The sequence below is a fragment of the Acidisarcina polymorpha genome (assembly GCF_003330725.1).
Lineage (GTDB): Bacteria > Acidobacteriota > Terriglobia > Terriglobales > Acidobacteriaceae > Acidisarcina > Acidisarcina polymorpha.
In genome coordinates, this window is record NZ_CP030840.1 from 6098475 (window position 1) to 6156145 (window position 57671).

At 57.6% G+C, this 57671-nt stretch carries 49 protein-coding genes (2 of these 49 cut by a window edge); 23 read left to right on the top strand and 26 right to left on the bottom strand.

Going from position 1 to position 57671, the window contains the following annotated elements; all coding sequences use genetic code 11:
* From ACPOL_RS25965 to ACPOL_RS26010, 9 genes are all read left to right on the top strand, one after another.
* Nucleotides 1-549: the 3' end of a type II secretion system F family protein gene (locus ACPOL_RS25965; protein WP_114209624.1), read on the top strand. Its footprint begins 651 nt before the window's first position; 549 of the gene's 1200 nt are visible here — the last part of the coding sequence; the start codon falls outside the window, past its left edge; the stop codon is at nucleotides 547-549.
* Between the two features lie 46 nt (nucleotides 550-595).
* Nucleotides 596-2227 carry a GspE/PulE family protein gene (locus tag ACPOL_RS25970; RefSeq protein ID WP_114209625.1) on the top strand — a complete coding sequence of 544 codons (1632 nt, stop codon included), beginning with the start codon at nucleotides 596-598 and terminating at the stop codon, nucleotides 2225-2227.
* 88 nt (nucleotides 2228-2315) lie between these two features.
* Nucleotides 2316-3245, top strand: coding sequence for a type IV pilus biogenesis protein PilM (locus ACPOL_RS25975; protein WP_114209626.1), 930 nt, complete (start codon nucleotides 2316-2318; stop codon nucleotides 3243-3245).
* A gap of 195 nt (nucleotides 3246-3440) precedes the next feature.
* Nucleotides 3441-4049 carry a hypothetical protein gene (locus tag ACPOL_RS25985; RefSeq protein WP_150133137.1) on the top strand — a complete coding sequence of 203 codons (609 nt, stop codon included), beginning with the start codon at nucleotides 3441-3443 and terminating at the stop codon, nucleotides 4047-4049.
* 207 nt (nucleotides 4050-4256) lie between these two features.
* Complete coding sequence (locus ACPOL_RS25990) at nucleotides 4257-5021, top strand: PilN domain-containing protein (RefSeq protein ID WP_201758961.1); 765 nt, start codon at nucleotides 4257-4259, stop codon at nucleotides 5019-5021.
* On the top strand, nucleotides 5018-5716 hold the full coding sequence (locus ACPOL_RS25995) for a hypothetical protein (protein ID WP_114209629.1): 699 nt from the start codon (nucleotides 5018-5020) through the stop codon (nucleotides 5714-5716). The genes ACPOL_RS25990 and ACPOL_RS25995 overlap by 4 nt, the downstream gene beginning before the upstream one ends.
* On the top strand, nucleotides 5716-6342 hold the full coding sequence (locus ACPOL_RS26000; RefSeq protein WP_114209630.1) for a hypothetical protein: 627 nt from the start codon (nucleotides 5716-5718) through the stop codon (nucleotides 6340-6342). The genes ACPOL_RS25995 and ACPOL_RS26000 overlap by 1 nt, the downstream gene beginning before the upstream one ends.
* A gap of 4 nt (nucleotides 6343-6346) precedes the next feature.
* Entirely contained in the window at nucleotides 6347-7636 is a 1290-nt protein-coding gene (locus tag ACPOL_RS26005; protein ID WP_150133138.1) for a type II secretion system protein, read from the top strand.
* A 156-nt stretch (nucleotides 7637-7792) separates the two neighbouring features.
* Nucleotides 7793-8734, top strand: coding sequence for an acyl-CoA desaturase (locus ACPOL_RS26010; RefSeq protein WP_114209632.1), 942 nt, complete (start codon nucleotides 7793-7795; stop codon nucleotides 8732-8734).
* A gap of 126 nt (nucleotides 8735-8860) precedes the next feature.
* On the opposite strand, the gene ACPOL_RS26015 is transcribed toward ACPOL_RS26010, so the two are convergent.
* The 5 genes from ACPOL_RS26015 to ACPOL_RS26035 form a co-directional block, all read right to left on the bottom strand.
* A complete protein-coding gene (locus tag ACPOL_RS26015) occupies nucleotides 8861-9253 on the bottom strand; it encodes a HesB/IscA family protein (RefSeq protein WP_236657043.1) in 393 nt (130 codons plus the stop codon).
* A 143-nt stretch (nucleotides 9254-9396) separates the two neighbouring features.
* Nucleotides 9397-9852: a ComEA family DNA-binding protein gene (locus ACPOL_RS26020; protein ID WP_201758963.1), complete on the bottom strand. Its 456-nt coding sequence runs from the start codon at nucleotides 9850-9852 to the stop codon at nucleotides 9397-9399.
* A 65-nt stretch (nucleotides 9853-9917) separates the two neighbouring features.
* Complete coding sequence (locus tag ACPOL_RS26025; protein WP_201758965.1) at nucleotides 9918-10616, bottom strand: YceI family protein; 699 nt, start codon at nucleotides 10614-10616, stop codon at nucleotides 9918-9920.
* On the bottom strand, nucleotides 10591-11823 hold the full coding sequence (locus ACPOL_RS26030) for an NAD(P)/FAD-dependent oxidoreductase (protein ID WP_114209635.1): 1233 nt from the start codon (nucleotides 11821-11823) through the stop codon (nucleotides 10591-10593). Before ACPOL_RS26030 ends, ACPOL_RS26025 begins: the two co-directional genes overlap by 26 nt.
* A 192-nt stretch (nucleotides 11824-12015) precedes the next feature.
* A complete protein-coding gene (locus tag ACPOL_RS26035; RefSeq protein WP_114209636.1) occupies nucleotides 12016-13065 on the bottom strand; it encodes a type III polyketide synthase in 1050 nt (349 codons plus the stop codon).
* Nucleotides 13066-13430: 365 nt separating this feature from the next.
* Between ACPOL_RS26035 and glgA the strand changes: the two genes are divergently transcribed.
* Nucleotides 13431-14651, top strand: coding sequence for a glycogen synthase (glgA, locus tag ACPOL_RS26040; protein ID WP_114209637.1), 1221 nt, complete (start codon nucleotides 13431-13433; stop codon nucleotides 14649-14651).
* 22 nt (nucleotides 14652-14673) lie between these two features.
* On the opposite strand, the gene ACPOL_RS26045 is transcribed toward glgA, so the two are convergent.
* Nucleotides 14674-15909 (bottom strand): MFS transporter, encoded by a 1236-nt coding sequence (locus tag ACPOL_RS26045; protein WP_114209638.1) that lies wholly within the window; start codon nucleotides 15907-15909, stop codon nucleotides 14674-14676.
* Nucleotides 15910-15996: 87 nt separating this feature from the next.
* On the opposite strand from ACPOL_RS26045, the gene ACPOL_RS26050 reads away from it, so the two are divergent.
* The gene (locus ACPOL_RS26050) at nucleotides 15997-16551 is read left to right on the top strand and encodes a hypothetical protein (RefSeq protein ID WP_114209639.1); all 555 of its coding nucleotides are present in this window, start codon (nucleotides 15997-15999) and stop codon (nucleotides 16549-16551) included.
* A gap of 17 nt (nucleotides 16552-16568) precedes the next feature.
* Here ACPOL_RS26050 and ACPOL_RS26055 read toward each other — a convergent pair whose 3' ends face one another.
* From ACPOL_RS26055 to ACPOL_RS26065, 3 genes are all read right to left on the bottom strand, one after another.
* A complete protein-coding gene (locus ACPOL_RS26055) occupies nucleotides 16569-17693 on the bottom strand; it encodes a gluconeogenesis factor YvcK family protein (RefSeq protein ID WP_338026717.1) in 1125 nt (374 codons plus the stop codon).
* On the bottom strand, nucleotides 17690-18181 hold the full coding sequence (locus ACPOL_RS26060) for a tetratricopeptide repeat protein (RefSeq protein WP_236657044.1): 492 nt from the start codon (nucleotides 18179-18181) through the stop codon (nucleotides 17690-17692). The genes ACPOL_RS26055 and ACPOL_RS26060 overlap by 4 nt, the downstream gene beginning before the upstream one ends.
* 276 nt (nucleotides 18182-18457) lie before the next feature.
* Nucleotides 18458-19057, bottom strand: a complete 600-nt coding sequence (locus ACPOL_RS26065; RefSeq protein WP_114209641.1) for a DUF4254 domain-containing protein — start codon at nucleotides 19055-19057, stop codon at nucleotides 18458-18460.
* Between the two features lie 116 nt (nucleotides 19058-19173).
* Here ACPOL_RS26065 and ACPOL_RS26070 point away from each other — a divergent pair, with 116 nt between their 5' ends.
* On the top strand, nucleotides 19174-20454 hold the full coding sequence (locus tag ACPOL_RS26070; protein ID WP_236657045.1) for an ATP-grasp domain-containing protein: 1281 nt from the start codon (nucleotides 19174-19176) through the stop codon (nucleotides 20452-20454).
* Between the two features lie 252 nt (nucleotides 20455-20706).
* Entirely contained in the window at nucleotides 20707-21801 is a 1095-nt protein-coding gene (locus ACPOL_RS26075) for a UDP-glucose--hexose-1-phosphate uridylyltransferase (RefSeq protein ID WP_114209642.1), read from the top strand.
* Nucleotides 21802-22057: 256 nt separating this feature from the next.
* Here ACPOL_RS26075 and ACPOL_RS26085 read toward each other — a convergent pair whose 3' ends face one another.
* From ACPOL_RS26085 to hemW, 3 genes are read right to left on the bottom strand one after another with little or no spacing between them, the layout of a single operon-like run.
* Complete coding sequence (locus ACPOL_RS26085; RefSeq protein ID WP_114209644.1) at nucleotides 22058-23044, bottom strand: glycosyltransferase family 2 protein; 987 nt, start codon at nucleotides 23042-23044, stop codon at nucleotides 22058-22060.
* Nucleotides 23045-23100: 56 nt separating this feature from the next.
* A complete protein-coding gene (locus ACPOL_RS26090) occupies nucleotides 23101-24183 on the bottom strand; it encodes a threonine aldolase family protein (RefSeq protein ID WP_114209645.1) in 1083 nt (360 codons plus the stop codon).
* Nucleotides 24184-24202: 19 nt separating this feature from the next.
* Nucleotides 24203-25411, bottom strand: coding sequence for a radical SAM family heme chaperone HemW (gene hemW, locus ACPOL_RS26095; protein ID WP_114209646.1), 1209 nt, complete (start codon nucleotides 25409-25411; stop codon nucleotides 24203-24205).
* A 171-nt stretch (nucleotides 25412-25582) separates the two neighbouring features.
* Between hemW and ACPOL_RS26100 the strand changes: the two genes are divergently transcribed.
* The 4 genes from ACPOL_RS26100 (at nucleotide 25583) to ACPOL_RS26115 (ending at nucleotide 34632) form a co-directional block, all read left to right on the top strand.
* On the top strand, nucleotides 25583-27514 hold the full coding sequence (locus ACPOL_RS26100; protein ID WP_114209647.1) for an ABC transporter ATP-binding protein: 1932 nt from the start codon (nucleotides 25583-25585) through the stop codon (nucleotides 27512-27514).
* Nucleotides 27515-27659: 145 nt separating this feature from the next.
* Entirely contained in the window at nucleotides 27660-28931 is a 1272-nt protein-coding gene (gene lpxB, locus ACPOL_RS26105) for a lipid-A-disaccharide synthase (RefSeq protein ID WP_236657046.1), read from the top strand.
* Nucleotides 28931-30925 carry a M1 family aminopeptidase gene (locus ACPOL_RS26110; RefSeq protein ID WP_236657047.1) on the top strand — a complete coding sequence of 665 codons (1995 nt, stop codon included), beginning with the start codon at nucleotides 28931-28933 and terminating at the stop codon, nucleotides 30923-30925. Before lpxB ends, ACPOL_RS26110 begins: the two co-directional genes overlap by 1 nt.
* A gap of 218 nt (nucleotides 30926-31143) precedes the next feature.
* Nucleotides 31144-34632: a TonB-dependent receptor gene (locus tag ACPOL_RS26115; protein WP_114209648.1), complete on the top strand. Its 3489-nt coding sequence runs from the start codon at nucleotides 31144-31146 to the stop codon at nucleotides 34630-34632.
* A gap of 94 nt (nucleotides 34633-34726) precedes the next feature.
* On the opposite strand, the gene ACPOL_RS26120 is transcribed toward ACPOL_RS26115, so the two are convergent.
* From ACPOL_RS26120 to ACPOL_RS26140, 5 genes are all read right to left on the bottom strand, one after another.
* Nucleotides 34727-36445 carry an alkaline phosphatase family protein gene (locus ACPOL_RS26120; RefSeq protein ID WP_114209649.1) on the bottom strand — a complete coding sequence of 573 codons (1719 nt, stop codon included), beginning with the start codon at nucleotides 36443-36445 and terminating at the stop codon, nucleotides 34727-34729.
* A gap of 305 nt (nucleotides 36446-36750) precedes the next feature.
* Nucleotides 36751-37989: an ABC transporter permease gene (locus tag ACPOL_RS26125; RefSeq protein WP_114209650.1), complete on the bottom strand. Its 1239-nt coding sequence runs from the start codon at nucleotides 37987-37989 to the stop codon at nucleotides 36751-36753.
* Between the two features lie 26 nt (nucleotides 37990-38015).
* Nucleotides 38016-39272 carry an ABC transporter permease gene (locus ACPOL_RS26130; RefSeq protein WP_114209651.1) on the bottom strand — a complete coding sequence of 419 codons (1257 nt, stop codon included), beginning with the start codon at nucleotides 39270-39272 and terminating at the stop codon, nucleotides 38016-38018.
* Nucleotides 39273-39372: 100 nt separating this feature from the next.
* The gene (locus tag ACPOL_RS26135; protein WP_236657048.1) at nucleotides 39373-39936 is read right to left on the bottom strand and encodes a 3-hydroxyacyl-CoA dehydrogenase NAD-binding domain-containing protein; all 564 of its coding nucleotides are present in this window, start codon (nucleotides 39934-39936) and stop codon (nucleotides 39373-39375) included.
* 52 nt (nucleotides 39937-39988) lie between these two features.
* On the bottom strand, nucleotides 39989-40207 hold the full coding sequence (locus ACPOL_RS26140; RefSeq protein WP_114209652.1) for a hypothetical protein: 219 nt from the start codon (nucleotides 40205-40207) through the stop codon (nucleotides 39989-39991).
* A 178-nt stretch (nucleotides 40208-40385) separates the two neighbouring features.
* Here ACPOL_RS26140 and treY point away from each other — a divergent pair, with 178 nt between their 5' ends.
* Nucleotides 40386-43355 carry a malto-oligosyltrehalose synthase gene (treY, locus tag ACPOL_RS26145; RefSeq protein ID WP_114209653.1) on the top strand — a complete coding sequence of 990 codons (2970 nt, stop codon included), beginning with the start codon at nucleotides 40386-40388 and terminating at the stop codon, nucleotides 43353-43355.
* A 141-nt stretch (nucleotides 43356-43496) separates the two neighbouring features.
* On the opposite strand, the gene malQ is transcribed toward treY, so the two are convergent.
* The 3 genes from malQ to ACPOL_RS26160 form a co-directional block, all read right to left on the bottom strand.
* Nucleotides 43497-45074, bottom strand: coding sequence for a 4-alpha-glucanotransferase (malQ, locus tag ACPOL_RS26150; RefSeq protein ID WP_114209654.1), 1578 nt, complete (start codon nucleotides 45072-45074; stop codon nucleotides 43497-43499).
* Nucleotides 45075-45173: 99 nt separating this feature from the next.
* Nucleotides 45174-47150, bottom strand: coding sequence for a peptidyl-prolyl cis-trans isomerase (locus tag ACPOL_RS26155; protein WP_114209655.1), 1977 nt, complete (start codon nucleotides 47148-47150; stop codon nucleotides 45174-45176).
* A gap of 135 nt (nucleotides 47151-47285) precedes the next feature.
* The gene (locus ACPOL_RS26160) at nucleotides 47286-48146 is read right to left on the bottom strand and encodes a metallophosphoesterase (protein ID WP_114209656.1); all 861 of its coding nucleotides are present in this window, start codon (nucleotides 48144-48146) and stop codon (nucleotides 47286-47288) included.
* Between the two features lie 191 nt (nucleotides 48147-48337).
* Here ACPOL_RS26160 and ACPOL_RS26165 point away from each other — a divergent pair, with 191 nt between their 5' ends.
* The 3 genes from ACPOL_RS26165 to metX all read left to right on the top strand — a co-directional run bounded on the left by ACPOL_RS26165 (nucleotide 48338) and on the right by metX (nucleotide 51406).
* Entirely contained in the window at nucleotides 48338-48532 is a 195-nt protein-coding gene (locus tag ACPOL_RS26165; RefSeq protein WP_114209657.1) for a hypothetical protein, read from the top strand.
* A 358-nt stretch (nucleotides 48533-48890) separates the two neighbouring features.
* Nucleotides 48891-50315 (top strand): homocysteine synthase, encoded by a 1425-nt coding sequence (locus tag ACPOL_RS26170; RefSeq protein ID WP_114209658.1) that lies wholly within the window; start codon nucleotides 48891-48893, stop codon nucleotides 50313-50315.
* 11 nt (nucleotides 50316-50326) lie between these two features.
* Nucleotides 50327-51406: a homoserine O-acetyltransferase MetX gene (gene metX, locus ACPOL_RS26175; protein WP_114211075.1), complete on the top strand. Its 1080-nt coding sequence runs from the start codon at nucleotides 50327-50329 to the stop codon at nucleotides 51404-51406.
* 354 nt (nucleotides 51407-51760) lie between these two features.
* Here the strand turns inward: metX and ACPOL_RS26180 are convergent, their stop codons facing one another.
* Nucleotides 51761-52357, bottom strand: coding sequence for a hypothetical protein (locus ACPOL_RS26180; protein WP_114209659.1), 597 nt, complete (start codon nucleotides 52355-52357; stop codon nucleotides 51761-51763).
* A gap of 567 nt (nucleotides 52358-52924) precedes the next feature.
* Between ACPOL_RS26180 and ACPOL_RS26190 the strand changes: the two genes are divergently transcribed.
* Entirely contained in the window at nucleotides 52925-53398 is a 474-nt protein-coding gene (locus tag ACPOL_RS26190) for a GyrI-like domain-containing protein (protein WP_114209661.1), read from the top strand.
* A gap of 17 nt (nucleotides 53399-53415) precedes the next feature.
* On the opposite strand, the gene ACPOL_RS26195 is transcribed toward ACPOL_RS26190, so the two are convergent.
* From ACPOL_RS26195 to ACPOL_RS26210, 4 genes are all read right to left on the bottom strand, one after another.
* Complete coding sequence (locus tag ACPOL_RS26195; RefSeq protein WP_114209662.1) at nucleotides 53416-53817, bottom strand: nuclear transport factor 2 family protein; 402 nt, start codon at nucleotides 53815-53817, stop codon at nucleotides 53416-53418.
* Between the two features lie 91 nt (nucleotides 53818-53908).
* Complete coding sequence (locus tag ACPOL_RS26200) at nucleotides 53909-54511, bottom strand: NADPH-dependent F420 reductase (RefSeq protein ID WP_114209663.1); 603 nt, start codon at nucleotides 54509-54511, stop codon at nucleotides 53909-53911.
* Between the two features lie 90 nt (nucleotides 54512-54601).
* Entirely contained in the window at nucleotides 54602-55336 is a 735-nt protein-coding gene (locus ACPOL_RS26205) for an SDR family NAD(P)-dependent oxidoreductase (protein WP_114209664.1), read from the bottom strand.
* Nucleotides 55337-55430: 94 nt separating this feature from the next.
* On the bottom strand, nucleotides 55431-56162 hold the full coding sequence (locus ACPOL_RS26210) for an SDR family NAD(P)-dependent oxidoreductase (RefSeq protein WP_114209665.1): 732 nt from the start codon (nucleotides 56160-56162) through the stop codon (nucleotides 55431-55433).
* Nucleotides 56163-56284: 122 nt separating this feature from the next.
* Between ACPOL_RS26210 and ACPOL_RS26215 the strand changes: the two genes are divergently transcribed.
* Nucleotides 56285-57316 carry an AraC family transcriptional regulator gene (locus ACPOL_RS26215; RefSeq protein WP_114209666.1) on the top strand — a complete coding sequence of 344 codons (1032 nt, stop codon included), beginning with the start codon at nucleotides 56285-56287 and terminating at the stop codon, nucleotides 57314-57316.
* A gap of 62 nt (nucleotides 57317-57378) precedes the next feature.
* Here ACPOL_RS26215 and ACPOL_RS26220 read toward each other — a convergent pair whose 3' ends face one another.
* On the bottom strand, nucleotides 57379-57671 hold the 3' end of the coding sequence (locus ACPOL_RS26220; protein WP_114209667.1) for an ABC transporter permease. It continues 2140 nt past the right edge of the window; the window shows 293 of its 2433 coding nt (coding positions 2141-2433); its start codon lies beyond the right edge, outside the window; the stop codon is at nucleotides 57379-57381.

Sequence of the window (57671 nt, forward strand, 5' to 3'; positions counted from 1 at the left end):
GTGATCCCAGCTGTCCTCGCCATTGTCTATCTCGTCCTGCGCTGGAGCAAGACGGAGGCCGGCTCTTCGCGTATCGACGCGATCCGCGTCAGAATGCCGATCTTCGGCACCATCTGGCTGAAATATCAGGTCGCCCTCTTTGCCCGGACTCTATCCACCCTGTTGACTGGCGGCCTGCCGCTGGTTCCTTCGCTCGAAACCGCGGCAAAATCCATTTCGAGCAAAAGCATCGCCAAGGCCGTCTTTACATCAGTCGGGCGGGTTCGAGAAGGTAAAGGGCTGGCGCTCAGCCTTAAGCAAACCAAGATTTTCCCGGAACTCTCTACGGAAATGATCGAAGTCGGCGAATCGACCGGCGCGTTGCCCCAGATGTTGAACTCGGTGGCGGAGTTTTTTGAAGAAGACGTGCAAAACGCGCTGACCGCATCGCTCGCGCTGATTGAGCCGGCGATCCTCATCGTGATGGGCATCGTTGTGGTGATTATCCTGATTGCGCTGTACCTGCCCATTTTCTCGTTAGGGCAAGCTGGAGCGATGCAGGGGCACTAATTGATTCGGACGAAGCACCCTCCGAATGAGAGGTCTACACTAAGCCATGGCAACCGAAATAGCAGTTCTACCCTTAGCCTCCGAATACGATGAAACCGCCAACGCCCAATCCTTGGCGCGCCGCTATCGCTGCGAATTCATCGATCTGAAGCACTACAAGATCCAGCATGAAGTTGTCCGCGCCGTGCCGGTCGATCTCATGTTCCGCTACAATTTCGTGCCGCTCGAGCAGATGGACGACCGCCTCGTGATCGCCGTCGCCGACCCCAGCCGCCTGATGATCCTCGACGAGATCTCGGGGCTGCTCGGCCAGAGGATCATCACCAAGGTCGCCACCCTCACCCAGATCACCGACCTGCTCAAGAAAACCGAGCAATCGCAGCGTGTCCTCGATGAGGCGACTGAGGGCTTGACCTTTGACGTCATCCCTTCCGATGAGAATTCTGACGAGAATATTTCGATCGAGAAGCTGACCTCCGAAGAAGACATCAGCCCGATCATCCGGCTGGTCGATACGACCATCTTCACGGCTCTCGAACGGCGCGCCTCCGATATTCACATCGAGACCTACGACGACAGCCTGCACGTGAAGTACCGCATCGACGGTGTGCTCCAGGCGGCGATGGCGCCGATAGCCCGCGAACATCATCAGACTATCCTCTCCCGAATTAAGGTCATGAGCGAGCTCGATATCGCCGAACGCCGCGTCCCCCAGGACGGCCGCTTTCGCGTCCGCTACAAGGGCCGCCTCATCGACTTCCGCGTCTCGATCATGCCGACCGTGCATGGCGAGAACGCCGTTCTCCGTGTGCTCGATAAGGAGTCGATGAGTGAAAAGTTCTCGAAGCTCACCCTCGACGTAGTCGGTTTCGGCGAAGACGATCTCTACCGCTTTCGCCGCTACATTCGCGAGCCTTATGGCATGGTGCTGGTTACCGGACCGACTGGCTCCGGTAAGACGACGACCCTCTACGCCGCGCTCAACGAGATCAAGTCCGATGAAGACAAAATCATCACCATTGAGGACCCGGTCGAATACCAGATCCGCGGCATCACCCAGATTCCGGTCAATGAAAAGAAAGGCCTCACCTTCGCCCGCGGCTTACGCTCGATCCTCCGTCACGATCCCGACAAGATCCTGGTCGGCGAAATCCGCGACCAGGAGACCGCCCAGATCGCCATTAACTCGGCGCTCACCGGTCACTTGGTCTTCACCACCGTCCACGCCAACAACGTGGTCGATGTGCTCGGACGCTTCCTCAACATGGGCGTCGAAGTTTACAACTTTGTCTCTGCGTTGAACTGCATCCTCGCCCAGCGTCTCGTCCGTCTCACCTGCGACTTTTGCGCGAGACCGGTCAAACACAGCGAAGAGCTGCTGATCCAGAGCGGTCTCCACGTGGACGAGTGGCGTGACTTTGAATTCCGCGAAGGCGCCGGGTGCATTGAGTGCGGAGGCACCGGGTTCCGTGGCCGTACCGCCATTCACGAGCTGCTCGACCTCACCGACCCGATCCGCGAAATCATCCTCGAAAAGAAGCCAGCCTCCGAAGTTCGCCGTCTCGCCAAGGCCGAGGGCATGCAGTTCCTTCGCGAATCCGCCATCGATCGCGTCAAACGCGGTCTCACCTCGCTCCGCGAGATCAACAAGGTCACCTTCATCGAAGCGAACCGCTAATGCGACCGCGACAAATAACGACGCATTGATAGACAGATGAACAGATGGATAATAGACGATAGACAGATCGAAACAGATAGATCGACAAATGCCAAAGCGCCTCCGGATTTTTCCGCAACACTCGACCGTGACCCTGCGTCCGCGCCTCGCCTGCGAGATCACCCTGGCCGGTGTCATCGCCGCTCGCCAGGAGAATGCGCTCGACGCAGCCGCGATCACCGCCTTTGCGCCGCTGCTGCCAGGCTCGGTCGTTCCCTCCTTGACCGCACACAACTTCCCTCACCCGGCCCGCATCGTCGCCGCACTCAAACAAGCCCTTGACCAGGTCGTCGAACGTGACCGCAAACTCACGCTGGTCATCCCGGACGCCGCCGTACGCGTCCTGCTGCTTGATTTCGATTCCCTTCCCGAAAAGCTTGCGGAGGCTCTGCCGATCATCCGCTTCCGCCTCCGCAAGCTGCTGCCGTTTGAGGTCGACGATGCAGCGATTAGCTATCAGGTCATGACCCGGCAAGCCGAGCAGGTGCGCGCGCTGGTAGCGGTCACGCCGCAACCGGTCTTGGCCGAGTATGAAGGCGTCGTCCGCGAGGCGGGCTATGAACCTGGCGCCGTCCTGCCCAGTACGTTGTGCGCGATCGCTGCGATCGCCGACGAGACAGACGCTTTGGTCATCAACCAGAACTCCGCTTGCATCACCACCGCCATTACCCGGCACAATGAAGTCCTGCTGCACCGGACCCTCGAGCTTCCCGAGAACGCCGGCAACGATATACCGGATATCCAGCAGGCGGTTTCCGTCGCTATCGCCTACTTCGAAGACTCGCTCAATACACCCTTGGAGTCGCTCTTCTATGTCGGTCCTGGTGGAGCTGCCGCATTTGACATCATCCTGAATCAACCCGATTCTGGGAGCACCTACGTGAGGGTGCGGGATCTGGTCGAACCTCCGGAAGCTGGAGCCACCAGCCCGGTACCGGTCGGGATTTTGGCTGGCGTCACTGGCGCGCTCGCCAACTGACACAGGATCGCGCCTCACTCCGAGGCGCCAGCCGCTGACGGCGACTCAGTTTGGAGACTGTCCTCCTCTCCCCCGCCCAAGATGGGAAACCACTCAGAAAGAAAGCAGTGAGTGGCGATGCAGTTGCATTCATTGTCTGTGGGGGTGCGTACCATCCTTGTAGCGACGCCCAACTGCTCCTGGCGAGGTCTCCCGATGAAGCGATTCTCCATAGCCGCCTTATTAATTCTGTTGTTTACGAGCCTTTGCCATTCAGCACGCGCCTGCGACAGGAACGTCTCTTTCGCCATCGCTGAAAAGGGGCTGGTACTCCCGCTGACCCCCGATTTTGTGACCCGCTGGGTCAGTCAGCACCGAAGGAACTATCCTGGCGTCTGCTTTTCCCAGCAGCCTCAATCGGGGAAAGGAAACTTTCTGATTGTCTTCTCCGCGTCCCGGGCGGGCTTGAGCGGCGTCCATCCGACGGTTCGCCCCGGCGCGGGATGGAGCTTTGGCGTTAGTTCAGGGGAGACCGGCGCGCTTCAGCCCTCCACCGGCGTCATCGACCGAGATATGGAAGTATTTGCTTTTGTCTATGATCAACGCGGAGTTTTAGTCTTTCAGGAATTACGCCGTGTCGTCAGTGATCTCGGCGGCGAAAGCTATAACGCGATTGGTAAAGACCTCGGTTCCAGTTCCGCAGCGATCCGTACCGGCCATGCGCTCCTCAAGGGCGCCATCGAGGACATTCAGCGGTGCTATGAGATCACCGGCCCGGAGCCGGTGGGTATTCTCGCTGGAGTGGCGGGCGCTTCGGCGAACTGACACCATCGGTTGCTGGCTGGTTGTAGATCGCGTTTCGCTCCACGAGATCCGCGAAATATTCCCGCGCGCGATTCGATCTCAAATGGCACAATGGAGCGGCGCAACAGAACGGCGCAATGCGCATTGCCGAGAGAGGCGCAACCATCGTCCCGGTTGGCGAGCATCTTGGGTCGGTCGTGCGTCCCTATACAATGGAGCCAGCCGTCCATGCGCATTACCCTCAATCTCGCCTCCAAGCCGTTCATCGAACTCCGTCCGCTCTACGCGCGACTACGTTGGTGGATGGCCATCCTGCTCATATTGGCGATTCCGCTCTGGCTCTTTCTGAAGACAGAAACTCGTAAGGCGGCGCTTGCAAACGCCAAGCTTCAAGCCGTCGAGACCAGTATCCAGCGCCTCCAAAACCAGCAGCGCAGCTATCAAGCTATGATGCAGCAACCACAAAACGCCGCGGTTTTGACTCAAGCTGCCTTTCTCAACCAGCTTTTCGCCCGCAAGGCTTTTTCCTGGACCGCGGTCATGATGGACTTGGAAACCGTGCTGCCGGGTGGCGTTCAGGTCATGAACATCGACCCGGCCACCGACAAATCAGGCAACGTCACCATCCGTCTCCGCGTCAGTGGGCAGCGCGATCGTGCCGTCGAACTGGTGCGAAATCTGGAACACTCCCGTCGTTTTCTCCAGCCGAGACTGGCGACGGAGTCGGCCGATACCAGCAACAGCAACGGCGGGCAGGCAAATCTTCAACCCGCGAGTGGCACCGGCAATGTGAATTTTGATGTCTTGGCCGACTACAATCCGCTTCTACCGGAGTCCAAACGGCCTGCTAAGACGACCACCGCGAAAGCAGTCGGGCCGGCCGCTACCGCACCTTCCGCAAAATCTCACAGGAACTCCTCGCCCAGAAGGCCGACCCCTGCACAACCTCAACAACCACAGACGCCTGGACGTCCAACGAAGGGAGCGCAATGAAGCTGAGCGATCCCTTGAAACTGCCAACCGAAGTTCTTAATGTGTTGAACCTGCACATCGCAGGCGTGGCGCTGCTGGTGATTCTCAATGTGACCTTGCTGGTCAGGCTCGGCCTTGCGTGGCGGGATCTTGGCGCCAGCCGCCAGGAGCAACTGCAGCAGGAACAGCTCACTTTGACCCAGCTTCAGGCACAGACCGCCCGCCTGAACGGGCTGCCGGAGAAGGTTGAGATCTCCCGGAAAGATGCTGACAAGTTTTATGCACAGCGAATCCCGGCGAACTACTCCTCGGTCCTTGCCGACCTGGGCGCGTTAGCTGCGAAAGACAAAATTCGCCTTACCCGCGCCGGCTATACTCAGTCGGCAGCGATCGAAGGTCTGGCCGAACTGCGCATCGATGCCAACCTCGCCGGGGATTACTCGGGGGTCATGCACTTCATCAACGGGCTCGAGCGCGACAAGACGCTTTACGTGATCAGCAACCTGACCCTCACCGGTCAACAGGGCGGACTGGTCAATCTACGGCTGAGATTGACGACCTACCTCCACGCTGCCGATGCCAGCCAGCTTCCGCCATCGTCGGAACCACCGACGGACCAGCAGGCGCCGGTTACTGACCAATCCATGCTGTCGCTCCCGGCACTGAATTCGGCGGCGCACCAGCCGGACACTCCAGCAATGGAGGATGGTCACTGATGGCACTCAAACTAGGCGCCGAAGATAAGAAGAAGGTCTACATCGCAGGAGCGCTTGGGCTGGTTGCGCTGGTCCTCATCGGCAAGACCCTCATGGACACCTTCAGTGGTGGCGCTCCGCCTCCCACGCTGCCGCCACAGGTCGCCGTGCAAAGACCCCCGGCCCCGGCGTCTTCGCGGAGTGGCCAAGCGCCTGGCGCACACGAGGCGACCAAGATTCCCGCAGTCGCCGACAATCTTGATCCGACGCTCCATCCGGAGTTGATGGCCCAGGCAGAATCGCTGGAGTATACGGGGAATGGGCGGAATATATTTTCTTTAACGTCAGCCCCCGTCGACATTCCTAAACCGGTTGCGTCGGTACGCCCGAACGCTGCTGAAACCGCGCAGACGGGGCCTCCTGCACCGCCTCCCCCGCCGCCGATCGATTTAAAATTCTTTGGTTTTTCAGCGCGGCAGAGTGGCATAAAGCGTGCTTTTTTTCTCCGTGGAGACGATGTTTTCATAGCGTCTGAGGGTGAAGTCGTCGATCATCGCTATAAGGTGGTAAAGATTGCCCCGACGTCCGCGCAGGTCGAGGACATCCCTTACTCCAACACCCAGAGTCTGCCGCTGGTGCAGAATTAGCGACATGGAATGGCAGAGTAGTGAACGGGCGGCAATGATGAGAGCAGCGACTAAGATCGCGGGAAAGAAATGGGCGACAGGCAGCGAAGATGGCTATGTGCTCATCGGCGTCCTCTTTCTTGTCGTCATCATCTTGATCTGGCTGGCGGTGGCGGCGCCTAAAGTCGCGACTGCGATCCGCCGGGACAAGGAGCTGGAGCTCTACCATCGTGGCATGCAGTACACCCGCGGGATCAAACTCTATTACAAGAAGTTCGGAAGCTACCCAATCTCGCTCGATCAACTGGAAAACTCCAATAACATTCGATTCCTTCGCAAGCGTTATAAGGACCCATTTACCGGGAAGGCCGATTGGCGGATCATTCACTTCGGCGAGGCCAAGGTTCCTCAAACCGGTCTCTTCGGACAACCGCTCGGGGCAGCCGGCGCTGCCGGAACCGGAGCTAACGGCGCTGGGACGACTGGAACCAACGGGCAAGCTTCGTCGGGATTTGGGGCCAGCAGCAGCTTTGGAAACAATAGCGGAAGCAGTGGTTCCAGTTTCGGCAACAGCTTCAGCAGCGGCGGTAGTGGTTCCAGCTTCGGGAGTAATGGGAGCGGATCGAGTTTCGGGAGCAGCAACGGATCCAGCTTTGGAAGCAGCAACGGCGGATCCGGTTTTGGTGGAGGTTCCAGTTCCGGATTCGGAGGCAGCGGCACCTCCTCGAGCAACCCCACGTCGCCCGGCGATCCTGGATCTGGCCCGGGGCTAAGCGGCGCTGGGACCGGAACTTCCGGATCGGGCTTTGGCACACCAGGCAGCAGCACCGGCGGCACAACCGGCCTCGGCACGAGCACCCTCACTTCGAGCAATGGTTCGCCGATCGGGAGTGGCGGCCCGATCGTTGGTGTGGCCAGCTCCGTCACCAAGGAATCAATTCGGGAATACAAGAAGCAGAAACACTACAACGAGTGGGAGTTTGTCTATAACCCGCAGACTGACCTGGGGGGTCTCGGTGGCAATAACGGCATGGGAGTGGCGGGCGCCGGGGGAAACACTGGATTTGGCAATAATCCTGGTTCCAGCTTTGGCGGCGGTTCCAACTCTGGTTTCGGTAATAATTCTGGCTCAAGCTTTGGCGGTAATTCCGGCTCTGGTTTCGGCAATTCCTCTGGATCAGGCTTTGGCAACAATCCGGGATCCGGGTTCGGAAACAATAACAACGGCAATTCAGGCAACAATGGAAATCCAGGATCAAATCCCGGGACGGGCACTCCCCCAAACAACAATCCCAATCAGCCTACTCCGCAATAGAACGACGCGAACCCTCAATAGCTGAAGTCTGATCCATACGGAACCCGCACCTTCTTTGCGAGCGGCGTAATAGTTGTGTAACCGTCGAGCAGCTTTACTTGATTGTCATCTGAATGGGCGCTGTCCCTGTTTCAATCAGGTCAGAGGCCGCCACGCGTGAACTCACAAGCTGTTGTCGATCCGCCACTCTCGGACGTCGCTCCTGCCTTAACTCCTGGGATTTCGGCGGAAGATCAACCGCTCCTCACGACGCCGGCCATTCATCCGCTTAGCCGCGCGGCGCAGGACCGATCCGTCAACTGGTTCACGCTCTTCTTCGTGGCTCTTTTCCATGCCGGCGCAATTGCCGCATTGTTCTTCTTTAGCTGGAGCGCCATCGCGGCAAGCCTCGTGTTTTGGTTTCTCGCGATCAACCTTGGAATCTGTGTCGGCTACCATCGCCTGCTCACCCATCGCGGCTATCGGACATCGCGGCTGCTGGCCCGTGGGCTCGCAGTGTGTGGGACCTTGGCGCTCGAGGGCAGTCCGATTTATTGGGTAGTAAACCACCGTATCCATCATCAGCTGACCGACAAGCATGGTGACCCGCATACTCCCAAAGATGGCGGGTGGTGGTCTCATGCGGGGTGGGTTATTCATGGCGAAGGCTTGTCGACGCAGCCAGAGCTGATCCGCAGATACGCTCCGGATTTGCTCAAAGATCCTTTTCTCGTACTGCTGAGCAAGTACCATTATGTGCCGCTGATCCTCTCCGCAATCCTCCTTTATGCCCTTGGAGGATTACCCTGGCTGCTTTGGGGGGTTTTTTTTCGGGTGACGATTGGATTGCACGCAGTCTGGTTCGTCAACTCAGCCACGCATATTTGGGGCTCGCGTCGCTTTCCGACCAAGGACGAGTCTCGCAATCTCTGGTGGGTTGCACTGCTCACGGGCGGTGAGGGATGGCACAATAACCATCACGCATTTCCGGTTTCGGCGCGGCATGGCTTTGCATGGTATGAGTTCGACCTGAACTACTACGTCATCTGGACTTTGGGGAAGGCAGGCCTGGCCAAACAGATCAACCTAGCACAACCCTTGCGAGAGAAAGGTCGTTAGGTCTCCTTAAAAGGACCCGGAAGGACGGCTCGGCAAGATTGATCTACGGACAAGAAGAAGCCCGCGCCAGTGCGCGGGCTTCTTCTTGTTACAGCGAAAGCAACGAAAACAACCGCATGAGTTTATCTAAACGCTGAATGAGGAGCCGCAGCCACAAGTGCTCTTGGTGTTGGGATTCTCAAACTTGAAGCCTGCCGCTTCCAGGGTTTCGACATAGTCGACGACACACCCATTGAGATACATCAACGACGTCGCATCGACAAACACCTTGAGGGCGCCGTAGGTGAACACCTTGTCCATCATACCGGGTTGATTTTCGAAGGACATCGAATATTGAAAGCCTGAGCATCCGCCACCAACCACACCTATGCGGAGGCCAGCGGGCAACGGGTCCTGGGTCGCCATGATTTCGCGTACTTTCTCGATTGCCGAATCGCTCAGCGTAAGGGGCGGCACAGACTTGAAAGTGTCGGGGGCGGGCACAACAGTTGCTGGTGCCTGGACAGTGCTGGTTGCCATAGATCTCTCTCCTAAAGAACCACTGGTGATGCTAGTGTAAACCCCAAAGGGCGTGGTCACAATCGTTTGCAGCAAATGGTTTGTATCTGTATGCGAAACGAGTCAACTCAACCTTAATTTGATGCGCTAAATCACGACAAGGCTCAAGATGTCGGAGGCCGGGCTGTAAGCCTCTTCGAGATGCGGTCGAACTGGTCCTGGGTGAGAATACCTCGGGAAACCAGTTCGTTGGGCGCGGAGTAGGGCCGTCCGGCAAGGATCTTGCGAGCCTTAGCGGGCGAAATTCCCGGAAGCGCAACGAGCTGGTCTCGGGTGGCGTTATTTAGGTCCACCGGTGGCAAAGCGGGACCACTGCCCTGGAGACCCTGCCTCACTCCGGCGGCAACCGCGTTGATCTTGTCCTCGGCATTGGCTGCTGCGACCCGGGCATCCGCCGCAGCTTTCTCCGTTCCCTGCTTAACCTGCTGGGTAGTTTCGGCTGCCTGCTGCTGGATCTGCTGGTTTGACGGAGCGCTGCTGCATCCCGCCAGACTGGTTGCTGCCAGCAGGATGGCGGCAACTACCGGGGACTTTTCGACGGCCTGTCTTGCTGTGCTCATGGGTGACCTCGTTCGCTTAGCCGTAGTTCTAATCATCCCTGGACACCATGTTCAGGACCCGGCTACTATTTCGCCTCTGAATTTAGCACTGTTCCATGCGCCACGACATCCACATCGACCTCCTTGCCAACCCGTAAAAGAAAGGAGCTAGGATCCTTCATCCCCCAAGCTACATAAGGGACCGAGAAGTGGGTCGTCGCAGTAGCTTGGTTGCCTTCGAAATCGACCTTAATCTGCAAGGTGAACGGATGATCAGCGCCATGGATATTGAAGATGCCGCCGGCTGTGAGGGTCTGGCTTATTCCCGGTTTCGCGCTGCCAGTAATCTTACTGGGATGGAAGAACGCCTCGGGATATCTGTCAGACTCGAGGACTTCCTTCTGCATCTTGGCGTCACGGCTTTTGTTGCCGCTTTCCCCACTGGCTAGATCAATCAGTATCTCGCCTTCGGAAACGCCGGTGGCCGGGTCATATGTCACCAGGCCGCCCTTGAGTTTGAAGGTGCCGTGGGTGGTGTGCGTGTTTCCCTTAAGCTCCCATTTGATCTCGGTTGTGGCGGGATCGAGCTTCACGGCGACCTTCGGGGTTTGCGTCTCGGCACTCACCGCGCCGCAGAACACCAGTATAGAAAGCGCGAGGAGGCGCTTTCTAAAACTTATGGCGAACGAGAAACGGTTGCAATGAAGTGCTCTTCCGATCGTGGTGAAAATCTCTTCCCGGCCGCAAGCCGGAAACCTATTAAAGCGTTGCTTCTGCTTGGCCAAACTCGGCGCCTCCTGCATTGACCTGAGATGCATCCTGAGGGGCAGCAGCCTCAGAAGAGGTCTTCGGATACAGGAGGCGGCCCATGAGGCGAAGTCCCAGTCCTACTCCGAAGCCAGCAGGCACGATGTCGCCGACGTGCACGGCGAGCAAGCGGGTAAAGAGCTCGGAGTCCTCAGCTAGAAGACGGAGTGCCCGGTTCCGGAGCCAAGGCCAGCGATCCATAGCGAGCATCATAGCTGCCATCGCCTGGGGGATCCTCAAAATTCTGCTATGTCCAATTTCGTAGTCCCTGATAGAGTGCCGGCCCAGCGCTTCGCCGAGGAGCAGCGCCTCGCGGAACGCTGAGGCCAATCCTTCGCCGGTGATGGCGTCAGCGGAACCAGAGGCGTCTCCTATGAGCGCAACGTTGCCACGGGTGACGCGGCGGAGCTTTCGGGTGGACGTCACTGCTCCGCGTCCCCGGCCGATGGTGGGAACGCCCAGCAGCTTCCTGCGCAGGTAGGGAAACCCTTCAAGGATCTCATCGAACTTCGGACCCCGATGTCGTGTAATCGCAGCCATACAGATCTCGTTTTCCCCGACCGGGGTCACATAGACTTGTCCCAGGTCGCTCCAATGGACCTCGACATGATCGCTCCAGGGTGCGGCAGCGTAGTGACGCCGGAAGCCAAATCTTTCAGTGAGCCGGAATCCAGCGTCGAGATCTGCCCAATGTCGAACACTGGATGCTTCGCCATCGGCGCCAATCAGATAGCGAAACCGGAAGCTCTGTCCCGCCACCCGGACCTCGCCATTCGACCTAAGTTCGGCACGGGAGTTCCATTGGAACCGAACCCCCAGTTGCGCCGCACGTTCGATGAGTCGCTCGTGCAGATCCAGGCGAGGAATGCCAATGCCTCTGCCTTGAGGAAAGTCCGCAGTGGCCAAGTGTTCCCGGCCGCGGTTACGTTGGGCGAAGTGAATCCCCGAGAATTCAAGTCCACCAGTCAGTTCAACCCCAAGCAGAGCAAGTTCGCGCCGCGAGTCCGGCATCAAGCCCTCACCGCACGCTTTATCTATCGGTGGAGTGAGTGCATCAACTATGACCACGTCGAGACCTTGCTGGCGCAGGGCAATCCCGGCGGCCAGACCAGCGGGTCCACCGCCAATTACCAATGCATCACAGGAGCAGTTTTGGTACGTATTCGATTTAGGAGTTCTTATCATCCTTCAGCCAACCATCTTTCTATTCCCAGCCTATGCTCCAAACAGCGGCACCAGGACGATGAGGCTTCCGAATGACAAACAAGTGACACAATCTGGCCTAACGACGACACTTGGATCTCTACCGCAAATTCTTCTTCAAACGGCCAAGCATCAGGAAGCGGATCTTAACTCTTTTTGCAGGTAATTCTGGCTCTACCACTCGAGTAGCGACATCTCCGCGCAAAACCCGGGTCCCATTGCGGCAAGGATGCTTCGTGTTCCGGGTGCGGGGCGACGATTTTTCATGACTTCGTCGAGCACGATCAGCACCGAACCTGAGGATAGGTTGCCAACTCTCTTCAATGCCTGCCAGGAGACGTCCAGCTCGCCGTTGGTGAGATTGAGTGCTTCGGCGGTCGCTTCAAGCACCTTAGGGCCTCCAGTGTGCATGATCCACGACCCGACATCGCCTCGGGTCAACCCGCGGGTGGCAAGGAATTCATCTACGTTTTTGCCCAGGTTTTTGAGTACAACGTTCGGCACTTCTGGGGACAGAATGACCTGGAAGCCTTTCTCGGAGACCTTCCAGCCCATCACATCCTGAGTATCTGGATAAAACACCTGAGTGCTGGCGACGAGGTTGGGTCCGGGCAAGTTAACGTTTGCTCCAGCGATCAAGACTGCGACCGCACCATCGCCAAAGAGACCTGAGGCGATCAACGCCGCTGGATTGATATCGCCGCGCTGCCAGGTGAGCGAACACAGCTCTACTGAGAGCAGAACGGCGACCTGGTCAGGAAAGGCGCGGACGTAATCGGCTGCACGAGCCAATCCCGCCGCACCGGCAACGCAGCCTAGTCCGAAGAGGGGGTTGCGCTTCAGCTTCGGATTGAGCTTCATCTTGTTGACCAGCCGCGCGTCGATCGACGGGCTCGAGATGCCGGTCACCGAGACGAAGAAGAGAGCGCCGATCTTGTCTCGTCCCACCCCTGCGGTCTTCAGAACGCAGTCGATCGCCCGTTCGCCAAGTTGTTCGGCGACCTCGATCCAGACATCGTTCATCTTGCCCCAGGTATTCAGGTCCTGGTATTCGAGCAGCGGGCGGCAATAGTAACGTCCATCGACGCCGGTCCGGAAGAAGAGTCGTTCCAGCATGGGTGCGCATTCGGCACCTCGGTCCCAGTGGTTCTTGAGAGCGTCGACCACCTCCCGCTGCGTGAAGTAATACTCTGGAAAAGCGGTGGCTGTATTGGCAATACGCATGTGAGGTTTCTCTATGCTCCCTGGCTCTGTTCTTGGATTGAGCAGCAGGTCAGAAGGCCCTCGCTCCCACAGCCATGTATCAAGTGTCTTCTGGAGTATTCCACGCGATGACCCAAATCGGGAATAGCGCTTTTGGCTCGGGCCGAAGTTTTTCTGTCGTTCGAAGGTAAAAGCGGCTACTTACCGGAGCTGGCAAAGCACCCCCTGGAACCTGACTGCTTCAGCTGCAAGAAAGAACCCCACGAGACAGCTCGCACTCGGAGCAGAGACCAAGGACCTCCATACCCGCGGCCGGTCGGCTTACCGTAACTCTGCTTTTGCACTAGAATCGGTTGGTTGTGACCTCCCACGTTCCGGAGTTGTCGATGCGAGCAGCACTGTTTACCCGCGAATATCCCCCGCACGTGTATGGTGGGGCCGGCGTCCATGTGGAGTATCTCAGCTGGGAGCTCTCGAGGCTGATCGAGGTTGAAGTTCATTGTTGGGGGGAGCAGTGGTCGGACGCCGACACGCTGCGCGTGATTGGGCAGCAGCCTTGGACCGAGATCACGAGTGATACCTCCGGTCAGTTCAAGACTGCGCTTGAAGCGCTGAGCCTCAATTTGACTCAAATCAAGGCGCTTTCAGGCGTGGATATTGCCCATACGCACACCTGGTATGTTGCCATGGCTGGTTTCCTGGCCAAGAAGCTTTATGGGCTTCCCTTCGTCCTGACGGTTCATAGTCTGGAGCCGCTGCGCGCCTGGAAGGCGGAACAGCTGGGCACCGGCTACGCGCTGAGTTCGTGGATGGAGAAGACTGCGATCCTTGACGCCGATGCGGTGATCGCGGTCTCAAATGGCACCCGCGAAGACATCCTCCGTGCCTATCCGGAGATCGATCCGGCTCGTATTCATGTGATCTACAACGGCATCAATCTCCGGGAATATCGTAAGACGGCGGACACTGACGCACTCATTCGCTACGGTGTCGATCCGACTCGGCCGTACGTGCTCTTCGTCGGCCGCATCACCCGGCAGAAGGGCGTGACCCATTTAGTCGACGCCATCCAATACATGCCTCCTGAGACCCAGGTCGTCTTGTGCGCGGGCGCTCCCGACACTCCGGTGATCGCCGAAGAAATGCGGCATAAGTTTCACGAGGCAAAGATGAAGAATCCACGGATCGTGTGGATCGAAAAGATGGTCTCCAAGGAGGAGGCGATCCAGCTCTATAGCAACGCCCAGGTCTTTTGTTGCCCCTCCGTCTACGAGCCTTTCGGCATCATTAACCTGGAGGCGATGGCCTGCGAAACCGCCGTCGTGGCGAGCGCTACTGGAGGAATCAAGGAAGTTGTCGTTGATGGCGAAACCGGCTACCTAGTGCCGTTTGAAGCTGATCCCGTTACCGGCTTTCCTTCTCACCCGGACCAGTTCGCCCGCGACTTAGGGGCAAAGGTCACCGAACTGCTCGGCGACCCGCAAAAGTGCGAACGTTTCGGCAAAGCCGGCCGCAAACGCGCCGAGGAGGTCTTCAGTTGGACGTCAGTTGCGGAGCAGACGGTGCACTTGTACATGAAGCTGATCGCAGACCGGAAACCAGCCTGAGAAGTAAAGTTGAAGCAACGTCTCAGGAGTGGCTCTTTAGCGTCCTTGAAGGCTCGATATCCGGCAAAAGTCCCGTCAGCAACCCGATTACCGGTAAGTATGCGCAGACTTTATACACGTAGATGATGCTGGTCATATCGGCCAGCTTCCCGAGCACCGCCGCGCCAATACCGCCCATACCAAACGCCAATCCGAAGAAGAGCCCGGAGATCAAGCCAACTCGGCCAGGCACCAACTCTTGCGCGTAGACAAGGATTGCTGAAAATGCCGAAGCGATCACGAAGCCAATGATGACGCTCAAAACCCCGGTCCAGAAAAGGTTGGCGTAGGGCAGCATCAGGGTAAAAGGCAGGACACCAAGAATCGATCCCCAGATCACGTACTTACGACCGAAACGGTCCCCAATCGGACCGCCGAAGAAGGTCCCGGCCGCAGCCGCTCCGAGGAAGGCGAAGAGGTGCAGTTGAGAGCTCTGCACCGAGACGTGGAATCTCGAGAGCAAATAGAAGGTGTAATAGCTGCTCAGGCTGGAGAGATAGAAGTATTTCGAAAACACGAGCGCCATCAGCACCGTCATCGCAATCGCGATCTTCTGCTTGGACAGATTGGCATGAGTTGCGGGTCCGGCGTGGATGTTGGAAGGATGATTCTTCCTTCGTCCCTTGGCCCAGTTGCTGATCCATATCAGAACGACGACACCGATTAAGGCGAAGACGCTGAACCAGGCCATGCCCTTTTGTCCCCGCGGCAGGACAATGAAGGCGGCGAGCAGCGGCCCGATCGCGCTGCCGCTGTTACCTCCAACCTGGAAGAAAGATTGGGCAAAGCCATGCTGGCCGCCCGATGCCATGCGGGCAACGCGCGAGGATTCAGGATGGAAAACTGCCGAGCCGACACCGACCAGCGCAGCGCCCACTAACAACCAGACGTAGGTTGGTGCGAAGGCGAGCAGCAAGAGACCGCCCAGCGTCACCGTCATCCCGATTGGTAGAAAGTAAGGCGCCGCTCGGCGGTCGGTATAAAGACCGACGAACGGCTGAAGCAACGAGGCGGTCACCTGATTTGTCAGAGCAATGAGCCCAATCTGCCCAAAGCTGAGATGAAAGGATCCCTTGAGAATCGGATAAACCGACGGCAGCAACGACTGGATCATGTCGTTGAGCATGTGGCAGAAGCTTACCGCCAGCAGCACCTGAAAGAGAGACGCCTCCCGGCTGGGCCGCAGCTCGGCCGGTCTTTGTAATGTTGTGGCACTCATGACACCTCCATTGTAGACGGGCTCAGCGCATGACCGCGACGGTAACAGTCTCATGGGACGAGGAGTAACCCGTGATAATGCTTACCTATGCATATCGCTGGATCCTGGATTTTACTGATCTTCGTAACTCTGACGACCGCACTGATCCTCTTGGTGCTGCACCTGACAAAACTTGGATGGTTGATCCATCAACAAATTCCCGATCGCCCGCAAAGGCGGCTGTTCCTGGCGTCGGTCAGTTTCTTCATCACCTTCCTGGCAGTGCGGCTGCTCGTGGCGTCGATCACTCACCACGTTGGACCCTTTGGATACGTCGAGATGGGTGGCAGGCATATTCATCACCTGGTATGGGGGATTCTTTTGCTGCTTATCTGTGGTTATGCCGAGATTGCGGACGTAGGGACTGGCGACGGCTCGCTTTCCATTCTGATGAGCCGTCTGCTGGCGCTCTGCTATGGGGTGGGGGCGGCGCTCACCCTGGATGAGTTCGCGCTTTGGCTGAATCTGGACGCGGCGGCGTATTGGTCTCGCCAGGGCCGGGAAAGCATCGACGCAGTGGTCTTCTTCGGCGCGGCGCTAGCGATCGGTACATGGGGTTCTCCGTTGTTTCGCCGAGGATACCGGGGCTCAGCCATCACTTAATGCGGAGCGATGTCGACTCAAACGGTGGAGCTAAGCTTCGCCATCTGCCCGATGCGCAGGACGGTCTCAGCAACCCGATCAGCCGCGTGGCGGAGGACTCCGCCTTCGGCCGCAAAATCTCCGGTGATGCAGCGGATCCCCATAGCCTCGATCCGCTCCACATCTGGATCGATGGCAATCGCCCCTTCGCTCGCATAGCGCTGCCGCAACTCTGCCGAGACCGGCGCCGTGTTGACGATCGCGTAATCGAAGATCGGTTTTTGACCGTGTCCGCCGCCAGCGTGTTCGAGGATTCTCTCAATATGTTGCGAGGCTGTGAGATTCAAACTTTCATTCGCCTGGGTCATCAGATTGCAGATATAGATCCGGACAGCATGTGCTTCGGCGAGTGCCTCGGGAATTCCGTCAACCAGCAGGTTGGTGATGAGGCTGGTATAGAGCGAACCCGGACCAACGGTAATGACATCCGCGCGAGAAATCGCTTCAAGCGTCTCGGGCATCGGATCGACCCGCTCCGGCTCAATCATCAATTGAACAATCCGGCGCTTGCTCGCGGTGATGTTTGATTCCCCGCGGACGATGGAGTCATCGTCCATTCGAGCCACCAGCGTCACATCGGTCGTGGTCGCCGGGTAGATATGTCCGCGCGTCGCCAGCACCTGCGACGAGAGCTTGATCGCCTGAGCAAAGTCCCCGGTCATCTCGGTCAGAGCGGCGACAAAGAGGTTGCCGAAGCTATGCCCTTGCAAGCCCTCGCCCGCCTGGAAGCGGTGACGGAAGAGGCGGGATATCAATCCCTCATCCTCCGACAAAGCGACCATACAGTTACGCAGGTCTCCTGGAGGCAGGATGTTGAAGTCCTTCCGCAGACGCCCGCTTGAGCCCCCGTCGTCGGTAACTGTCACGATGGCAGCAAGGTCGCTGATCAGGCACGGATCGCAATCAGTAGCGTTTTCCGAAGCCGCTCCAGGCGATGCGACGAAGTGGCGCAGACCCCGCAGTAAGGTCGAAAGACCAGTGCCGCCACCGATCGCCACCACGCGCAGAGGAGATACCGGCGTGTTGTCTGTCCGGATCGGTGGCAGTTCGCTCGGCAATGGCGACGCTAATGTTGAGGAGGTTATCGCCGCAGGAGACTTCACACCATCTCGGGATACAGGAGTTCGGTGAAACGTGGGTCGTCGATCATGTCATGGAAATCGGAATCGGTGCGCGCTTGAATACGGTTGCGAGGGCTCAACTCGATTGCCTTGGCAAGATGCTCCAGGCATTCCTCCGTCTGTCCCGTCATGCTCTCGAGCGCCGCCAAACCGTAATGGGCATAATCCGCCGAAGGATTGTTGCGCAGGATGGCTTCAAAATGGTCCCGCGCCTCGTCGTAATCGCCGGTGTTGAGCAGTGAAATGGCGTAGTCGTAGCGTTCCTCGGAGCTGGAAAAACTGCGCGGCGTCTGCTGCAGCTTTCCTTGGCAAACAGATAGATAGACGCGGCAGCGCTCCAATACCTCGGCCGGGCCAGTGGCGATCAGTTTTTCAAATACCACACGCGCCTTATCGAACTTCCCTTCCTGCATGAGCTGAAAGCCTGTCTGGTACGCCTGCAACGATTGCTGGTGGGCCTGGTTTGCCACAATCCTTACCTTTCCCTCCAGTAAACGGGGAGTTCGACGAGCGCCGGTATCTGGAGATGCGTCCTGCATAGTTCTTAGGTCTGCGCCGAATTCCAGGCAACGTGTGCAAGCCATTTCGCCTGGCGCCGCACACGAGAGGCAGCGAAGAAGTAGCTTCGCGACGGCGGGAAGCGACAAGTTCCTTTGAGAACGTTGTTATACCCAGATCCCAGGATGGAGTCAACCTTCACTGTATCAAGCCCCGCCATGTGCCGTCGGCAGAGGCCTCGCCAAACCTCATCCGTGCTGGAGATAAAGCGCCGGGTTTAGTGTCGGATCGTTATACATCTTCAATTGACGGTACTGTTTGAAGCAGCGATCTCCGGCAAGCACCTGCTGCCATAAACGGTCGAGGCCTTTGACCAGATCATCACACTGTTCGGTCAGAATGTGGTGGCGCTCACGGTTCCGTTCTGCGTGACCGGGAGGCGCGTCGACCCGGTAAACCTCCTCGGCGGTATGGAAAAGCTTCAACGACAGGATCGAGAGCCGATCGATGATCAGTCCGGGAGTCTCGGTATGCAGCTCGGCGTTTCTGTTCGGCAAGTCGTGACGTTCGAGATAGTCGAGCAGGATGGTGTCACAAAGCTCGGCAAAATCGTTGCGTCGCTGGTTCTCGAAGTCGATGATTCGCTTGGCCCGCGCCACCTGGTGGTCGCTGGCCTCGAGAAGACGAGTCTCGTCCTCAGCGTGCCAGACGTTGAAGTTGGCGAGGTGATTGGCAAATACCGTCTGGAGAAAGTCAGTGCCGGATTCGTTCACCGTATGCGGCAGTTCGGCGTGCCACTCCCCGGTCCAGCGATCATGAAGGATGGCGATTTCAGTAGCGGATAGCATAGGTCATCATTTCAGAGAAGATGATAGGGACGGCATATATGGACCCTTCGCCTTATGGTAGAACTATCGAGTAACATACGTCGAGTCTTTCCCCCACGCGATGAAAGAACGGCGGAATGAGCAGTGAGGTGACGAAACTGATGGCGGTCGAGAACACAGCCAGAATGGCTAGCGACGGCACTTCTGGCGAAGAGGTCATTCTCTGCATCACCTCCTATGAGAAGGGGCAGGCATTCCTGCGGCAGGTGGCCGCCATGGGCTGCCGGGTCATACTGCTGACGATCGACAAGCTCCACAATGCCGATTGGCCTTTTGACATTCTCGACGAAGTTCACACCATGCCTGAAGGCCTGACCCGGGATCAAATCACAAATACCGTCACCTACCTGGCGCGTAGCCGCAAGTTCGAGCGCATCGTCGCCCTGGACGAGTTCGACATGCATACCGTCGCTCATCTTCGCGAACATATGCGGATCCCGGGAATGGGGCTTACCACGACCGCCTACTTTCGAGACAAGCTCGCGATGCGTTTCGAAGCTAAGCGAGCTGGCATTCCCGTACCCGAGTTTACCCCTATCCTGAACTACGACGACTTGCGCGAATACATGGCTAGCGTCCCTGCGCCCTGGGTGCTCAAACCAAGGGCAGAGGCCTCGGCTATCGGCATCCGCAAGCTGCACGAGGCCGAACAAGTATGGCGGACTCTCGATGAACTGGGTGACGCGCAGAGTAATTACCTTCTGGAACGCTTTGTTCCTGGAGACATCTTTCACGTGGACGCGATTACCAGCGAGCGGCGGGTAGTTTTCTCCGAGGTGAACCGCTACGGCAAGCCGCCCATGCAGGTTATGCATGAGGGTGGGGTATTCACCACTCGATCGGTCGAGCGTGATTCGGAAGATGCCAAGGCGTTGATCGCGATCAATCAAAAACTGGTGCCCGCACTCGGCATGGTCCGGGGTGTCAGCCATGCCGAATACATCAAAGCCCACCAGACAGATGAAAAAGGCGACGCCCGCTATTATTTTCTAGAGGTCGCGGCCCGGGTCGGTGGCGCCTTCATCGCCGAACTGGTCGAGCACTCGACCGGCCTGAATCTCTGGGCGGAGTGGGCGCGGATCGAAATCTCGTCGCTACGAGGCATTCCATATACCTTGCCGGAGCGAAAGTTTTCCTATGCCGGCAGCGTCCTCTGTCTCGCTCGTACTGACGAGCCGGACACCTCCTCCTTTAACGCGCCGGAGATTGTCTATCGCATGAAGAAGAAGCATCATGCCGGGTTACTGGTAGAGTCTCCCGATCCGAATCGTGTCGCCGCATTGCTCGAGGAATACAGCCGCCGATTCGCCGAGATGTTCCTTGCGACTGCGCCGGTCCCGATGAAGCCTACGAATTAGGCTCCGCAAAGAGGGGTCTCCCGTAGCGCTTCTGAGATATCAGTTTCGATGGCTTCGCGAACTCCTGCATTGAACATCGACCGCCCTGATGGCGCCCGACCAACCCCTCCCCTAGAGAATTTCCCGCATAGGAGCAGAGCAACGAAATAAGCTCGGCTGGCCTTCTCCTCAAGAAAGGCTAACGTGTCTCAGCGGGAAGGTTCACATCGATGCGAGAAATGCTCTAGCATTCTCAGAGCACAAGGAGACCGCATGTCCGAACTCAGTTTTCAGTCCCCGCATCGCCGCTACAATCCGCTCCGCAAGCAATGGGTGTTGGTGTCGCCGCACCGCACGCAGCGGCCGTGGCAGGGCGAGGTCAATGCCGCCTCTGGATTCTCCGATCTCCACTATGATCCGACTTGCTATCTGTGTCCGGGCAACGAACGCGCTGGCGGCGCGAAGACGCCGGTCTACGAACATGTCTATGTCTTTGACAACGACTATGCGGCGCTGCTGCCCGACTCCCCGGCGCCTGACACCGCGGGCTGGCCCGAGCTTCTCAAGGCTGAGCGCGAACGTGGTCTCTGCCGCGTTCTCTGCTTTCATCCCGACCATAGCCTTACGCTTGCCCGAATGGAGGTCGCCGATATCCGCCGCGTCGTCGATGCCTGGGTAACGCAGTATGGATATCTGGGCCGTATGCACGAGATCAACTACGTGCAGATCTTCGAGAATCGAGGCGCGATGATGGGCGCCAGCAACCCCCATCCCCACGGACAGATCTGGGCAACTGAACATATTCCCGATGAACCGGCTGCTGAGACCGCAGCTCTGGCCGAATACCACCAGCAGCACGGCAGCTGCCTGCTCTGTGACTATCTCAAAGTCGAGCAGGAAGCCGGAACTCGCCCCAACGGGCGCATCGTCTGCGAGAACGAAGGCTTTCTCGCGGTCGTCCCCTGGTGGGCCGTCTGGCCGTTTGAGACCCTGGTGATCGCGAAGTCGCACTTGCGCTCCCTGCATGACTTCAGCGAAGAGCAGTGCTCCGAATTAGCCGATATCCTCAAGCAGTTAACGACTCGCTACGACAACCTCTTCCAGACGAGCTTCCCCTACACCATGGGCTTTCACCAGAGGCCCACCGATGGCCATCCCCACGACGAATGGCATTTCCACGCCCACTTTTATCCGCCGCTATTAAGATCTGCAACAGTGAGGAAGTTCATGGTCGGCTTCGAGATGCTAGGAATGCCACAACGGGACATCACTCCAGAAAGTGCAGCGGAACGGTTAAGGGCCGTACCAGCGGAGCATTTCACCTTAAAGGCGGCAACGAGCACAAGCTCAGCGGCTGACCATTCTTGAATCATCACCACGACGGAAAAGGAAAGCGGATAGCTCGCTTTCCGATTGCTCCGAAAAGTCGTCACGCGAGCGTCCGGCCTTCGGGTGGATTAGGAATTTTCGCGTATTTGGATGAAATCCGTCAGGGTAAGCGCGCAGGATTCTCCTGGAATTCTGCCGCAGGTGATCAGACGAGCGTAAGCCAAGCAGAGCCCTTCGCTGCGACCAACATTCATCCCACTCCGGCGAAGATCCTCGCTCGAATATGAGCCAGGCGTTATTCCTCGCGCAGCATGCTCGGCTCTTCAGGGGCGCGCAGCCGAACCAGACGGTCGATTGCGTAAGGAGCACGATGGGAGGCCGTATGATAATGGCGCACTTGCAACTCACCCAGCAGCCCGATCGCCAGCAGCTGTATGCCCGCCAGGATCAGAATGCCGGCAACCACGAATAACGGTCCATGCTGATCCATCACGTTCTGGTGGGTGAAGAGCTTCAGGCAAGCCAAAAAGAACGAGACCATTCCACCCAGCAAAATACCAAGAGCGCCGAGGGAACCGAAAAAGTGGAGTGGACGGCTCATGTACTTCAGCAGGAACCGAATCGTCAGCAGGTCGAAAAACACTCGGAACGTCCGCGAGATTCCATAATGGGACTGTCCGCGTTCACGGTGAACGTTCTTGATCGGAATCTCGCAGATGCTTGCGCCGTACCAGGATGCCAGCGCGGGGATGAATCGGTGCATTTCGCCGTAGAGCGGAATATTATGAATAACTTCGCGCCGGTAGGCCTTGAAGGTGGTGCCGAAGTCATGAATGTCGACTCCGGAGAGCTTGGCCATCAGCCAGTTTGCACAGCGCGATGGGAATTTGCGCATGATGGCATTGTCCACTCGCTCTTTGCGCCAGCCGCTAACAACGTCATAACCCTCTTCCAGCTTTTCGAGGAATGCAGGTATCTCCGCCGGGTCATGTTGCAGATCACCATCCATCGCCAGGATGTATTCGCCCTGCGCATGATCGAACCCTGCTGCCAGCGCCGAAGTCTGGCCAAAGTTGCGCCGAAGCTTGACCACCAGAACCCGGCTGTCGACCGCGGCAATCTCTTCCAGCAGCTTGTAGCTGCGGTCGGTCGACCCGTCGTCGACCAGCACCAGTTCAAAGCTCTCGCCCACTTGTTCCATAACCGCCTTGAGCCGGTCATAGAGCGCGGTTACATTTTCTTCTTCGTTATGGAAAGGGACGACAACGGAATATCTCGGCATAGCTTTATTAGTATAGACCGGTTTCCTGTGGTCGTCAGGTAAAATAGCCGGCACGATCAGCCTTTCTGGATCTCCTCAACCAGAATCGCCAAAGCCCGCTCGCAGGCTTCGCGGTCCACGTCGTGATGAGTCACCAATCGAATTCCAGGAGGATTGACCGCGCTTGCCAGCACACCCCTGCGCTTCAGTCTGGTGACCAGACCGTCGTAGTCCTCGCCGTCTCGCAGAGTGAAAATCACCAGGTTGGTTTGCACCGCACCCAAATCGATCTCCACCTGAGGAATCTTCGCCAGCCCTTCCGCCAGCAACCGTGCATTGGCGTGGTCTTCGCCGAGCCGCAATGTCATTTCATCGAGCGCGATGAGTCCCGCTGCTGCCAGCACCCCGGCCTGTCGCAATCCGCCCCCGAGTGATTTCCGGAAAATCCTCGCGCGGTCAATCAACTCCCGGCTCCCCGCCAGCATCGATCCAACCGGCGCGCATAGCCCTTTGGAGAGGCAAAACATCACCGTATCGAAGCCCCGAGTCAGTGCCGCCACAGGTATGCCGAGATAGGTGGCGGCATGAAAGACCCGCGCTCCATCCAGGTGGACTGGCAGGCCGGCAGCCTTTGCTCCCGCCCAAATCTCCTCCAAAGTATCCAGAGGGGTGACGGTTCCACCACCGCGATTGTGGGTGTTTTCAAGAGAAATCAACCCGGTCGTCGTTCGGTAGTAGATCTTCGGCAGAATCGCGGTCCGGATAGCGTCCCAGGTAAGGATGCCTCGTTCCGCGGGCAACGTTCTCAGCTGGCAGCCGGAAAATGCCGCGACCATCGCCAACTCCCAGTCCACGATGTGCGCGCGGGACTCGCAAATAACTTCCTGTCCATGCTGAGTATGCAGCCGGATGGCAATCTGATTTCCCATGGTACCGGTCGGCACAAAGATGGCAGCCTCGCGCTGAAAGACCTCTGCCGCCCGCTCTTCCAGCCGGTTCACCGTGGGGTCTTCTCCATACACATCATCGCCAACTTCAGCCGCCGCCATTGCTGCCCGCATAGCAGGCGTTGGCTTAGTCACGGTATCGCTGCGAAGATCGATGACTCCCACATTGGGCCACGATATGACTTCATCTACTACTAGAGGTTGTGTTGCCATCAGAATCTCCTCAAAAGGGTTAGTCGATTGTCACTAGTTCAGTCAGATGGTTTTGCTTTTCAACGAGGAAGGATTCGAAGACCTCGTTCGATAACAACCTGCCGCGATCCGTAAGACGAACTCGACCATCGTTGATCTCGAGCAGACCTGTCGATGAAAGCTCGTTGAGCACCGAGTCATGGGAGCAAATGGCGACGGTGCCGAACTCCCCCACTAAATCACGCAATGCCACTCCGTCATTCATTCGCAAACCCAAAAACCATGCTTCTTCCAAGGCCTCTGATCGAGGAACTGGTTGAACCTCGGCGAAGCCAGAGCCGTTCAAGAAACCCTGCATGTCGTCTCCCATTCGGAATCGGACGGGATTACCATCGTCGGCTCGCAGCATGGAGTGAGCGTCGAGCCCGAATCCGACATAGGGTTGCCGCTGCCAGTACTTCTTGTTGTGGATCGAAGCCGTTCCAGGACGAGCGAAGTTCGAGATTTCATACTGGGTTAAGCCATTGCGGTTCAATACCTCAACGGCTTCCAAATAAAAGTCGGCGGTTTGATCATCAGACGGGACTGATGCTGCATGATATCGGCTGCCGCGTTCGATCAACTCCCGGCCCAGACGCGAATCCTCGTCAACCTCGAGCATGTAAACGCTGGCATGGTCCACGCCTGATGCGAGCAGCACCTCGAGGGACTCGCGCCATGATTCCGCTGTCTGGTGCGGCAGGCCGGCAATCAAGTCGGCGTTGACCGAGCGTATGCCAGCCGCTAGCACGCGTTCGATATCGCAGAGTGCGGTCGCTCGATTGTGTAGTCTTCCCGTAGACGACGCTTCCCTGTCGACAAACGACTGCACCCCGAAACTGAAACGATTGACGCCACACTCCACCACACCAGCCAGGACGTCGTCCGCCAATTGACCCGGTGCGCACTCCATCGTAATTTCAGCATCGGCCGAGAATCGAAAGCCTGATCTCAAGACAGCGAACAGCTCATGAAGCAGAGCCGGCGCCAGAATGCTCGGGGTTCCGCCCCCAAAATAAAGGCTGTTGACCACCCGCGGCAGAGAAACCCCCATGGCGGCAGCCTGGATCCCGATCTCGCGAATGTCCGATAAGAGGCGATCCACATAGCGCTGTTGGTAGCTCTCTGGAAACACTCCCGAGGCAAAGTTACAGTAGCTGCATTTCGAACGGCAAAACGGCACCGAAATATAGATTCCGAGGGTTTCCATCGAATCTCTATCTTCCCATGCCGGTCTCGGCCCGTCTTCCTGCAACGAACCGCAGTTTGCCGCATCTTGCATTCCGGGGCGGTTTATGTCCCACTGAGTGAGGAGAACCTCTATTCTCGAGCGATGTTCAAAGATGCCGATGCCCTCCCGCGATAAGGCGGCTCTGTTCGGATGAGCAACCAACCGGAAGAGGATGTAATCGGCAAGGTTTACGACAGCCGCCTGATGGGACGGCTGCTCAGGTACCTGCGCCCCTACAAGTGGCAGGCGGGGGTGTCGTTTGTCGCCATCCTGCTCAAAGCAGCTTGCGATGTGATGGGGCCGTTTCTGTTCAAGGTCGCTATCGACAACTATCTGACCGCAAAGCGGCCGGAGCATCCAAACTGGCTGGCGCGGCAGCTTAGCCCACATCCGGCTGCCGGGATTACTGAACTCGCCGCGCTGTACCTGGCCGCACTGCTGCTGACCTACCTCTTTGAATTCGTTCAGACCTACCTTATTCAGTGGATGGGCCAGAAGGTCATGTTCGACCTGCGCAGCCAGATCTTCCGGCACATTCAGGGAATGCATGTCGGCTTCTTCGACCGCAACCCCGTGGGTCGACTGGTCACCCGGCTCACCAGCGACGTCGATGCATTAAACGAGATGTTCACCTCGGGCGTCTTTGCGATCTTTGACGATATCTTTGTGCTCGCCGGAATCGTGATCATCATGCTCCAGATGAACTGGAAGCTGGCGCTTCTCGCTTTCGCAGTATTGCCGCTGATCGGGGTGGTGACGGCGATCTTCCGAAAATATGTTCGAAGCTCGTACCGCCGCATACGCTCGGCGATCGCTAAAATCAACGCCTTTACGCAGGAGCACATCAGCGGGATGACCGTGGTCCAGCTTTTCAATCGTGAAAAGCGGGCCTTCCACGATTTTGAGGTCGTCAATCGTCAGCACATGGTCGCTTTTAAGGACGCCATTCTGGCATATGCGCTCTATTATCCGGCGGTAGAAATCCTCTCGACCATTGCCATCGCTTTGGTACTCTGGCGAGGCGGGGACGGGGTGCTCAAAGGCACCGTCACCGTCGGCGTACTGGTTGCGTTCATGCAATACTCCATGAGGTTTTTCCGGCCGATTCAGGATCTCAGCGATAAATACAACATTCTGCAAGCGGCCATGGCGGCCAGCGAACGCGTCTTTCAGCTACTGGATACACCGACGGAGATCGTGAATCCAACCGGTTCGCGGGCGGTTCCTCAATCGGGCAGAATCGAGTTTCGGAACGTCTGGTTTACCTATCAGCGCCTCGACGAAGATCAGAAACGACGAGCGGCTTCCGCCAACCCCGAAGAGTTGGCGCAGCTTGGCGCATCGATCGAATGGATCCTTCGGGATGTCTCCTTCGTCATCGAACCCGGTCAGACTGCGGCAATAGTCGGCCACACTGGCGCGGGCAAGACTACCATCGTCAGTCTGATGATGCGCTTCTACGACATCCAAAGCGGCAGCATCCTGGTGGATGGCGTCGATGTCCGGCTTCATGACTTGAAACAACTACGGCAAAGATTTGGAGTTGTGCTGCAGGATCCGTTCCTGTTCACCGGAACAATTGCCGACAACATCCGGCTTGGTTCTTCGTGGATCACCGAGGAACACATGAAGCAGGCCTCCCGCGACGTCAATCTGCTCGACTATATTGAGGGGCTGCCTGGAGGGTTTGACGAAGCGGTTCGGGAGCGCGGGGCCACCCTCTCGACCGGGCGCAAGCAGCTGATTAATTTCGCCCGTGCTCTGGCCCATGATCCCAAGATTCTAATCCTGGACGAAGCTACTTCGAGTGTCGATACCGATACCGAATTACTCGTTCGATCCGCGCTTGAGCGTATGGTCACGGGCCGCACGTCGGTCGTCATCGCTCACCGTCTCTCGACCGTGCAGCGCGCCGACGTCATCCTGGTCATGCACAAAGGCCAGCTTCGCGAGATGGGCACGCATCAGGAACTGCTCGCCCGCCGCGGCCTCTATTACAAGCTGTATCAGCTGCAGTACAAGGACCAGGAACTGCCGCGTTTTGGTTTCGAACCAACCGCAACCCTGGTAGGCTCCGACTAAACCGTGATTAACTCTGCGCTCCTCAAGCCTCCTTCGACCGGCGATGGTATTCCTTTGCTCCAGACGGCACGGCGCATATGCCCGATCGTGACGATCCTTGACGTGACCATCTTTGACGTGACGATCTTTGAAGGGATCAGCTAAGGTGGGATCCAACCCATCCCTCATCCTTCCCCCGCCGGTTATCTTCCTCTCTGCCGGAGAAGCCAGCGGGGAGCAATACGGCACCCTGCTCATCGAGGCCATCCGAAAGCTCTCTCCAGGCGCGACATTCTTCGGATTAGGCGGCCAGCGAATGGAATCTGCTGGGCTTCGCCGGATCGTCAAAGCGGAAGATGTCGCTATCATGGGGATTACCGAAGTCGTTCGGCACATGCCTCGTATTTACCGCGAATATCGGAAGTTGAAACACAGTATCCGGCGACGTGACGGCGGCCGGAGCGGACTTCCCGACGCCGCGGTGCTGATCGACTTCCCCGACGTCAACCTGAGCCTCGCCCGGGTGCTCCACCGGCAGGGAGTACCGGTAGTGTTCTTTGTCAGCCCTCAGCTTTGGGCCTGGAAGAAACATCGCCTCAAACAAGTTCAACGGAATGTGGACAAGATGCTGGTGATTTTCCCCTTTGAAGAGGCTTTCTACCAGGGCAATGGAGTCGAGGCCACTTTCGTGGGCCATCCGCTGGCCGATCTGCCGAAACCATCGATCTCCCGGGCCGAATTCGCTGAGCAGAACCGTCTCGATCCCAGCAAAGATTGGGTCGCCTTGCTGCCGGGAAGCCGAGGGAAGGAGATTGATCTGAACCTTCCCATCCTCCTGCAGGTGGTGGAAGCGATGAAAGACGATCATGTCGAATTCATCCTCCCGCTGGCGCCAACCCTAACTGCGGGACACCGACATAAGGTTGCGGCCATGGTTGAAGCTCCATCGACAGCGCGTACCGCCGCCAAGGTCACGCTCGTAAATGATGCTCGCGCCGCGCTCTTCCATGCGCGTGCCAGTGTCGTGGCGAGCGGCACGGCAACCGTTGAAGCGGCGCTGATGGGCAATCCCTTCCTGGTTGTCTACCGCATCTCAAAGCTTAGCTATGAAGTAGCGAAGCGGGTGGTTAAGGTGCCTTTTGTGGCTATGGTGAATTTGATCGCCAACGAAGAGGTCGTTCCAGAGTTGATCCAGGGTGACTTTACTACGGTCAATGTCGTCTCACATTTGCGGCGGCTGATGCACAATGAGAATGATCGGAAAATCATGAAGGAGAAGCTGTCTCAGGTTGCGGCTCGGCTCCACGCAATAGACCCAGCTCAAGATGCCGCATCGATGAACACGATTCCTCGGGTTGCCGCAATAACGTTGCAGTTGATTTCGCGAAAACATAGTGGCGCTCTCGACTCCTCTCCAGCGCTTGCGAGTAAGGCTTAATGAAGATTTGCGGCGTCCGCTTGTTGAAGAAGAACAATCCACCCGTGGCAATTCTTGCTGCGCTCATGGCGGTGGTGTTTCTCGGCGCCTCGCCGCTGCGCGCTGCCGAAAAGCCGACCATCAACATTACCGCGTACACCATCGATGCCCAGCTTGACCCGGATGCCCACTCGCTGAAAGCGACCGCCCGCGTCACCTTCACCTCGCTCGAGCCGCTCGACACCGTAGCCTTCCAGTTGCATGGCGCGCTCAAGGTCAACAAAGTTACTGACAGCGCCAATCACGTGCTTTCAGGCGAGCGCGGCACGGATGCAACCATCCGTCTCACGCTGCCGGCAGCATTGTCGAAGGGTCAGACTACCACCTTCACCTTTGACTATGAGGGCGTCCTCTCCGGCTCGGAGGAAAGCCCGGTAGAAGGGCTCAAGCTGGCCTCCATAGGCAGCCCCATCAGCTACCTCTTCTATCCCGCGCGCTGGTTCCCGATGACCGGTTATTTGACGGACCGGTTCACTGCCGACATCCATATCTCTGTGCCTGAGGGGTACCGTGTGGCGGGTAGCGGCGCTGTAACCCCGATCACCCAATCGGGCGGGACCTTTGAGTTTCGCTGGGACAAGCCCGGCTTTCCCGGCACCATCATCGCTGGAAAATTCAACCCAATTGCCGCGCCCAGTGCGTCTTACGTGCATATCTGGACTACGGATGCACGCAAATCGACGGCGCCGGAGTTCGCCGACACTGCGGCCAAAGAGTTTAATTTTTTCACCGGCATCTTCGGACCAGCCGAGTCTGTCCACTTCAACGTTGTCGAAATTCCGGACGATACGCTGCCTGCCTACTGGGCCCCTGAGATCGCGGCGATTCCCGGGTCAAGGATGTCCTCAAAGGGCAATTTCCGGTTGCTGGCCAACACAGTCTCGCGGCAATGGTGGGGAAGCCAAGTCTCGCCCGCAACTCTCAACGATGCCTGGATCACCAACGGCATGTCCCGTTATGCCGAACTGATGTATCTCGAAGAGGAAGGCGGCCAGTCTGCCTTGCAGAAAGCAGTCGTCGATGTCTCCGCCGGCGCGCTCGCCTACGATACGATTCCGCTCTCGGGCATCGGGCGGGACGACGCGTTTAGTCCCGAGTTTCAGTCTTCGACGCTTGAAAAAGGCGCGCTTGTCTTTCATATGCTTCGCTGGGAGGTTGGCGACGATAGCTTTCGCAATATCTTGAAGGCGACCCTGACTCAATTCGCCGATAAGCCGATCCGGACATCCGACTTTATGAAGCTGGCGGAATCACAATCCCAACAACAATTGACTGCCTTCTTTGCTCAATGGATTGACGGGACCGGAGCGCCAGAGTTTACTGATAAGTACACGGTTTACAGGCTTGGCAATAATAAGGGCTTTCGGACAATCGGGGAGATCGGCCAGGATCTCGATCTCTTTCGGATGCCCGTTGAACTCAAGATCGAGACCGACGGCAAGACTGAAACTCGGCGGATCGACGTGGTGGGCACTGACTCTCAATATGTAGTGGATACCTTCGGCCGTCCTCGCCATATTTCGCTTGATCCCAACAACTGGCTGCTCAAGAACTCACCTGACATGACAGTTCGTATCGCCATCCTTCGCGGTCAGCAACTCATTGCCCAGGGAGATACGACCGGGGCGATCGGTGAGTATCAGAAAGCCCTCACCGCCAATCCAAACAGCTCCCTGGCCAGCTACCGCATCGGGGAGGCACTCTTCAACCAACGGAACTATCAAGCCTCGGCGAATGCTTACCGCGATGCACTTCGGGGTGACGACGACCCGAAATGGACGGAAGTCTGGAGCCATATTCAACTGGGCAAGATCTTCGATGTGACCGGCCAACGGGACCGCGCCGTCAACGAGTATCGAGAGGCCGTGCAAACCAACGACAATACCCAGGGAGCGCTGAACGAGGCCCGTCAATACCTGCAAGCTCCTTATAAGCGCGAAGAATCCAACGATTAAATTTCGGATGCAGACGCCGGTTCGAATTGCCGAGTCTCAGGATGATCCTGTTTATTCAATTCCACAATTTAGTTACTAATTAATACATACCTTTTTAGTGAATGACCATCTAAATGTCCTGGAGTTTCAGGAGGCATTACCCAGTGGTCAGCATTTCGCATCACCCCGCTTTCTCTTACCGAAACAGAATCTCTCGAAGATCGCTCGTTGTAGTGTGGATGGCCGCATTCTGTGTCTTGGGATTTTCTCCCAAAACATTCGCGCAAGCAGTCTTCGGATCCATTATCGGAACCGTGACCGACGTTTCAGGGGCGGTAATCCCAAACGCTTCAGTCACCGTGAACGACGTCAACAAAGGCACTTCGCAGCAGGTGCAAAGCAACGCAAGCGGAAACTTCACGGTCAGCAGGCTGATACCTGGTACCTATAACGTCAAGGCGACCGCGTCGAACTTCAACCCGGCCGAAGCCGACAACGTCACGGTCACGGCTGATTCCGCCCAGCAAGTCAATCTGCAACTGCAAGTTGGCGGAGCCACCGCGCAGACCATCACGGTGACCGCGGCAGCGCCTCCGCTACAAACGGACCGCGCTGAGGTCGCGCAATCGCTGGACAACCGCCAGCTTCAATCGCTGCCGAATGTCGATCGAAATTTCTCGTCCTTCACTCTGTTGACGCCTGGCGTCCAACGCTCCAGCTTTAGCATTGCACCGACGGAAAATCCGCAGGGAACGACCGCGATCAACGCCAATGGATCGAATTATGGCTCGCTTGGATGGTTATTAGACGGGACGGACAATCGGGAGCCGGTAGACGGCATCATCGTCGTCAATCCGACGCTTGACTCGATTAGCGATATGCGCATTTCCACAGAAGACTATTCCGCCGAATTTGGCGGGGCGGTTGGCGGCTTTGTGATCGCGCAGACCCGCTCGGGCGGAAACCAATTTCATGGCGATGCTTTTGAATTTCGCCGCAGCGATTACCTCGAAGCCCGTAATCCTTTTACCCAGTATCAGCCGGATCCGGTGACCGGCAAGTTCATCCCAAGTTCTCTTTACAATCAGTTCGGTGGTTCCCTGGGAGGACCAATCAAGAAGGATCGCGCCTTCTTCTTTCTGGATTACCAAGGGACTCGGCAAAAGACCGGCACCAGCCTCCAGGAGAATGTGCCGACCAACCTGGTCCGTAGTACCTGCTTAACCCCAGGGAGCACGACTTGCAACCTTTCGGAGTACACGACTGCTCCCCTCTTCAATCCCGCAACGGGCGCCACCTATACCGGAGGCATTATTCCCACGACAGCGTTGGCGCCGCAGGCGATTGCGCTGCTTTCCGCTTTACCAGCGCCGAATGCCGGTGCGGGTATCAACAACAACTACGTGGGGTCGGGATCGGGCAATAATGATGGCGATCAGGCGGACGTTCGCCTGGATGCTCAGGTTCGCCAGGACATCCACGCCTTCGGCCGCTATGACTATTCTAATTTCCGCCTGAATGGCGCGCCGGTCTTCGGCGCTGCGGGCGGCTCGGGTTTCGGCCTCGGCAACACAACCGGCACCGACAATGTGCAGAACCAGAGCGTTGCTCTAGGAGCCGATTGGGCAATTCATCCCAACCTGCTGACAGACTTCCGCTTCGGTTTTCTTGACTATCACGTGGCAGAAAATAAATTTGACAATGGGACCACCCCGGCAACCGCGGTGGGCATTCCCAACCTGAACACAGGAGCTCCTGATACTTCGGGCTCCCCAACCTTCAACTTCTCCGATAACAGCATCGGTAGCAGCGCACTCGGCCAGGGTTTCGGCAACCAGGGCTGCAACTGTCCGCTCCTCGAAAGTGAGCAGGTCTTTCAAGTTGCCAATAACTGGACCAAGATCGTGGGAAATCACTCCATACGCTTTGGGGCGGATCTGCGATATGCGTTCAATCTGCGCAATGCCAGCGACAACAATCGCTCTGGCCAACTAACGTTTTCTAATTCCACCACGCAGGGCGCAACCGGCTCCGGCCTCGGCCTGGCCTCATTTCTCTTCGGGCAAGTCGCCCAATTTCAGCGCTTCGATCTCTATTCAGAGACCGCAGCAAACCGTCAAAAACGCGGCGGCTTCTATGCAGAGGACAGCTGGAGAGTCACTCCAAAGCTGACGTTGAACTACGGCGTACGTTGGGACATCATCTTCCCGGAGACGGTGAATAGTCCCGGAAATGGTGGTTTCACTGACCTGAATGGAGGAGTCATCCGGGTCGCCGGTATTGGCGGCATCGGGACCAACGGCAACGCCCAGACCGACCTTACCGATCTCGGTGGTCGCTTCGGCTTTGCCTATCAGCCAAACTCCCGCATGGTCATCCGTGGCGGTGTCGGGCAGGTCTATGATGATGTCGGCTTCTTCGGCACCATCTTTGGCAGCGCACTTACCCATAATATCCCCGTACTTACGGATGAGAGCGATGGATCCCCGAACACCGTTGGTGCAGCCGCAACGGATCCAGCGACCGGACTGCCGATTACGCTAGCAGGGCCCCCGGTCAGGCCCGCACAGCAAGCCATCCCTGCTAGCGGCCTGATTCCCCTGCCAAATGGGGTGAACTTCAATGTGCGCCCAAATAAGCTTCTGCTGCCGCGGGTCGATCAATATAACCTGAGCGTTCAGCAGCAGGTCACCAACAACATGACCTTCACTCTGGCGTACGTTGGGAACGTGGCGGAACGTATTTATCCCGGTGAGACTGAAGGTTTCAACATTAACGTTCCGGTGATTGCAGTCCCCGGAGATACTAGAACGCGCGATGAGCGCCGTCCGTACTTTGGGTATGTTGCTTCCAAGGGATGCTGCACCCAGGACATTAACTCCGTCGCTCCTTCGGCGCGGGCCAACTATAACGCACTCCAAACAACCCTGGAACAACGCTTCTCGAATGGCGTCCAGTTTCTCGCCAACTACACCTGGTCTCGGGCGATGAACTATGGGTCGACCTATTTCGCTCAGGATCCCCGGGTTGAATATGGTCCGAACGATACCAACCGCAACCAGGTGTTCGTCCTGAGTGGTCTGTATGAATTGCCCTTCGGTCACAATAAGATGTTCCTGAGCAACAGCAACCGTTGGGTGGATTACGCCATCGGCGGCTGGCAGCTTGCCGGCACAACCACGTGGGAAAGCGGGTTGCCGTTTACGCCTACTTATGCGGAGTGCGGCAATGATCAGGACATTGACACCAATTTCGCCAGCCCTGGAACCTCCAGCGACTGCCGTCCCAATAAGCTGGTTAATGGGCCGAATTCCGGCTTCGGCCTGAATGTCGGGTCTTTCAATCCGGCAACTCACAGTCGAGCCTACTTCACCCCGGTGGCTGCTCTCGCGGCGAACGGGGCGGCCTCTGGTCCCTTCCAGCGTCCGGCCTTCGGCAGGTTTGGCGACATCGGGCGCAATAGCTTCCGCGGGCCATCGGACTACTTTGCCGATGCCTCACTCTTCAAGAACTTCAGGATCACCGAGCGGTTCAGGGCCCAATTCCAGTTCCAGGCCTTCAACGTCTTCAATCATGCTCCTCTGGGTGTCCCCAACTCGAACCAGGCACGCTGTATCGATTGCGCTGTCGCAACCACCGGACAAATTACCAATCTGGATAATGCGGTACTTGGTTCCGGACAACCGGTCATGCGCCAACTGCAATTTGGTGCACGCTTCAGCTTCTAGCACGACAAAAAGCTGGGCACGATACGAACAGAATGGGCCGCTGACTCAGTAAGAGTTAGCGGCCCTTCTTTTGGAACGAGATAAGTAGACTTAGCTATCGGGCAAGCTCGGCATCGAAGTCGGGCAGCACTCTCGTGCCTTCCAGCCTCACCGCATCGAGCTTGGTTTCGTCCAAACCGAGCGCCGTCAGGATCGTGGGAGCCACCTGTGCGGTTGCGGTTTCCACCGAGACGGTCTCTGGCTTGAACGATGGATGAGAGACCAGCAGCATCACGTTGGTGTCGTCATGAGCAAAGCCGCCATGGTCGCCGATCATCGCCGTGTTACCCGAATAGGTAACTCCCAGGTTCGGGGTTACGATGATGTCCGGCGAGCGAGGATCTTGCCCTGGATCAAGACCACCGATGTTGTAGTTAGGCGCGAGTGTCGGCCCATACAGGACCTCGCCAAGGCCAAGTGCTGCCGCATTGCTTTCGAGCAAGGACACCGCCGCAGGAAGGCTCGCACCCTTCTTGAGCCAAAGCACCGAAACGTCATCCTCGGTCGCGCCCACTCCGGTCGAGTTCATTGGCGACTCGGAGAAAGGAATGGCGGACCCGAGCAGTGTTGCCGGCGTATTCGCGCCGTCGGCCACATATCTGGTTGGATCAATCGGGGACTCGCCATGTTTCGCGGTCACGATAATTAACGTGTGCTCGTAGACGCCTCTATCTTTGAGGCCATTCACGATGTCTCCGATCGAGGCATCGACGAATTCGATCTCGCTGAGCAACTCCGCGCTCGGTACTGCCGCTGAGTTCTGGTAACCGCCCTTGCCAACGCCGGGCTCATTGAGAGATTGGCCGTAGTAGACGGACTGGAAGTTCATGCCAAAGATTGCGGGTGTCACCGCCGGTGCGCCGGTGTGGGTTTTGCCCGCGATCTCGTTGAGCAATGCGTTCACTCGCAGAGCGTCGTAGCATTGGATATTCTGAAAGCTGCTTGTCCAAGAGGATGTGCCTGCAGCGTCGCGGATGGTGGCGCAGGAAGCACCCTCTGATGTCTTCACGCCCGGGAGCGCTACCACTGTCGAGGCGACCTCGGGGACATAAAGATCATCCACGTTCCGGCCATCACCGGGCCCGTTCACAAAGGCATAGGACGGGCGCTTGTCGATCCATGCGGTGTACCCACCTGCAGCGTGGACCACGCCAAAAATAGTGTTAGTCCGGATAAAGTTCCAGGGGTATACCGGGGCGCAGCCCTTTTGCGGGTCTCGCTCCAGCTTCTTAGGATCGATCGCTGCGGCGGTTCCGTCGGTGAGACTGGCGCCGGGTGCGCCGCCATTCAGCTTGGTCGGATCGATGTCGATTCCCTGAGTATTGTCCGTCGTTGTTCCAGTTGGCAGCCCAAAGGCGGTGCATGGTCCCGCCGCTAGACCGCTGGCGGTCGTCACCGCAGGCGCATCCAGCGAGCGATCATAGGCGACGTCATAATAGATACCCGTCGTCTTCGGTGAGCCGCCGGTGATCAGCGCCGTGAGGCCCGGAAAAGAATCGGATGGCTTCGATGACGTGGCATTCACATAGGTGATTCCGGTATGGCTCAGTGCAGCCAGGTTCGGACAATATGGTTCTCCGCCGTTGGCTCCCGCGATCCCATGAGTGCAGTTATAAAAGTCGACTTCGTGCATGCCATCGATGCTTAGCAACAGCACATGATGAATCTTCTCCGTGCCCACATTGTTGTTCGAATCTGCTGCCATGGCAGATATGGACGATGCCAGCACAATCGCGGCAACAGATCCAGCCAGTAAAGCTCGATCTACTTTCATAGAAGCCTCCATGAGAGTCGGAATGCTCTCATACCGTTTCTTGTTCGGGGATGTGAATCCGCGCCAGCGTCAACAAAGTCCATCCAAGCAATGCATTCTGTCTGGATTGGTTTGTGCTGGCCTGCGGCATGGGATATAGCTCAGCTTGCGACCTTACTTTAGTGGCGAGCCAGTTCCATGAGGTGAATAGAGGGTAAATTCAGGGCCCATCTTTCGTCAGAATGCAGTCTGACGATCGCTCTGGCGAGCGCGCCTAAGATACAAGCCTTACCGGTGCACGGATACGTCCTACGTCCTGGGTGCTTCTACTCGTAGCGTAAGGCTTCGATTGGATTCAGGTTGGCTGCCTTGAGTGCGGGAACCATGCCGCTGACCACCCCGACGACTACAAGAATTCCGGTCGCTACGATGACGATGGTGGGAGAGATCAATAACTGAATATCGGCGTCGGTGGCGTGAGAGGCCATTGCGCTGTAGAAGGTAATTCGACCGACACCGATCGAGACAGCATAGGCCAGAGCAATGCCTGCAGCGCCGCCAAGACTGGTGATGACGAGCGACTCGGCGAGGAACTGCACCAGGATATGGCGCTTGCGCGCTCCCAGCGCCTTCTCGATGCCGATTTCCTTGGTACGCTGCTGCACGGCGACCAGCATGATATTCATCAAGCCGATTCCGGCGATTCCCAAGGTCAACGCGCCTATAAACAGCAACATGATCTGCAGAGCGACACTGACAATGTGAAATTGACTCAACTGCTTCTCGAGGTTCGCCATGTAAATTGCGTTATGGTCGGTGACCCGGAAGTTATGCGCCTCGGCCAGGCTGGTTCGGATCGCCCGTTCGACCGCCGCGTTGTCGCCCTTGTAATTCATCCAAATGCCGTCGAGGTACTTCGGGTCCTTGATATCACCCATGGTATTGAAAGGAATACGGATCTGCCGGTTGACATCGCTGTCAGCCTCCTGCATCTTCGGTTGCATGACGCCGATCACGGTGAAGCTGATCCCGTTCAGCCGAATCCGCTGTCCGATAGGGTACTGCCCTCCGAAGAGCTTGGTCTTCGCCTGCGAGCCGATTACCGCGACATGGGCGCGCTGCTCGTCGTCATCGGCGGTAAAGAAGCGTCCATAATCGATGTCAAGTTTCAGGATGTCTGCGGCAATTGGACGATTGCCGATGACCGTCCAGGTGAAGGAATGCAGCTCGTTCTGTACCGGAACATCTTTGGACAATTCCGGGGTGAGGTTAAGCAGGCCTGGAACGGTGTTGTTGAGGCGGTCTACGTCGTCCTGAGTGAGTCGAACCTGAACACCAGCCTTCGAGCCGCCAACCTGCTCACTGGTTCGCCCTGGAAAGACGCCCATCAAGCGGGTTCCCCACTGAGCGAAGATGGCCTCGATAGCGCGCCCGAAACCCGCGCCGTAGGCCAGCAGCAAGACCACCGTGGCAATGCCCCACGCCATGCCGACCGTGGTGATGACGGTACGCCGGCGATTGTAGACCATGGCCTCGTAGGCTTGCTTCAACAGTTCAACCAGCATTGTTTTCCTCTTGTTCGCGTCGCTACTTATTCCCTGCGGAGTGCCTCTACCGGTTCCAATGCCGCCGCCTTGCTGGCCGGATAGAGCCCGGCAAGAATTCCACTGACGCTCAGAGAAATCAAGGCAAGCGCTGCGGACCATGGCACCAATCTAGGAGGATCGAATCCTTCCACTCCCTTTCCGCCAATTGCCGCTGAGATTAAATACATGAAGAGCGCCGAGCCCCCAATCCCGATCAGGCCACTCACGCCGGTGAGCAATAGCGCCTCGAGAAAGAATTGCATCAGGATGCTCCGCTTGGTCGCGCCAATCGCCTTCCGCAAGCCGATCTCTCTCGTCCGCTCGGAGACAGAGACCAGCATGATGTTCACGATGCCCACCGCTCCCAAGGCCAGCGTCACGATCCCGACGCCACCGAGGAAGATGTCCATGGCCGTGAAGATCTTTCCGACCATCTGGTCGCTCTTGATCGTGTCCCACTCTTCAAAGGACTCCGGATCGTCAGGGCTGAATCCATGGCGCGCGGCGATAATTGAACGCGCCATCGATTTCGCCGATTCGTTTTCTCCGCGCACACGGGGCTGATATTGAATTGAGCTCAACGCATCCTGGGGAATATTCTCGCCCTTGATCGGAAACATCTCGAGCATCGTCGTGACTGGAATATAGATTTGCTGATTCCAGCCATCATCGTTCCCATGCCCGGTCTTCGCCGCCACTCCGACTACCTGAAAGCCAGTGCCATTCAGCAGTACGGTTTCGCCGACCGCCGGGCGGCCGGGAAAAAGCAGCTCCGCGCTCTTCTGCCCCAGCACCACCACGCGGCGCCGGTCGCGCAGATCGCCGTCGGTGAGAAAACGACCTACACTCATCGGCAGGAAGCGGACTGCAGGATAGTTGGGCTCAGTTCCCATCACTGAGCCTCCTGCGCTTTGATATTGACTCTGCTGCTTAATATCGCTGCGCCGGATAAGGCCCATCACCTCGCGAAAGCTGCCCGAAGCACGCATGGCGCTTTCGTCGCCGACGGTAAGATTATAGGGTCGCATGCCAGTATGCTGACTCGGCACGGCCGGGATCGTTCCGCCCCACATCATGATGACGTCATTGCCGACGCTGGCTAATTCCTTATGCTGCCCGGAGCGAAAACCTTCGCCGACACTGATGAGCAGCAGCATCGAACCGACTCCCCAGGCGATGCCGAACATGGTCAGGAACGATCGGAGCTTGTTCGCCCAGATCGCTCGCATTACCTGCCCGAATGTATCACCTAGGTTTTGCATGGAGTCAGCTTTGTCTTCATGTGCTGTTACGCGTGCCGAAGCCTTACAGTTCCGTTGTCGACTCGTAAAAATTCGCCGGTATGCTCATTCGCCGGCAAGCTCAAAAGAGCGTCCCTGCCGCCACGCTGGGTTCGGCTCGATCCATCTGGAGCTCGACGGCAAGGCCCAGCGACATCCAGAATGCCTGGACCGCTGCCAGCACCTCAGGCGCAGTGAGGCTCGTCGACGTGAGACGAACGGTTCCGCTGGTGAGTGTATTCGGCAGCACAAGGGCGATGCATCGGTCGGCGCGGTAGGTGCAGGAAGCCAGATCGGCAATGCTCAGGCTCTGGGTAGGGGTCAGAAAGGCAGAGTGCGGAGGCGCCATCCGATCCAGCAAGCTGAAGATTTCCAGCTTCGATTCAAGCTCGTCCGGAACACAGTCGATGACGAGGTCGGCGGTGCGAACTGCGTCCTCAACACTGGTCGCGAACCGCACCTTGCCATACATGCCGCCCTCGGCGGAGACCGTGCCGTCCGGTGCTCCGAGCAGCTCCGCCGCCTTTTTCAGCTTCGAGGGCAGGATGTCCTCAAGGGTGACGGCGAAGCCCTTCGCGGCAAAGAGGGCGGCCAGTTCCCTGCCCCTCGCACCGGCTCCGATTACCGCGACACTCCCGATCTTCATCGATCTCTGATCCTGCAATTACTTCATTTCCGAGAGCGTCGACAGGTCAGACTTACTTGACGCTGAGAGCAGCGAGCACACTATCCGCGTTAGGGGAGGAGTTCTTCAAATAGTCGCTGAGCCGCTGGCGTTCCTCGACCGTCAGTGTAGGCGCCAGTGCGAGAACACGCCGCAGCGTGGTAGAGACATCATCGACATAGTTCATCAATCGGATGGCTTCGCCGGAGAGTGGAGTGGCACGCGGTGGCACTTCTGGAATTGTGTTCGACATAGGGCTTCGTTATGCTCCTGTAGTGTTCCTATTTTCAGCCTTGTCGGCTCTTTCGTAAAGTTCCCCCATTCGAGCATGCCGCTCCAGGTTGTAGCATGGCTTAACTCGAGGGTTGCCGCCTCTCGCCTTTTCTGCATCTGAAGGTTTGTCATCCCGCGTCAAGCAAGTCATTGAGACCATGAAAGATTGCATAGAAAAACTCCTGCAGCAAGAGCCTCGCGTTCCGACCTCGACCTACCGTGTACAGATGCACGCACACTTCACCTTTGAGAATGCTCAAGCAATCGTTCCATACTTGAAAGAGCTGGGCATAGGAGATTTTTACTCGTCGCCCTTCTTTGAGGCTCGACCCGGCAGCATGCATGGTTATGACGTCACGCGCCACGACCGGCTCAACCCTGAACTCGGCGGGAGCGAGGAGTTTGAACGTTTTTCCGCTTCTCTTAAGTCCGCCGGTCTTGGACTGCTGCTGGATATCGTGCCCAACCACATGGGCATCGGCAATGATTCGCGTTGGTGGCAGGACGTGCTAGAGAACGGTCGCGCCTCCGAGTTCGCAGCCTACTTCGACATTGATTGGGATCCGGCAAAACCGGATATGTGGAACAAGCTCCTGCTGCCAATCCTGGGAAAGCAGTATGGAGAAGAACTCGAAAGCAAGAATATCCAGGTCCATATCGAAAACGGCCGCGCCTTCATCAAGTATTTCGATCACATCATGCCGGTGGCGCCGCGGATGATCCCCAAGATCTTTCCTGAGAGCAAAGATGCCGAATATGGGGTGCCGCGAAGCTTCCGCGATTTGCTGAAGGACCTTTCCCATATCCCCCCGCATGAGGCCACCGATCCGAGCTTGGTAGCCCAGCGCCGCGCCCAGCTGCTCGAAATCCGGCCGCGCCTCGAACAGGCTTTGCGCTCCACGGAGCTGCAGCCCGTGATCGCCCGCGCCCTCGAAGCGATCAACGGGGTCGAGGGTGATCCGAAGAGCTTCGATCAACTCCACGACTTGTTGGAATCTCAACCGTATCGGCTAGCCTTCTGGCGGGTCTCCGGGGAAGAGATCAATTATCGCCGCTTCTTCGATGTGAACGATCTTGCTGGCCTGCGCATGGAGAATCCCGCCGTCTTTGCCGAGACCCACTGCCTGATCCGCGACCTGCTGGGGAAGCAGCAATTGACCGGCCTGCGCGTCGACCATGCCGACGGCATGTTCAATCCACGCCAGTATCTTATTCGCCTGCAGTTGCTTTACGTGGCGAGCCAATGCGCGGGGCCAACCCCAACCGGACCCACCGGCACAAACGGCATTGAGGATGAAGTTCGCGACCAGCTCCGCGGATATGACTGGGCCAAAGGAAACAGACCGCTCTACTGCGTCGTCGAAAAGATCCTGGAGCCTGGCGAAGCGCTGCCTCGAGAGTGGCCGGTCAATGGAACATCGGGCTACGACTTCATCTACTTCGCTAATCAGCTGTTCATCCAGCTGGAACACGAGGAAAAATTTAACCGCATCTACGAGGAAGCCACTGGAAGTCGAACCAGCCCGGACGAGATCATCTACCGTTCAAAGCTCCAGGTAATGCAAACTTCATTGGCGAGCGAAGTCTACGTGCTCACGAATCTGCTGAATCACATTGCCGTTTCCGATCGCAGCGCGCGTGATTTCACTGAAAACATTCTCGAATCGGTCATTCGCGAGACAATCGCCTGTTTTCCCGTCTATCGCACCTATATCGACGATCGCGGACAATACACTCCCAGTGACCGCCAGGTTGTTGAGCGAGCGATTCAGCGGGCAAAGCGTTTGAACTCGGGCATCGACGCCTCTGCCTTCGACTTCTTACAAAACACGCTGCTCCTGGGCGGCCGCCCCGGTCACCCGCAGAGCGAGATAGACGCCGAGCAGCTTTACTTCGCATTAAAGTTCCAACAGCTCACCGGCCCGGTAATGGCAAAGGGTGTTGAGGACACTTCCTTCTACGTCTACAACCGGTTCCTTTCCTCGAACGAGGTAGGAGGATCGATGAAGGCTTTCGGGATCACTCCTGAGGTCTTCCACGGGAGCAATCAGAATCGCCTGCAGAATTCGCCGGACGCCATGCTGACGTTATCGACCCACGATACGAAACGCAGCGAAGATGTTCGTGCGCGACTGAACGTGCTCTCCGAAATGCCCTCTGAATGGGCGTCCCTGGTGCGGCGGTTGCGACGCGCTTCCAAGAGCGTGAAGCGCAAGCTGAGTGACGGACGCATCGCCCCCGACGCCAACGAGGAGTACATGCTCTACCAGAACATTCTCGGCGTTTGGCCGTGGCAAATCGATACTGACGAGGCACGGCAGGATTTCCTCAAGCGCATCCAGGAGTACTCCTCGAAGGCGCTGAGCGAATCCAAAGTCAACCTGAGCTGGCTTAATCCCAATCCTGAATACATCGAAGCTGTGCATGCATTTCTCGCCGACGCTCTCACCCCGGATAAACGCGGCAAGGACTCTCGGTTCGTGCAGCTCTTCAATACCGTGCTTCCTCGCCTGAAGTTTTTCGGCGCCATCAACTCCCTCGCCCAAACGGTGCTTAAGCTCATCTCCCCCGGTGTGCCGGATTTCTATCAGGGAGCCGAGTTATGGGAACTGAGCCTGGTCGATCCTGACAATCGCCGTCCGGTCGATTACGAAATGCGATCGAGCTTGTTGCACACAATCACGTCGCTTGAAGCAAGCTCCGGGGCCCTTGCCGTCTGCCAGGACGTCCTCACGAATCTACCCGATGGGCGAGTGAAGTTATGGGTCGCCTACAAAGCGCTCGGCCTGCGCAACGACTGGCACAATCTCTTCCGCAAGGGAGACTATGTTCCTCTTCAACTCATCGGCACGAATGCGAAGTTTGCGATCGCCTTCCTCCGAAGCTTTGAAGGCCATTCCGTGCTTACCGTCATCCCGCGGTTTGCCAACACCCTCATGCATGGCAAAACGGAGTGGCCGTTGAACGACGTATGGGGCGACTCCCGCATTGAGCTTCCGGAGAATACGCCTCGGCTCTTTACAAATATCTTTACCGGTAAGCAAGTCCTGGCCGATGAATCCGGCTTGCTGTCGTTGAGCACGGTCTTCGAGGACTTTCCCGTCGCCGTACTTACCAGCGAGGGATGATCAACATCTCGGCGCACAATCTTCGTTAAGAGTTACAGCAGATGCAGGGTTGGCGCTTTCGTGGCAAGCGCCCGCCCGGGTGATCGTATCACCACCTGCAAGAGCCAAAGCGATGAGGCAGGAACTGGAAGTTACACGAGCCTACCGTGCTTGAGCAGCGAGCGCGGGATCAGCCTCCTCGCGAGGATCCTCCTTTTGAGGGTCCCGATAGTCATCTCGATCTGTCATCTCCATCAGCGCCGCAAGCTGGGCGGCAAACTCCGGTCTGAGCGCTCCCTCTTGATAGCGCCAGCCCCAGTTATTTTCGGGTTGCGACGGAGTATTCATTCGCGCTTCCGAACCTAGCTCCAGAATGTCCTGTAGTGGGAAGAGGCACATGTCTGCAACCGAGGTAGCCGCGGCGCGAATCATCGCCCACACAACGCCATCCACATCGGGGTGAAGGTAGGTTCTTAGAGATGCCTTTTCCTCAGCAGAGGCGCCGTGTTCCCACCAGCCTCTGGTGGTGTCGTTGTCATGCGTGCCCGTGTAGACGACGGTGTTGGGGACGTAGCGATGAGGCAAGTAGTTATGCGATCCCCGGTCGCCAAATCCGAATTGCAGAATGCGCATCCCCGGCATTCCGAAGGCTTCGCGCAGCGCATCCACCTCCTCGGTGATGACTCCGAGGTCCTCGGCGATGAAAGGGAGTTCACCGAGCGCCTCGCGAAGCCGCGCGAAGAGCGCAGCGCCCGGGGCTTTGACCCACTTGCCGTTAACCGCCGTATCGTCTTCGGAGGGAATCGCCCAGTACGCTTCGAAGCCGCGGAAGTGGTCGAGGCGAATGACGTCGTAGAGCTCCTTAGCGCGCTGAATGCGGGAGACCCACCAATCGAAGCCCTGGCTCTCGAGCGCGTCCCAGCGATAAAGGGGATTGCCCCAACGCTGTCCCTTCCAGCTGAAGTAGTCGGGAGGCACGCCGGAAACACGCACCGGCGTCAGATCGTCATTCAGTTCGAAAGCCCCCGAGTGGGTCCATACATCCGCACTGTCATAGCTCACGAAAATTGCCACATCGCCTATGAAACGAATGCCCCGTTCCAACGAATAAGCCCGCAGATCTTTCCACTGCTCGTCGAATGCAAACTGGATGATTTGTTCGATGGCAAGTTCGCGTCCCTGCTCCTCGCGCACCTGGGCGAGCGCCTCGGGCTGACGGCGCGCCAGATCTTGCGGCCATGCATACCATGCGCCGGTCTTGTACTTAGTGCGCAGCACATTGTAAAAAGCCCAGTCGTTCAGCCATGAAGAATTAGCCTTGCAGTAGTCTTCAAAACGCTGCCATTGTGCCGCTGCGTGGGCACCGAGGCTGTCGTGATTGGCCAAAAAGTTCTCCGCAGCCCGATGAAGCAGCGGAAGCTTGGTGTCATACACCTCGTCGAAGCGCACGTTCCCTGTCTTGCCCGGAAGATTAGCAAGATGATCGCCGGCAATCCAGCCCCACTCCGCGAGTCGTTCCAGACTGATCAGCAACGGATTGCCGGCAAAGGCCGAGAGTGCGGCATAGGGTGAGTTCCCGTATCCAACCGGGCTGAGTGGCAGCACCTGCCAGTACTTTTGCTTAGCGGCAGCGAGAAAATCGGCGAACTGATAAGCAGCCGGACCGAAATCTCCGATGCCTCCGTAAGAGGGCAGAGAGGTGATGTGCAACAGCAATCCAGAGGAGCGATCAAATGGCATCGGATTCTTTTCTGCAGGCACGAAAGAAAAACGGCCCGCGATTCGAGAGATTCTAAATCGCAGGCCGCTGGTTGCTTTTCATGGATGCTTGGTTTCGCTTTAGCTCGCTGCGCCCGGCGAGAGGGCAGACTGCGCTTTTTGATTCACGCGGATGCGACCTTGCTTCTGGTACTGATCGACAAGCGTGGTGACAAAGACTTCAAACATTTCACTGCGACGCTGATCTAGCAGCTTCTCTCGAGTCTGATCCATGTTCTTGGTGATGTCCTCAGGGGTTGGCAGCTGCTTGTCGACCAGCCTTGCGATGATTCCAGTGCGACCAGTGTTGATGGGATTGCTGATCTGCCCGCTGTTGAGATCGAACAATCCTGGGGCCACCGAAGACAACTGGCCGATATCCGGGACCTGCCCGGTGCGGCCAACCAAGTCACTCGTCTTCACCGGAATGCCGAGTTCCTTGGCCGCCTTTGCCAGGTCGTTGTTCTCGGCCCGGGCTTTGTCGGCGAGCTCGCTGGTCTTGCGGGCGAGCAGCTGCGGCAATTGCTGCTGACGATAATCCGTCAAGAGCGTCGATTTAAATTCGTCAAAGTTCGGAGCATGCGCCGCTTTCACGTCATTCACCTGGAAGACCGCGATACCTTCCCCAGTGGAAGCAATTTGAGGTGCAGTGCCCGGCTTTGCCGTAAATGCTGACGTCAGCATCTTTGACCCGTCCGCCAAGCCAGGAACGATAGCGCCCTGCTGAATGTAATCGGTAGTGACAACCTGCAAGTGGTGAGCTTCGGCGGTCTTGGCCAAGCCATTTTTCTGTGCTTCGTTCGCCAGCTGCTGTGCGTATGCCTGTTCTTGCGCGCCTTCTTTTTGTCGGGTGAGCAGCGCTACAATCGTCGACTTCACCTCATCGAGCGGCCGGGTATGAGCAGTCTGCTTCTCTTCCACCTGGAGGATGTGATACCCGTACTTGGTCTTGATGACGTTCGATAGCTGGCCGGGTTGCAGGCTGAACGCTGCCTGGTCGAACTCCGGAACGGTAGCGCCGCGTTTCAGAAAACCGAGTTCCCCGCCCTCGTCCTTGCTGCCTGGATCGTCTGAATTCTTTTTTGCAAGGTCAGCGAAGTTGGCGCCGCCTTTGATTTGCTTCAATAAGTCTTCGGCTTTCGCCTTGGCGGCGGCATCAGTTTTAGCATCAGCGCCCGAGTCGACCTTGATAAGGATGTGACGGACCTTGACCTGTTCGTCGACTTGATATTCCTTCAGATGCTGATTGTAATATTGCTGGACCTCAGCGTCGGTCACCTGTGGGGCGCCTCCCGGTTCTTGACCGTCGGCAAAGGCGATATAGGTAATTTTGCGCGCTTCCGGAACGGCCGTAGCGTACTTGGCGGCATTCGTCTTGAAGAATGTTTGTAGCTCGGCTTCGGAAGGGTTGATCTGTTTCTCAAGGTCGGTAGAACTGATCACTGCGTAGTCGAATTTAATCTTGGTTCCCTGCTCGATGTAATAATCTCGCACCTCCGCATCCGAAACTGTAATGCCGCCGGTCACCATCGACCTTAACCGATTTTCCTCGATTTCCTTCTTGACCTCGGTTTCGAACTTTTGCGTGGAGATGTTAAATTGCTGCGAAATCAACTCGCGGTACTTGTCATCTCCTATGTATTGGCCTTTCGGAAAGAGAACCTGCCCATACATTCCAGAATGCAGAAACTGCCGCAACCCCTCATCGGTGACTCGCAGTCCCAACCGGTTCGCCTCTTGCAGGACCACGGCTTGCTGGATCATGCTTTGACCGACGCGCTGCATCATGTAAGGCAATACGAAATCCGGCAGCTTCTGGCGCTGCAACATCTGGGCGGCAATCTGCTGCACATCCGTGCTGGAAATGTCCGTGGACGAGCCTACGTACTTCGAGAGCCATCCACGCTCCCGGACCGTGGCATAGGTATCGGCTGCCGAGGCGGAATCATTGAAGATGCCGGGCACCAGCGTGATCACCATCGTGATGCACGCGACGGCGATGATAACGACGAAAATGCTTTTGACAAGTCGATTGTCTTTTTGTAGAAAACGGATCATGAAGAGGTGACGACCTTTAATGTGCGTAGCACACGGGTTGGCCCTGTCTTGCGACCACAGGCTCGATACCTCAAAAGTATAAAGCAGTCCGGGCTATGCTCGCTTGAATTGAAGTGAATCCCTCATCCCGGTTGATTAATCCAGGGTGATTAAGGTGATCTCGGGCGGGCACCGGAACCGGAAAGGGACTTCGACTGTACCGATGCCACGGGTCACGTAGAGCTGCAGATCGCCAAGCCTGAACAGACCTTCAACGTATTTCTCTCCAAGTGGCGGCAAGTGGTTCAGCGGCAGGAACGGGATGCGAATCTGGCCGCCGTGGGTGTGGCCCGAGAGCATCAGGTCGACACCCGAACCGCGAACCTGGTCAGCATAGTCGGGTTCGTGGGCCATAAGAATCAGCGGCTCCGTCGCGCGGTCGCGCTGCTTAGGAATCGCCGCTGCGAGATCGGCCTGCTTCCCGATGAGTATGTCGGCAACGCCTGCGATCCACAATCGCGCCGCGCCGCGCTCAACGGGCACTGAGCTGTTATGGAGTACTTCAATACCTCGAGTTCTCAGCGCATCGGTGACGTCGGCAATCCCGACCATGGCGTCGTGGTTTCCCATCACGGCGAATTTTTTTTTGCACTCCAGGCGGGCCAGCAGATCGGCGCAATGGTAGGCGAACTGAGCGGAGATCCGCCGCACCATCGGACCCGCGCTAATGAAGTCTCCGGTGAGTGCAACCAGGTCAGGCCGCAATGCATTTGTGGCCTTAATACAGGCGCGGATGAAGCTTGGTTCGGAATATTCTCCGTAGTGGAAATCGGCGAGCTGGGCGATGCGAAAGCCCTTGAAATCCGGGGGGAGATTCGGGAGCTTGACGGTGACGTGCTGAATGTCGATCCAGTGGCGCTCGACCTCTCCAGAGTAGAGGATGAGGCCTCCGACCGCGAGTGCGCCAGCCTTCAGAAATGTGCGGCGACTCGGATTTCTTAAGGAGGATTCTGTCATTTAATTCTTCAGTTTTGATACCAAAATCAGGGCAGAAAAAAGGCTCTTTTAGCGCCATTTTGATGTGCTAGAGAGGGTTTATGGTCGACGCTTAAACCATTTTATCGGATCCGGCGAGCCATATTCCCGAACCGGTACAACTGAGCGATTGTTTTTGGAATCACATCCGGTGTTACAGGAGAGACGAAAAAATGGCAACCGAGAACAATGTCGATCCAGCCGGAACCGGGCAGCAAGGCGCGGGTATGCCGGCAGGCACACAGGCGGACATTCCAGTGCACATAGAGGGAGAGCCTGAGCACAAGCTCGAGCATTCCGCAGACCATGCAGCGCGGAGAGGCCTGGAACGGCAGCACCGCGAAGATCCCACCGAATTCACAAAGTAGCCAGGTAGTTACAGTTTCCGCCCAGTTCAGCCGCGCTGGACTGGGCGGAACTGTGTTACCCAACTGACTGGCAACCTCGCCTTCCCGCCGCCGTTCTTCTACCATCCTCGCCGAGCTTCTTCGGGCGCGGAACTGCTTGCACTTTCCCCCAGGGTTCATCGATACTCATGGGGATGAATCCACGGCAACGGAATCCGCTTATTTCCCGTACCGCTCCATGTTGTCTCCGCGCGCGGACCTGCGTGATTTCTGGCTGTTCCCCGATTTAGCCCCCCAGCCAGTAGATCCAAGCCCGCGGCGTGCGTCCGTGGACTTTTGCCTTTTGTACCGGAATCGACTTTTCCCCAGGAGCTCATGCATGTCTGAAGACCTCGCCTCGAAGCAGCATTTTGCAACCCTCGCTGTCCATGCCGGGCAGACGGCGGACCCTACTACCGGATCGCGCGCGGTCCCGATCTACCAGACGACTTCGTATGTTTTTCAGGATGCCGACCACGCGGCGCGACTTTTCGGCCTGCAGGAGTTCGGGAACATCTACACGCGAATCATGAACCCGACCACCGACGTCTTCGAGAAGCGGATCGCGGCGCTCGAGGGCGGGGCCGCGGCTCTGGCGACAGCGAGCGGGCAGGCGGCGGAGACGCTCGCGATCACCAATCTCGCCAACGCCGGCGAGGAAATCATCTCGACGACTTCGCTCTATGGCGGCACGTACAACCTCTTCCACTACACGCTGCCCAAGTACGGCATCCAGGTGCGGTTCGCCGACGCCGATGACTTTGATGGAATTCGCGCAGCGATCAATGACAAGACCCGGGCCATTTACACCGAGACCTTAGGCAACCCAAAGTTGGACATCGCGGACATCGAGACGCTCGCCGCAATCGCGCATGAACATGGTCTGCCGCTGATCATCGACAATACCAGTGTCTCTCCGGCGCTGTCGCGGCCGATTGAGTGGGGCGCCGATATTGTGGTCGAATCAGCGACCAAGTATATTGGCGGCCATGGCACTTCGATCGGCGGCATCATTATCGATGCAGGCAAGTTCGATTGGAAGGCCTCGGGGCGCTTTCGCGATTTCAGCGCACCAGACCCTTCCTACCACGGCATCTCCTACACCGAAGCGTTTGGGCCGCTGGCGTTCATCCTTAAGGCACGGGTGCAGGGGCTCCGCGATACCGGAGCGGCGCTCTCGCCATTCAATGCGTTCCTCTTCCTGCAAGGGGTGGAGACGCTCCACTTGCGGATGGAGCGGCACTCACAGAACGCGCTAGGAGTGGCGAAGTTTCTCGAGCAGCATCCTGGAGTCGAGTGGGTGAACTATCCCGGACTAGCCTCGAGCAAATACTACGAGCGAGCCAAGAAGTATCTGCCTGACGGGCAGAGCGGCCTGGTGACCTTCGGCATCAAGCCGGGTAAGACCGGCGACGCTTATGAGGCAGGCAAAAAGCTGATCAATTCGCTAAAGCTGTTTTCCCTTCTGGCGAATATCGGCGACGCGAAGTCGCTGGTGATCCATCCTGCCTCCACTACCCATCAGCAGCTCACAGTCGAGGAGCAGCTGACGACTGGAGTGATGCCGGAGCTGGTGCGGCTCTCGGTGGGGATCGAGGACCTGCGTGACATTCTCGCTGATCTGGATCAGGCAATCGAGGCGGCGAACGGCCAGGCATCAGGCAAGCCCGAGTCCGTCAAGGCTGAGGAGATCAAGGCTGAGGGGATCAAGGCTGAGGGGATCAAGGCTGAGGGGATCAAGGCCGAGGCGCTTGCGGCGAAGTGAGCACCTCGGCCATGCGGACGGCGCCCCAACCGGCGATCGAGGGCGACTTCGCGCTGCCTGATGTGTTCCCGCTGGAGTCAGGGGGGACGCTGCGCGGCGCTCGCCTCCGCTACGCCATTTATGGCAAGATCAACGCCGCGGCGGACAATGTCGTGCTGGTCTGCCATGCGCTTTCGGGTTCGGCGCTGGTGGCGGAGTGGTGGCCAGCCATCTTCTCCCTCCCCGGAGTGATCGATCCCGACCACGATGCGGTACTGGGGGTCAACATCCTGGGCTCGTGCTACGGCTCGACCGGGCCCGCTTCGATCGATCCTGCCACTGGCAGACCCTATGGGAACCGGTTCCCGCTGGTGGAGATCCGGGACATTGTTCGATCGCAGGCATTGCTGCTGGATTTTCTTGGCATCGCGCGGCTCAAATCCGCTGTTGGGGCTTCGATCGGCGGCATGCAGGTGCTGGAGTGGGCGATCCAATTCCCTTCCCGCGTGGCCCGGGCGACGGCGATTGCGGTGGCTCCGCTGAACGCAATGGGGCTCGGGTTGAACCACCTGCAACGTCAAGCAATCATGCTCGACCCGGAGTGGAGGGACGGGAACTATGCCCCTGACCGGCAGCCTCAACGTGGATTGGCCCTGGCCCGCGCCCTGGCGGTCTGTTCGTACAAATCCGAGGCCTTATTCGAGGAGCGCTTTGGACGCAAGCCGGACCGCAGCGGCGAGGACCCATGGACAGGCAACGGACGCTTTGACGTGGCCGGGTATCTCGATCATCAGGGAGAGAAATTCTATTCGCGCTTCGATGCGAACTCGTATCTGGCGATTACGAGGATGATGGACTTATTCGATCCGGCGCGAGGATTTGTCTCTGCTTTGCAGGCGTGGCAGCGGGTGGAAGCCGCGGTGACGCTGGTGGGCATCTCCTCGGACTGGCTCTTCCCGCCGGGCGATGTGGTTGCGCTAAGCGAGGCGATGCGGGCGGCGGGCGCGCGGTGCAGCTATCGCGAACTGGTCTCCGATCATGGACATGATGCCTTCCTGGCGGAGCCGGAGTTGCTGATTGAGGTGCTTCGGGGTGGAGAGAAGACGGGTTAGGTTCGGGAAGCTGGACAACCGGGTTCTTTTCTGCCGCCGAGGAAGGATCGCAGATCCCTCCAACTTTGCTCTTTCAGCGAAAACGAACGTTATGCATGGGTCACGGGCAAGCGTCAAATTCTTTCGCGGCCTGTGAGCTCTTCATTGCGCTCGGTTGATTGGGATGACTCTGGGCGAGGTTCAATGAGCGCGTTCGCTGGGAGTCATTCATCGAAGACAAGGGGAAGAGAGATCGGCGGAAGCTAGCCGACTTCTCATTATTATCCCGGTCGCTGACTGCATTGGCGATTTATCACTGATTGAGATTGGCGCCTCGGAAGTAGTCACGCACGAATGGACAGCGCCTGGAAGCCGCTAAGAACGTATGGCACCCTCAATCGAAGCGTCGACTCTTGGCAGACGCCATCCCTCGACAATGCCCCAAACAGCGGCGATGGTGACCAACATACTACGAAAAAGATGCGCCATTTGAAGTTGTTGGTATGCCTTTAGTGTGAACCCATGTTCTTGAATATCTCCTTGCGCGCCTGCCGCGAACGGTGTGCTAAGGATGTTCAGTACAAGCAGTGTTGCCATGCCCCAAAGGACGCGGCGCGAGATCCGACCTGGCTCGCCCCAGAGTCCCAGCATCGCCAATAGGCACATTAGACCGTAGGGCAACACAACGATCGGCAATCGGGTGGTATAGCCGCGGCTGAACGCTTGCAGGGCGACATCACCAAGTGCACTCATGTCCACATGGATGCGGTAGACGTTAAAGTACAGTAACCAGCCGACGCCGACATTCCACCACATCAACGCCACGTTGGCACCTTGAAGCCTGGTTGCTGCCGCGGCGCGGATCCAAATGGGCGTTGGACGCCGCGTGGCCACCACAAATCCAACAGCCACTACGTACAGCAACATCGAGGCGACTAGCATTCCGAGGAAGATCACAAAATATAGTGGCATGTCGCAAATTCCCCTTCTAAGTGCAGCAAATCAGTGCGCCGAAACATGACTGCATGATTAATGCAGAAGATGGCGGAGTCGGGCGCAACCCCAATCTGACGACAAGTACGTCATATCGAAGAAACGGCCTCGGCGTTTGTTCGCGGACGTCGCCTTCTATATTGCCGCAATCGCTGATCGCAGGACAGGCAATTCGGATCAAGCGTACCTCACGAGGGCATCTTTCTCGCCCATGCTTCCATCCCTTCAGAACGAGCTGGTCATATCCGGAGAACCCATGGGAAGGCGAGACAATGTAACCAGCGATATAATTCGGGCGTATGCTACCAATCATTATGCGCAAGTTCGACGTGGATGATCGCTTGCTTGGGTAACGACGAGTCGCCAGTGGCAAGCAATCTACCCGTTCGTTCTGAATTGTTGAGAACAGGCCAATGCACTTATTCAGTATCGATCAGTACTCATAAACGCCGATGGCTCCTTCCATCTCGGCGGGCTTAGTAGGTGCTCCGCGATTGTCTAAAAGGGTCCGCAGGCGTCGGCGCCTAGCCGTATTAGCATTGGAGCATGACAGAGCGACCGAATCCTGTCTTCCGCATGATGCCCAGCTTGACACTGATGGGCACGATGGCTATCTACGATTCGCAGGCGGATGTTACTGAGCAAGTCCCGCAGCAGTGGCGCATGTTTCGGTTGACCCATCCAGCGCTTGACAGCAACACGCAGTTCTACGGCGCATCGCCCTGCACCGACGATCACAAGATCCATTACCTGACGGGCGTTGCGGAGGTATACGCACAGAGCGTAATGAACGGTCAGCGTCTCAACCTCGAGGCGGGAGAGTACGCAGTCGTTTTAGTAGACGACCCAGGCTTGCTTCGCGAGACCTGGGTCTGGCTGCTGAGAAGTTGGCTTCCCTCGTCCGGACGTCGAGAAAAGCACGCACCGGAGTTTGAGCGGTTTACAAGCATCTCGGAGGATGGTACCCCCATTGGGCCGGTCGAAATCTGGATTCCGCTCGAGCCGTTGACAGATCCTTAGGAAATTCGTTCTCCGGCCTATGCTCGCCGCGAGGCCCGCGCCAGTGCTTGGGTGTCGATATACTCCCGGATCTTCGTGAGTTTGCCTTCTCGAACAGTAATGTCGAAGACCCAGTCGTCCTTGAAGGGCTTATTCGTGGCTTTGATCTCTCCTATAGCGATGCCGATGGCCAGAACCCGGTCTCCCTGCGCTAAGAATTCGGGTGGCATTGGGTACGACATTTCAACCGTTTGATTAGCCTTCTCAAGTACCTCCTCCAATCCCGCGTGTCCGCGGTAGGCGCCGGCCAGCGGCCAGTCCTCGCCTGGAATGATCCACTCAATGTCTTCGGCGACCAGCGCTAGCATGGCTTGCTTATCGCCGCTTCCTATTGCTGCGAAGAAGTCTTTTACAACCTGTACATTCTCATCGATGCTCATCGAATCTCTCCTTTGCTTCACGAAGCGGTCCGATCGAATGGAACGTTTTGGAATCATCCTTCTCGGACCAAATCACACGGTTGAAAATCGATTACTGCTGCTTCTTGAAGAGATCCTGAAAGATGAGTGGTCCCCAGGTGCGGCCGCGTGCGTGCACGAGCCATCCGCCCTCGTTCAGCTTTCCCAGCTTGACGGGAGCGAACCCGAGTTGTTTGGCCAGGTCCGCAACGGGAGCGATCGCGTCTTCATCGTCGCTTGATAGAAAGACGACCCGATGACCACCGTCGACGACCGGATCGGTCGCCAGGGCGGCTGCAGGCAGGTGATTGAACCCTTTCACGAGACTGGCGCCGGGGAATGACTTTGCCGCGAAGGCGGAAGATGGGAGACCATCGAGTTCCTCTGGCGGGATGGGGAATGAGTTCATCGTGTCGATGATCGTCTTGCCGTCCCAGCTCGGCAGGGCCTTCGCAATCTCGCGATGTTCACCGAACGGGACCGCCAGGATGATGGTGTCGGCCTCGAGGGCTTTCTCGAGCGACTTGGCAACGACCGTGGGTCCAATCGCCCGAGTCTGCGGCGCCAATTCTTCAGGCGGTCGGCGGCTGGCGACGGTCACATCAAGGTTTTTACGGGCGAAGGCTTGGGCGAGGGCCTGGCCTATTTTGCCGAATCCAACAATTGCGTAGCTCATGTTTATCTCCGATACTTTTGGTGCTGGTTGTTGCTGATCGAGTTCCGGTGAGTGCGTTAGCGATCATCCGCTCACCGGGGCTCGGCGGTTTCAAACGGCGGTCATGCCGCCATCGACGAACAACTCCACCCCATTCACGTAACTGGAGTCGTCTGAAGCAAGGAACAAGGCAACCGTCGCAATCTCGTCGGGCTGGCCCATTTTTCCTCGAGGAATCAGCGACTCGAAGAAGTCCCGTGCCTCTTTGGTGAGAACTTCTTCCTGCATCGGTGAGGCGACAGCCCCCGGCACCAGCAGGTTCACCCGGATATGTCTGCCCTTCAGTTCGTTGACCCACGTGCGAGCGAAGGAGCGCAAGGCCAACTTGCTCGCGGCGTAGACACCGAAACCGGGGAAACCCTTGGCCGAAGCATTGGATCCGGTCATGATGATCGATCCGCCATCGCTGAACAGCGGCAATGCCTTCTGAACTGTAAACAGCGTGCCGCGCACATTCAGGTCGAAGGCCGCATCGAAGTGCTCCTCGGTAATCTGCCCCAGTGGGAGTGGCTCGCCCTTGCCGGCGCTCGCGAAGAGGATGTCGATCTTGCCCTTCTCGCGCTTGACCGTATCGAACAGGCGGTCGAGATCGTCGAGATTGGCTGCGTCGCCGCGCACGCCGGTCACGTTCCGGCCAATCGTCTTGACGGCCTCATCGAGCTGCTCCCGTCTCCGGCCGGTGATGTAAACGTAGGCGCCTTCTTGAACAAACAGCATGGCGCTGGCCAGCGCCATGCCGCTCGATCCACCCGTGATGACTGCTACTTTTCCATCGAGCTTTCCCATGATTTTCCCTTAATGAATGTGTGATATTCGGTGCGATAAAGTTCTTTCCCGGTGGTCTGGCAGATGAGCCAGTTTTGACGATTTGGCGGCTGCTTCAGACGGCCGAGAAGCCGCCGTCGACAGCGAAGTCCATTCCATTCACGTAGCTCGAATCGTCTGAAGCAAGAAAGAGCGCTGCCGCGGCGATCTCCTCAGGACGACCCATCTTTCCGCGGGGGATCAGGGACTCGAACATCTCCCTCGTTGCCTGGTCGAGACGCCGGGAATCCGGGGTGTCGACCTGCCCCGGGCTCAGCACGTTCACCCGGATTTTTCTGCCCTTCAATTCGTTGAGCCACGTGCGTGCAAAGGAGCGCAAGGCCGCCTTGCTCGCCGCGTACACGCCGAAGCCAGGGAATCCTTTCACCGACGCGACCGATCCGGTCAAGATAATCGATCCGCCGTCGTTGATCAGCGGCAACGCCTTTTGAGCGGTGAATAAGGTTCCGCGCACAATCAGGCCGAACTCCCCATCAAAGTGCTGCTCAGTAATTTCGCCAAGCACGGCGGCTTCGCCCTTACCTGCACTCGCAAAGAGAACGTCGATCTTGCCCTTTTCTCGCTTGACCGTGTCGAACAGACGGTCGAGATCTTCGAGATTGGCCGCGTCGCCGCGCACGGCGGTCACGTTGCGGCCTATCAATTTGACGGCATCATCGAGCTGCTGCTGCCTCCTGCCGGTAATGAAAACGTAGGCGCCTTCTTCAACGAACAGCTTGGCGCTCGCCAGCGCCAGGCCGCTTGATCCACCCGTGATGACTGCAACCTTACCGTTTAGCTTTCCCATCATGACTCCTCTTCGCAATGTGTGTCGCATTCAGTACAGTAGAGTAGAGTTCTTTAGTGGTGGACGAGAACTGCTCCGGAGTCTAAATTTTTTGTCCATTCGTCCAGATCAGGTAGCCTAAAGTGGATCCAATCACAGATATCTTCAGAACGATGCACGTCACCGCTTTCGGTCTGCACAGGCTCGAAGCCACGGCCCCATGGGGCGTAAAACAGGAGAACCAGACCGAAGAAAAGGGCACGCCTTCCGGCAAGAGGATGCCACCTGCGGATCTGGCGCACTTCGCCATGCTTTCTCGCGGCAACTGCTGGCTGAGTGTGGAAGGGGTTCCGGAGCCGATTCCCCTCACCGGTGGTGATTGCTTTTTGCTGGCGCGGGGGACTTCGATCGTTTTGCGCGACAGCCCGCGCACACGGCCAAGGTCGACCTTCCGCGAGATCGGGGCCACGGCCAACGGCAATGTCGCTCTTTATGGAGGCGGTGGCGCACCGACGACGATCGTGTGCGGGTCCTTGAGTTTCGATCGCGCCAGCCTGAAGCCGCTTTCCCAGTTATTGCCGAGCTTCATTCTGATGAAGGCCGATCAGGCTCGTACGCTTGCTCTTCACATCACCGTACAGGCGCTGGCTTCGGAGATGGCGGAACAGTCGCCGGGATCTGAAGTGGTGGCGAATCGGCTGGCCGAGGTTCTGTTTATCCAGGTACTCCGGGCGCATATTGCGTCGGGATCGGAACGCAACCAAGGCCCCAAACGCAACGGGGGCCCTGAACGCAAGAGTGGATGGCTGCGTGCAATTTTCGATCCCCAGGTAGGCACTGCCCTGAGTGCCGTTCACGACCGAGTGAGTACACCTTGGACGGTCGAATCCCTGGCGGAAGCGGCGGGCATGTCGCGCTCCGCATTCGCAGCACGTTTTAAAGAGCTACTCGGACAGACACCGCTCGAATACGTAACCGAGTGGCGGATGCAGAAGGCGATGCAGTTACTCGAACAGCGGGACAAGAAGCTGATAGACGTTGCCCGGCTGGTCGGTTACGAGTCCCACGCTGCGTTCAGTAAGGCGTTCAAGCGGGTTGTCGGGGCCAACCCTGGTCAGTACCTCAAACGTGGTTTTGAACGCGACGGTCGCGCCGCAATAGCGGAAGATTTTTGAAGCGGAGAATTGCGGCTTTCCGCTAGACGCGGTCGTACGGCAACTTCGATGCGAAGCCCCGTTCACTGCTCGCGCAGCAGGGCCAGAGGATTGACCCCGAGGGCTCGCTGCGCCGGAATCCATGTGGCAAACATCCCTATCAGCAGCATCGCCAAAACGACACCGGCCAAGACCAGCGGATCGTAGGGAGTTGCCTGATAAACGATGAGAGCCAGCACCCGGCTCCCCATAACTCCCAAGACCAGCCCCGCTGCCGAACCGATGGCGAACAACCTAAGGGGCAGTCCCAGTGCAGCCTGCAAAACTTCCCTGCGCTGGGCGCCGAGGGCGATGCGGATTCCCAATTCCCGAAGTC

Bases quoted from the DNA above. Each gene is read 5' to 3' on its own strand.
- ACPOL_RS25970 (WP_114209625.1), top strand. From the start codon at position 596: ATGGCAACCGAAATAGCAGTTCTACCCTTAGCCTCCGAATACGATGAA.
- ACPOL_RS25975 (WP_114209626.1), top strand. From the start codon at position 2,316: ATGCCAAAGCGCCTCCGGATTTTTCCGCAACACTCGACCGTGACCCTG.
- ACPOL_RS25985 (WP_150133137.1), top strand. From the start codon at position 3,441: ATGAAGCGATTCTCCATAGCCGCCTTATTAATTCTGTTGTTTACGAGC.
- ACPOL_RS25990 (WP_201758961.1), top strand. From the start codon at position 4,257: ATGCGCATTACCCTCAATCTCGCCTCCAAGCCGTTCATCGAACTCCGT.
- ACPOL_RS25995 (WP_114209629.1), top strand. From the start codon at position 5,018: ATGAAGCTGAGCGATCCCTTGAAACTGCCAACCGAAGTTCTTAATGTG.
- ACPOL_RS26000 (WP_114209630.1), top strand. From the start codon at position 5,716: ATGGCACTCAAACTAGGCGCCGAAGATAAGAAGAAGGTCTACATCGCA.
- ACPOL_RS26005 (WP_150133138.1), top strand. From the start codon at position 6,347: ATGGAATGGCAGAGTAGTGAACGGGCGGCAATGATGAGAGCAGCGACT.
- ACPOL_RS26015 (WP_236657043.1), bottom strand. From the start codon at position 9,253: ATGGCAACCAGCACTGTCCAGGCACCAGCAACTGTTGTGCCCGCCCCC.
- ACPOL_RS26020 (WP_201758963.1), bottom strand. From the start codon at position 9,852: ATGAGCACAGCAAGACAGGCCGTCGAAAAGTCCCCGGTAGTTGCCGCC.
- ACPOL_RS26030 (WP_114209635.1), bottom strand. From the start codon at position 11,823: ATGATAAGAACTCCTAAATCGAATACGTACCAAAACTGCTCCTGTGAT.
- ACPOL_RS26035 (WP_114209636.1), bottom strand. From the start codon at position 13,065: ATGCGTATTGCCAATACAGCCACCGCTTTTCCAGAGTATTACTTCACG.
- glgA (WP_114209637.1), top strand. From the start codon at position 13,431: ATGCGAGCAGCACTGTTTACCCGCGAATATCCCCCGCACGTGTATGGT.
- ACPOL_RS26045 (WP_114209638.1), bottom strand. From the start codon at position 15,909: ATGAGTGCCACAACATTACAAAGACCGGCCGAGCTGCGGCCCAGCCGG.
- ACPOL_RS26050 (WP_114209639.1), top strand. From the start codon at position 15,997: ATGCATATCGCTGGATCCTGGATTTTACTGATCTTCGTAACTCTGACG.
- ACPOL_RS26065 (WP_114209641.1), bottom strand. From the start codon at position 19,057: ATGCTATCCGCTACTGAAATCGCCATCCTTCATGATCGCTGGACCGGG.
- ACPOL_RS26070 (WP_236657045.1), top strand. From the start codon at position 19,174: ATGAGCAGTGAGGTGACGAAACTGATGGCGGTCGAGAACACAGCCAGA.
- ACPOL_RS26075 (WP_114209642.1), top strand. From the start codon at position 20,707: ATGTCCGAACTCAGTTTTCAGTCCCCGCATCGCCGCTACAATCCGCTC.
- ACPOL_RS26085 (WP_114209644.1), bottom strand. From the start codon at position 23,044: ATGCCGAGATATTCCGTTGTCGTCCCTTTCCATAACGAAGAAGAAAAT.
- ACPOL_RS26090 (WP_114209645.1), bottom strand. From the start codon at position 24,183: ATGGCAACACAACCTCTAGTAGTAGATGAAGTCATATCGTGGCCCAAT.
- hemW (WP_114209646.1), bottom strand. From the start codon at position 25,411: ATGGAAACCCTCGGAATCTATATTTCGGTGCCGTTTTGCCGTTCGAAA.
- ACPOL_RS26100 (WP_114209647.1), top strand. From the start codon at position 25,583: ATGAGCAACCAACCGGAAGAGGATGTAATCGGCAAGGTTTACGACAGC.
- ACPOL_RS26110 (WP_236657047.1), top strand. From the start codon at position 28,931: ATGAAGATTTGCGGCGTCCGCTTGTTGAAGAAGAACAATCCACCCGTG.
- ACPOL_RS26115 (WP_114209648.1), top strand. From the start codon at position 31,144: ATGGCCGCATTCTGTGTCTTGGGATTTTCTCCCAAAACATTCGCGCAA.
- ACPOL_RS26120 (WP_114209649.1), bottom strand. From the start codon at position 36,445: ATGAAAGTAGATCGAGCTTTACTGGCTGGATCTGTTGCCGCGATTGTG.
- ACPOL_RS26125 (WP_114209650.1), bottom strand. From the start codon at position 37,989: ATGCTGGTTGAACTGTTGAAGCAAGCCTACGAGGCCATGGTCTACAAT.
- ACPOL_RS26130 (WP_114209651.1), bottom strand. From the start codon at position 39,272: ATGCAAAACCTAGGTGATACATTCGGGCAGGTAATGCGAGCGATCTGG.
- ACPOL_RS26135 (WP_236657048.1), bottom strand. From the start codon at position 39,936: ATGAAGATCGGGAGTGTCGCGGTAATCGGAGCCGGTGCGAGGGGCAGG.
- ACPOL_RS26140 (WP_114209652.1), bottom strand. From the start codon at position 40,207: ATGTCGAACACAATTCCAGAAGTGCCACCGCGTGCCACTCCACTCTCC.
- treY (WP_114209653.1), top strand. From the start codon at position 40,386: ATGAAAGATTGCATAGAAAAACTCCTGCAGCAAGAGCCTCGCGTTCCG.
- malQ (WP_114209654.1), bottom strand. From the start codon at position 45,074: ATGCCATTTGATCGCTCCTCTGGATTGCTGTTGCACATCACCTCTCTG.
- ACPOL_RS26155 (WP_114209655.1), bottom strand. From the start codon at position 47,150: ATGATCCGTTTTCTACAAAAAGACAATCGACTTGTCAAAAGCATTTTC.
- ACPOL_RS26160 (WP_114209656.1), bottom strand. From the start codon at position 48,146: ATGACAGAATCCTCCTTAAGAAATCCGAGTCGCCGCACATTTCTGAAG.
- ACPOL_RS26165 (WP_114209657.1), top strand. From the start codon at position 48,338: ATGGCAACCGAGAACAATGTCGATCCAGCCGGAACCGGGCAGCAAGGC.
- ACPOL_RS26170 (WP_114209658.1), top strand. From the start codon at position 48,891: ATGTCTGAAGACCTCGCCTCGAAGCAGCATTTTGCAACCCTCGCTGTC.
- metX (WP_114211075.1), top strand. From the start codon at position 50,327: ATGCGGACGGCGCCCCAACCGGCGATCGAGGGCGACTTCGCGCTGCCT.
- ACPOL_RS26180 (WP_114209659.1), bottom strand. From the start codon at position 52,357: ATGCCACTATATTTTGTGATCTTCCTCGGAATGCTAGTCGCCTCGATG.
- ACPOL_RS26190 (WP_114209661.1), top strand. From the start codon at position 52,925: ATGACAGAGCGACCGAATCCTGTCTTCCGCATGATGCCCAGCTTGACA.
- ACPOL_RS26195 (WP_114209662.1), bottom strand. From the start codon at position 53,817: ATGAGCATCGATGAGAATGTACAGGTTGTAAAAGACTTCTTCGCAGCA.
- ACPOL_RS26200 (WP_114209663.1), bottom strand. From the start codon at position 54,511: ATGAGCTACGCAATTGTTGGATTCGGCAAAATAGGCCAGGCCCTCGCC.
- ACPOL_RS26205 (WP_114209664.1), bottom strand. From the start codon at position 55,336: ATGGGAAAGCTCGATGGAAAAGTAGCAGTCATCACGGGTGGATCGAGC.
- ACPOL_RS26210 (WP_114209665.1), bottom strand. From the start codon at position 56,162: ATGGGAAAGCTAAACGGTAAGGTTGCAGTCATCACGGGTGGATCAAGC.